The organism is Pseudonocardia oceani (assembly GCF_019263585.2).
In the GTDB taxonomy this organism is placed as follows: Bacteria; Actinomycetota; Actinomycetes; order Mycobacteriales; family Pseudonocardiaceae; genus Pseudonocardia; species Pseudonocardia oceani.
On record NZ_JADQDF010000001.1, the window covers coordinates 5,539,308 to 5,593,978 of the forward strand.

Annotated in this window: 62 protein-coding genes (2 of these 62 cut by a window edge); 46 read left to right on the forward strand and 16 right to left on the reverse strand. The window is 74.1% G+C overall.

Features of this window, described 5'->3' with window-relative positions; genetic code table 11:
• The 3 genes from cbiQ to I4I82_RS27730 form a co-directional block, all read left to right on the forward strand.
• Positions 1-24, forward strand: the end of a protein-coding gene (gene cbiQ / locus I4I82_RS27720) for a cobalt ECF transporter T component CbiQ (RefSeq protein ID WP_218591398.1). It extends 711 nt beyond the left edge of the window; 24 of the gene's 735 nt are visible here — the last part of the coding sequence; its start codon lies off the left edge, out of view; it ends in the stop codon at positions 22-24.
• The gene (locus tag I4I82_RS27725; protein WP_226370277.1) at positions 21-887 is read left to right on the forward strand and encodes an energy-coupling factor ABC transporter ATP-binding protein; all 867 of its coding nucleotides are present in this window, start codon (positions 21-23) and stop codon (positions 885-887) included. The genes cbiQ and I4I82_RS27725 overlap by 4 nt, the downstream gene beginning before the upstream one ends.
• 104 nt (positions 888-991) lie before the next feature.
• Entirely contained in the window at positions 992-1,327 is a 336-nt protein-coding gene (locus tag I4I82_RS27730; protein WP_226370278.1) for a DUF3099 domain-containing protein, read from the forward strand.
• Between the two features lie 48 nt (positions 1,328-1,375).
• Here I4I82_RS27730 and I4I82_RS27735 read toward each other — a convergent pair whose 3' ends face one another.
• Positions 1,376-1,786: a hypothetical protein gene (locus I4I82_RS27735; RefSeq protein WP_218591396.1), complete on the reverse strand. Its 411-nt coding sequence runs from the start codon at positions 1,784-1,786 to the stop codon at positions 1,376-1,378.
• A 33-nt stretch (positions 1,787-1,819) separates the two neighbouring features.
• Positions 1,820-2,221 carry a hypothetical protein gene (locus tag I4I82_RS27740; protein WP_218591395.1) on the reverse strand — a complete coding sequence of 134 codons (402 nt, stop codon included), beginning with the start codon at positions 2,219-2,221 and terminating at the stop codon, positions 1,820-1,822.
• Between the two features lie 128 nt (positions 2,222-2,349).
• Between I4I82_RS27740 and I4I82_RS27745 the strand changes: the two genes are divergently transcribed.
• Positions 2,350-3,414: a substrate-binding domain-containing protein gene (locus I4I82_RS27745; RefSeq protein ID WP_218591394.1), complete on the forward strand. Its 1,065-nt coding sequence runs from the start codon at positions 2,350-2,352 to the stop codon at positions 3,412-3,414.
• Positions 3,415-3,451: 37 nt separating this feature from the next.
• Here I4I82_RS27745 and I4I82_RS27750 read toward each other — a convergent pair whose 3' ends face one another.
• Positions 3,452-3,886, reverse strand: coding sequence for a MarR family winged helix-turn-helix transcriptional regulator (locus tag I4I82_RS27750; protein WP_226370279.1), 435 nt, complete (start codon positions 3,884-3,886; stop codon positions 3,452-3,454).
• A gap of 133 nt (positions 3,887-4,019) precedes the next feature.
• Between I4I82_RS27750 and I4I82_RS27755 the strand changes: the two genes are divergently transcribed.
• The 12 genes from I4I82_RS27755 to I4I82_RS27810 all read left to right on the forward strand — a co-directional run bounded on the left by I4I82_RS27755 (position 4,020) and on the right by I4I82_RS27810 (position 12,619).
• Positions 4,020-4,589: a hypothetical protein gene (locus I4I82_RS27755; protein ID WP_218591393.1), complete on the forward strand. Its 570-nt coding sequence runs from the start codon at positions 4,020-4,022 to the stop codon at positions 4,587-4,589.
• Positions 4,586-4,852 (forward strand): hypothetical protein, encoded by a 267-nt coding sequence (locus I4I82_RS27760; protein WP_218591392.1) that lies wholly within the window; start codon positions 4,586-4,588, stop codon positions 4,850-4,852. Before I4I82_RS27755 ends, I4I82_RS27760 begins: the two co-directional genes overlap by 4 nt.
• A 60-nt stretch (positions 4,853-4,912) precedes the next feature.
• On the forward strand, positions 4,913-5,197 hold the full coding sequence (locus tag I4I82_RS27765; RefSeq protein WP_218591391.1) for an FmdB family zinc ribbon protein: 285 nt from the start codon (positions 4,913-4,915) through the stop codon (positions 5,195-5,197).
• A 52-nt stretch (positions 5,198-5,249) separates the two neighbouring features.
• Positions 5,250-6,497 (forward strand): formamidase, encoded by a 1,248-nt coding sequence (fmdA, locus tag I4I82_RS27770; RefSeq protein ID WP_218591390.1) that lies wholly within the window; start codon positions 5,250-5,252, stop codon positions 6,495-6,497.
• On the forward strand, positions 6,494-7,306 hold the full coding sequence (locus I4I82_RS27775) for a nitrilase-related carbon-nitrogen hydrolase (RefSeq protein ID WP_218591389.1): 813 nt from the start codon (positions 6,494-6,496) through the stop codon (positions 7,304-7,306). Before fmdA ends, I4I82_RS27775 begins: the two co-directional genes overlap by 4 nt.
• Positions 7,307-7,350: 44 nt before the next feature.
• Positions 7,351-8,838: a hypothetical protein gene (locus tag I4I82_RS27780; RefSeq protein WP_218591388.1), complete on the forward strand. Its 1,488-nt coding sequence runs from the start codon at positions 7,351-7,353 to the stop codon at positions 8,836-8,838.
• Between the two features lie 16 nt (positions 8,839-8,854).
• Positions 8,855-9,154, forward strand: coding sequence for a hypothetical protein (locus I4I82_RS27785; RefSeq protein ID WP_218591387.1), 300 nt, complete (start codon positions 8,855-8,857; stop codon positions 9,152-9,154).
• A gap of 73 nt (positions 9,155-9,227) precedes the next feature.
• The gene (locus I4I82_RS27790; RefSeq protein WP_225920704.1) at positions 9,228-10,871 is read left to right on the forward strand and encodes a tubulin-like doman-containing protein; all 1,644 of its coding nucleotides are present in this window, start codon (positions 9,228-9,230) and stop codon (positions 10,869-10,871) included.
• Positions 10,872-10,940: 69 nt separating this feature from the next.
• Positions 10,941-11,423 (forward strand): peroxiredoxin, encoded by a 483-nt coding sequence (locus tag I4I82_RS27795; RefSeq protein ID WP_226370280.1) that lies wholly within the window; start codon positions 10,941-10,943, stop codon positions 11,421-11,423.
• Between the two features lie 4 nt (positions 11,424-11,427).
• The gene (locus I4I82_RS27800; RefSeq protein WP_218594774.1) at positions 11,428-11,994 is read left to right on the forward strand and encodes a hypothetical protein; all 567 of its coding nucleotides are present in this window, start codon (positions 11,428-11,430) and stop codon (positions 11,992-11,994) included.
• Positions 11,995-11,996: 2 nt separating this feature from the next.
• Entirely contained in the window at positions 11,997-12,296 is a 300-nt protein-coding gene (locus tag I4I82_RS27805; RefSeq protein ID WP_218594775.1) for a hypothetical protein, read from the forward strand.
• The gene (locus I4I82_RS27810) at positions 12,293-12,619 is read left to right on the forward strand and encodes a hypothetical protein (RefSeq protein ID WP_218594776.1); all 327 of its coding nucleotides are present in this window, start codon (positions 12,293-12,295) and stop codon (positions 12,617-12,619) included. Before I4I82_RS27805 ends, I4I82_RS27810 begins: the two co-directional genes overlap by 4 nt.
• Here I4I82_RS27810 and I4I82_RS27815 read toward each other — a convergent pair.
• Together I4I82_RS27815 and I4I82_RS27820 are read right to left on the reverse strand one after the other, a co-directional pair.
• A complete protein-coding gene (locus tag I4I82_RS27815; protein WP_218596214.1) occupies positions 12,609-13,460 on the reverse strand; it encodes a carbohydrate kinase family protein in 852 nt (283 codons plus the stop codon). The genes I4I82_RS27810 and I4I82_RS27815 overlap by 11 nt on opposite strands.
• Positions 13,457-14,383, reverse strand: a complete 927-nt coding sequence (locus tag I4I82_RS27820; protein WP_225922389.1) for a pseudouridine-5'-phosphate glycosidase — start codon at positions 14,381-14,383, stop codon at positions 13,457-13,459. The genes I4I82_RS27815 and I4I82_RS27820 overlap by 4 nt, the downstream gene beginning before the upstream one ends.
• A 10-nt stretch (positions 14,384-14,393) precedes the next feature.
• On the opposite strand from I4I82_RS27820, the gene I4I82_RS27825 reads away from it, so the two are divergent.
• Together I4I82_RS27825 and I4I82_RS27830 are read left to right on the forward strand one after the other, a co-directional pair.
• Positions 14,394-14,642, forward strand: coding sequence for a DUF3039 domain-containing protein (locus tag I4I82_RS27825; RefSeq protein WP_172164696.1), 249 nt, complete (start codon positions 14,394-14,396; stop codon positions 14,640-14,642).
• A 25-nt stretch (positions 14,643-14,667) separates the two neighbouring features.
• Positions 14,668-15,291: a class I SAM-dependent methyltransferase gene (locus tag I4I82_RS27830; RefSeq protein ID WP_218596216.1), complete on the forward strand. Its 624-nt coding sequence runs from the start codon at positions 14,668-14,670 to the stop codon at positions 15,289-15,291.
• A gap of 7 nt (positions 15,292-15,298) precedes the next feature.
• Here I4I82_RS27830 and phaZ read toward each other — a convergent pair whose 3' ends face one another.
• From phaZ to I4I82_RS27845, 3 genes are read right to left on the reverse strand one after another with little or no spacing between them, the layout of a single operon-like run.
• Complete coding sequence (phaZ, locus tag I4I82_RS27835; RefSeq protein ID WP_226370281.1) at positions 15,299-16,111, reverse strand: poly(3-hydroxyalkanoate) depolymerase; 813 nt, start codon at positions 16,109-16,111, stop codon at positions 15,299-15,301.
• A 5-nt stretch (positions 16,112-16,116) separates the two neighbouring features.
• On the reverse strand, positions 16,117-17,817 hold the full coding sequence (locus tag I4I82_RS27840) for a PHA/PHB synthase family protein (protein WP_218596217.1): 1,701 nt from the start codon (positions 17,815-17,817) through the stop codon (positions 16,117-16,119).
• Positions 17,814-18,869, reverse strand: a complete 1,056-nt coding sequence (locus I4I82_RS27845; RefSeq protein ID WP_218596218.1) for a YihY/virulence factor BrkB family protein — start codon at positions 18,867-18,869, stop codon at positions 17,814-17,816. The genes I4I82_RS27840 and I4I82_RS27845 overlap by 4 nt, the downstream gene beginning before the upstream one ends.
• A gap of 163 nt (positions 18,870-19,032) precedes the next feature.
• Between I4I82_RS27845 and I4I82_RS27850 the strand changes: the two genes are divergently transcribed.
• Positions 19,033-20,715: a DEAD/DEAH box helicase gene (locus tag I4I82_RS27850; protein WP_218596538.1), complete on the forward strand. Its 1,683-nt coding sequence runs from the start codon at positions 19,033-19,035 to the stop codon at positions 20,713-20,715.
• Between the two features lie 791 nt (positions 20,716-21,506).
• Here the strand turns inward: I4I82_RS27850 and I4I82_RS27855 are convergent.
• Complete coding sequence (locus tag I4I82_RS27855; protein ID WP_172164684.1) at positions 21,507-21,692, reverse strand: DUF7455 domain-containing protein; 186 nt, start codon at positions 21,690-21,692, stop codon at positions 21,507-21,509.
• A 279-nt stretch (positions 21,693-21,971) separates the two neighbouring features.
• On the opposite strand from I4I82_RS27855, the gene I4I82_RS27860 reads away from it, so the two are divergent.
• Positions 21,972-22,847: an EamA family transporter gene (locus I4I82_RS27860; protein WP_225920705.1), complete on the forward strand. Its 876-nt coding sequence runs from the start codon at positions 21,972-21,974 to the stop codon at positions 22,845-22,847.
• A gap of 109 nt (positions 22,848-22,956) precedes the next feature.
• Here the strand turns inward: I4I82_RS27860 and ppk2 are convergent, their stop codons facing one another.
• Complete coding sequence (gene ppk2 / locus I4I82_RS27865; protein ID WP_218596219.1) at positions 22,957-23,895, reverse strand: polyphosphate kinase 2; 939 nt, start codon at positions 23,893-23,895, stop codon at positions 22,957-22,959.
• Positions 23,896-24,163: 268 nt separating this feature from the next.
• Between ppk2 and I4I82_RS27870 the strand changes: the two genes are divergently transcribed.
• The 4 genes from I4I82_RS27870 to I4I82_RS27885 all read left to right on the forward strand — a co-directional run bounded on the left by I4I82_RS27870 (position 24,164) and on the right by I4I82_RS27885 (position 28,796).
• Positions 24,164-25,279, forward strand: coding sequence for a sugar ABC transporter substrate-binding protein (locus tag I4I82_RS27870; protein ID WP_218596220.1), 1,116 nt, complete (start codon positions 24,164-24,166; stop codon positions 25,277-25,279).
• Positions 25,280-25,349: 70 nt separating this feature from the next.
• Entirely contained in the window at positions 25,350-26,123 is a 774-nt protein-coding gene (locus I4I82_RS27875) for an ATP-binding cassette domain-containing protein (protein WP_218596221.1), read from the forward strand.
• Positions 26,123-27,577, forward strand: a complete 1,455-nt coding sequence (locus tag I4I82_RS27880) for a sugar ABC transporter permease (RefSeq protein WP_218594462.1) — start codon at positions 26,123-26,125, stop codon at positions 27,575-27,577. Before I4I82_RS27875 ends, I4I82_RS27880 begins: the two co-directional genes overlap by 1 nt.
• 28 nt (positions 27,578-27,605) lie before the next feature.
• Positions 27,606-28,796 carry an ROK family protein gene (locus I4I82_RS27885; RefSeq protein ID WP_226370282.1) on the forward strand — a complete coding sequence of 397 codons (1,191 nt, stop codon included), beginning with the start codon at positions 27,606-27,608 and terminating at the stop codon, positions 28,794-28,796.
• Here I4I82_RS27885 and I4I82_RS27890 read toward each other — a convergent pair.
• On the reverse strand, positions 28,793-29,110 hold the full coding sequence (locus tag I4I82_RS27890) for a hypothetical protein (protein WP_218596222.1): 318 nt from the start codon (positions 29,108-29,110) through the stop codon (positions 28,793-28,795). The two genes, I4I82_RS27885 and I4I82_RS27890, sit on opposite strands and share 4 nt — an antisense overlap.
• Before the next feature lie 213 nt (positions 29,111-29,323).
• On the opposite strand from I4I82_RS27890, the gene I4I82_RS27895 reads away from it, so the two are divergent.
• From I4I82_RS27895 to I4I82_RS27905, 3 genes are all read left to right on the forward strand, one after another.
• The gene (locus I4I82_RS27895; protein ID WP_218592659.1) at positions 29,324-30,325 is read left to right on the forward strand and encodes an ABC transporter substrate-binding protein; all 1,002 of its coding nucleotides are present in this window, start codon (positions 29,324-29,326) and stop codon (positions 30,323-30,325) included.
• A 62-nt stretch (positions 30,326-30,387) separates the two neighbouring features.
• Positions 30,388-31,140 (forward strand): ABC transporter permease, encoded by a 753-nt coding sequence (locus tag I4I82_RS27900; protein WP_218592660.1) that lies wholly within the window; start codon positions 30,388-30,390, stop codon positions 31,138-31,140.
• Positions 31,133-31,882, forward strand: coding sequence for an ABC transporter ATP-binding protein (locus I4I82_RS27905; protein ID WP_218592661.1), 750 nt, complete (start codon positions 31,133-31,135; stop codon positions 31,880-31,882). Before I4I82_RS27900 ends, I4I82_RS27905 begins: the two co-directional genes overlap by 8 nt.
• Positions 31,883-31,920: 38 nt before the next feature.
• Here the strand turns inward: I4I82_RS27905 and I4I82_RS27910 are convergent, their stop codons facing one another.
• A complete protein-coding gene (locus I4I82_RS27910) occupies positions 31,921-32,691 on the reverse strand; it encodes a tetratricopeptide repeat protein (RefSeq protein ID WP_218592662.1) in 771 nt (256 codons plus the stop codon).
• 126 nt (positions 32,692-32,817) lie between these two features.
• Between I4I82_RS27910 and I4I82_RS27915 the strand changes: the two genes are divergently transcribed.
• The 18 genes from I4I82_RS27915 to I4I82_RS28000 all read left to right on the forward strand — a co-directional run bounded on the left by I4I82_RS27915 (position 32,818) and on the right by I4I82_RS28000 (position 50,889).
• Positions 32,818-33,117, forward strand: coding sequence for a hypothetical protein (locus I4I82_RS27915; RefSeq protein ID WP_218592663.1), 300 nt, complete (start codon positions 32,818-32,820; stop codon positions 33,115-33,117).
• Positions 33,118-33,148: 31 nt separating this feature from the next.
• Positions 33,149-33,301 carry a hypothetical protein gene (locus tag I4I82_RS27920; protein WP_218592664.1) on the forward strand — a complete coding sequence of 51 codons (153 nt, stop codon included), beginning with the start codon at positions 33,149-33,151 and terminating at the stop codon, positions 33,299-33,301.
• 38 nt (positions 33,302-33,339) lie between these two features.
• Positions 33,340-34,752: a DUF2252 domain-containing protein gene (locus I4I82_RS27925; RefSeq protein ID WP_226370283.1), complete on the forward strand. Its 1,413-nt coding sequence runs from the start codon at positions 33,340-33,342 to the stop codon at positions 34,750-34,752.
• A gap of 1 nt (position 34,753) precedes the next feature.
• A complete protein-coding gene (locus tag I4I82_RS27930) occupies positions 34,754-35,641 on the forward strand; it encodes an ABC transporter substrate-binding protein (protein WP_218592665.1) in 888 nt (295 codons plus the stop codon).
• Positions 35,642-35,929: 288 nt separating this feature from the next.
• A complete protein-coding gene (gene kdpF, locus I4I82_RS27935) occupies positions 35,930-36,019 on the forward strand; it encodes a K(+)-transporting ATPase subunit F (protein ID WP_218592666.1) in 90 nt (29 codons plus the stop codon).
• Positions 36,019-37,701, forward strand: coding sequence for a potassium-transporting ATPase subunit KdpA (kdpA, locus tag I4I82_RS27940; RefSeq protein ID WP_218592667.1), 1,683 nt, complete (start codon positions 36,019-36,021; stop codon positions 37,699-37,701). Before kdpF ends, kdpA begins: the two co-directional genes overlap by 1 nt.
• Positions 37,702-37,730: 29 nt before the next feature.
• A complete protein-coding gene (gene kdpB / locus I4I82_RS27945) occupies positions 37,731-39,758 on the forward strand; it encodes a potassium-transporting ATPase subunit KdpB (protein WP_226370284.1) in 2,028 nt (675 codons plus the stop codon).
• Positions 39,758-40,384, forward strand: coding sequence for a potassium-transporting ATPase subunit C (locus tag I4I82_RS27950; protein WP_218596223.1), 627 nt, complete (start codon positions 39,758-39,760; stop codon positions 40,382-40,384). The genes kdpB and I4I82_RS27950 overlap by 1 nt, the downstream gene beginning before the upstream one ends.
• A gap of 103 nt (positions 40,385-40,487) precedes the next feature.
• Complete coding sequence (locus tag I4I82_RS27955) at positions 40,488-43,028, forward strand: sensor histidine kinase (protein ID WP_218596224.1); 2,541 nt, start codon at positions 40,488-40,490, stop codon at positions 43,026-43,028.
• Positions 43,025-43,705 carry a response regulator gene (locus tag I4I82_RS27960; RefSeq protein WP_218594553.1) on the forward strand — a complete coding sequence of 227 codons (681 nt, stop codon included), beginning with the start codon at positions 43,025-43,027 and terminating at the stop codon, positions 43,703-43,705. The genes I4I82_RS27955 and I4I82_RS27960 overlap by 4 nt, the downstream gene beginning before the upstream one ends.
• A gap of 16 nt (positions 43,706-43,721) precedes the next feature.
• Complete coding sequence (locus I4I82_RS27965) at positions 43,722-44,459, forward strand: alpha/beta fold hydrolase (RefSeq protein ID WP_226370285.1); 738 nt, start codon at positions 43,722-43,724, stop codon at positions 44,457-44,459.
• Between the two features lie 76 nt (positions 44,460-44,535).
• Positions 44,536-44,736, forward strand: a complete 201-nt coding sequence (locus I4I82_RS27970; protein ID WP_218594555.1) for a hypothetical protein — start codon at positions 44,536-44,538, stop codon at positions 44,734-44,736.
• A 134-nt stretch (positions 44,737-44,870) separates the two neighbouring features.
• Entirely contained in the window at positions 44,871-45,941 is a 1,071-nt protein-coding gene (locus I4I82_RS27975) for a sensor histidine kinase (RefSeq protein ID WP_218596225.1), read from the forward strand.
• Complete coding sequence (locus tag I4I82_RS27980; protein WP_218593612.1) at positions 45,938-46,705, forward strand: LytR/AlgR family response regulator transcription factor; 768 nt, start codon at positions 45,938-45,940, stop codon at positions 46,703-46,705. The genes I4I82_RS27975 and I4I82_RS27980 overlap by 4 nt, the downstream gene beginning before the upstream one ends.
• Positions 46,702-47,049 carry a hypothetical protein gene (locus I4I82_RS27985; protein ID WP_218593613.1) on the forward strand — a complete coding sequence of 116 codons (348 nt, stop codon included), beginning with the start codon at positions 46,702-46,704 and terminating at the stop codon, positions 47,047-47,049. Before I4I82_RS27980 ends, I4I82_RS27985 begins: the two co-directional genes overlap by 4 nt.
• Before the next feature lie 7 nt (positions 47,050-47,056).
• Positions 47,057-48,763 carry a sodium/solute symporter gene (locus I4I82_RS27990; RefSeq protein WP_226370286.1) on the forward strand — a complete coding sequence of 569 codons (1,707 nt, stop codon included), beginning with the start codon at positions 47,057-47,059 and terminating at the stop codon, positions 48,761-48,763.
• 135 nt (positions 48,764-48,898) lie between these two features.
• On the forward strand, positions 48,899-49,246 hold the full coding sequence (locus I4I82_RS27995; RefSeq protein WP_218593614.1) for a DUF485 domain-containing protein: 348 nt from the start codon (positions 48,899-48,901) through the stop codon (positions 49,244-49,246).
• A complete protein-coding gene (locus I4I82_RS28000; RefSeq protein ID WP_218593615.1) occupies positions 49,243-50,889 on the forward strand; it encodes a monocarboxylic acid transporter in 1,647 nt (548 codons plus the stop codon). Before I4I82_RS27995 ends, I4I82_RS28000 begins: the two co-directional genes overlap by 4 nt.
• Positions 50,890-50,969: 80 nt before the next feature.
• On the opposite strand, the gene I4I82_RS28005 is transcribed toward I4I82_RS28000, so the two are convergent.
• The 3 genes from I4I82_RS28005 to I4I82_RS28015 are packed head-to-tail and all read right to left on the reverse strand — an operon-like array spanning position 50,970 to position 52,593.
• On the reverse strand, positions 50,970-51,281 hold the full coding sequence (locus tag I4I82_RS28005; RefSeq protein ID WP_218593616.1) for a DUF202 domain-containing protein: 312 nt from the start codon (positions 51,279-51,281) through the stop codon (positions 50,970-50,972).
• Positions 51,278-51,613 (reverse strand): YidH family protein, encoded by a 336-nt coding sequence (locus I4I82_RS28010; RefSeq protein ID WP_218593617.1) that lies wholly within the window; start codon positions 51,611-51,613, stop codon positions 51,278-51,280. The genes I4I82_RS28005 and I4I82_RS28010 overlap by 4 nt, the downstream gene beginning before the upstream one ends.
• Positions 51,610-52,593, reverse strand: coding sequence for a sensor domain-containing diguanylate cyclase (locus I4I82_RS28015; protein ID WP_218593618.1), 984 nt, complete (start codon positions 52,591-52,593; stop codon positions 51,610-51,612). The genes I4I82_RS28010 and I4I82_RS28015 overlap by 4 nt, the downstream gene beginning before the upstream one ends.
• A gap of 256 nt (positions 52,594-52,849) precedes the next feature.
• Between I4I82_RS28015 and I4I82_RS28020 the strand changes: the two genes are divergently transcribed.
• Complete coding sequence (locus I4I82_RS28020; RefSeq protein WP_218596226.1) at positions 52,850-53,635, forward strand: DUF2470 domain-containing protein; 786 nt, start codon at positions 52,850-52,852, stop codon at positions 53,633-53,635.
• Positions 53,636-53,637: 2 nt separating this feature from the next.
• Here the strand turns inward: I4I82_RS28020 and I4I82_RS28025 are convergent, their stop codons facing one another.
• Positions 53,638-54,671, reverse strand: the 3' portion of a protein-coding gene (locus I4I82_RS28025) for an ABC-F family ATP-binding cassette domain-containing protein (RefSeq protein WP_226370287.1). It continues 565 nt past the right edge of the window; the window shows 1,034 of its 1,599 coding nt (coding positions 566-1,599); the start codon falls outside the window, past its right edge; its stop codon occupies positions 53,638-53,640.

The following is a 54,671-nucleotide window of genomic DNA, read 5'->3' on the forward strand; positions in this document are numbered from 1 at the left end:
ACCGTGACGCTGGTGCTGGCGTGACGCCCGTGCTGGAGGCCCGGGGCCTGTGCTTCTCCTACGAGACGGGCCGCCCGGTCCTCGACGGTGCCGACCTCGCCCTGCACGCCGGGCGCCGGGTCGCGGTCCTCGGACCCAACGGCGGCGGCAAGACCACCCTGTTCCGCCTGCTCGCGGGCGCGCTCGCCCCCGGCGCGGGGGAGGTGCTGCTCGACGGCGAGCCGGTCCGTCGCACCCGCCGCGGGCTCACCGCCCTGCGCACCCAGGTGCAGCTGGTCCTGCAGGACCCCGACGACCAGCTGTTCTCCGCCAGCGTCGGGCAGGACGTGTCGTTCGGGCCGGTCAACATGGGCCTGCCCGCCGACGACGTGCGCGCCCGCGTCGACGCCGCCCTGGCCGCGCTGGGCATCACCGGCCTGGCCGAGCGCCCCACCCACATGCTGTCGTTCGGGCAGAAGAAGCGCGTGGCCATCGCGGGCGCGGTCGCGATGGCACCCCGCCTGCTGGTCCTCGACGAACCCACCGCGGGCCTCGACCCGGCCGGCGTCGAGGAGCTCCTCGACACCCTCGCCGGACTGCACGCCACCGGCACCACGCCCGTCCTGTCCACCCACGACGTCGACCTCGCCCACCGCTTCGCCGACGAGGTCGCCGTCGTCGTCGACGGCCGGGTCGTCACCGGCGAGACCTCCGCGGTCCTCGGCGACACCGCGCTGCTGCGCGCCGCCCGCCTCGGCCCGGCCTGGGCGCCCGCCGTGCACCGCCTGCTCGCCGCGGCGGGGTCCGACGCCCGCCCGCGCACCGCTGCCGAGCTGCACGAACTCCTCGCCGCCGTGGTGCAGACCACGTCCGCAGGGGCCGGGTCGACGGGCGCTCCGCAGGGGTGAGTGGCACCATGGATCACGGCGGTCGAGTGGCCCGGTTCCCGTGGTCACCGCTGATCGTGAGCACCGCCGGCGAGGGCGCCAGAAGCGCGCAAGAAGGAGTCACCGTGGCCGACCCGCAGCATGCGGCGAACCCGGTCCTGATCACCGACGCGGCGATGTCCTACGAGGAGGAGCTCGCCGCGCGCAAGCACCGGTACAAGATCATGATGGGGATGCGCATCCCGCTCATGGTCCTCGCGGGTGTCTTCTACACGATCCCCTGGCTCGCGGTCGCCCTGCTCGTCATCTCGATCCCGCTGCCCTGGATGGCGGTGCTGATCGCGAACGACCGGCTGCCGAAGAAGCGCGAGGAGGTCAGCCGCTTCCGGGCCGACCGCCCGCAGATCGAGGCCCCCGCGCCCCGCGCCGTCGAGCACCGGGTCATCGACCAGGAGGACTGACGAGGGCCGGGAGGGCACACCGCGTGCGTCCGCACCCGGTGTGCCGCCTCAGGCGGCCTGCCCGAAACGCGTCCACAGGGACGGCAGTCCGGTGATGGGCGCGACCAGGTCGTGCACCCCCTGGTCGAACAGGACGCCCGCGACGCCGTCGGCGGCCAGCGCGGGGGCGAGTCCGGTGAGGTCGGCGGGCGTGATGGTCATGGCGGCGGTGGCGCCCGCGGCCCCGGCGCCGTCGCGTGCTCCGGCGAACGCGGCCACGTGGTGCCGACCGGTGAAGGCGAGCAGGAAGCGCTGGTCGCCGACGACGCCCACGAGCGGCCGCGGATCCTCGGCCGTGCCGGTCGGTAGCAGCCACCAGTGCTCGAGGCCGTAGACCGCCTCCCAGAGCCGGACGAGGTCCTGCCCGGACGGGTCGTTGCGCACGGACGTCGCGATCTCGTCGACAAGAGCGGAAGTCATACCGCGACCATAATGCTTCCGATCGGAAGTTCTCTAGACCTCGCCGGCCTCGGCCCGCGCGCGGCGGGACGGCGTGAACACGCACAGGTCGAGCAGGCCGGGCGGATCCTCGACGCCGGGTCCGCCCGCCTGCACCCACTCGACGACCTCGTCCACGGTCTCCGGGTGCAGCACGTTGGCCAGCCAGACCGGCCGGGCTCCGGCGGCCCGGCCGGCGGGTGACGGTCCGACGACCACGACGTTGGACCGCTCGCAGGCATCGAGGCAGTCGGTGACCCGCACCCGCCCGGCGGCGCCCATCCCGTCGACCAGCGCCGCGACCTGGCCCGTGTGATCGACGCCCGGATGCTTGCGCGCGGTGCCGCAGCAGCACCCACGGCAGACCGTGACGGTGCACCCGGCGGAGGACGAGGACGCAGGACGGCGGCGGGGCATGCGTCCACTAGAACATTCACACCTGCGCAGATACCACTCGAACGGCGCAACCGCCGTCAACGTCACGGCAACACTGCGCTCGCAGACTGGTGCATCTTCCGGACCCGGGAGCAGCTGGAGGGGTCCCCATGGTCACCGACGTACTCGACGTGGCATTCGTCGTCCCGAGCAGTGGACCGTCCGGGATCTACGGCCCGTCGTGCTGGGCCAGTGGCCGGCTGGCGGTGTCGGAGATCAACGACGGGGGCGGCATCCTCGGCCGCGAGGTCCGCCTGCGCCCGGTCGACGGGGGCAGGCGGCCGCAGGAGGTGGCCGACGAGGTCGGGTCCCTCGTGTCCACCGGCGCCGTCGGCGCCGTGGCGGGTTGGCACACCTCGGCCGTCCGGCAGGCGGTGGTGCCGCGCCTGGAGGGCCGGGTCGCCTACGTCTACACCGCGTTGTACGAGGGCGGAGAGCGCACGCCGGGAGTGTTCCTGACGGGGGAGACGCCGGCCGGGCAGCTGCTTCCCGCGCTCGGGTGGATGGCCCGCGAGCTCGGCATCCGCAGCTGGTGCATCGTCGGCAACGACTACATCTGGCCCCGGGCCTCGGCCCGCGTGGCCCGGGCGTTCGCCGAGTCGGTGGGCGTGGAGATCCGCGACGAGGTCTACGTGGGCCTGGGCACCGAGGAGTTCGGTCCGACCCTGCGCCGCGTGGAGCGATCCCACGCGCAGGGGGTGCTGATGCTCCTCCTGGGATCCGACGCCGTGCAGTTCAACCGCGCCTTCACCGAGATGCGGCTGCACGACCACTGCGTGCGGCTGAGCCCGCTGATGGACGAGAACATGCTCCTGGCGACAGGGGCGGCCAACACCCACGAGCTGTACTCGGCGGCGGGTTTCTTCGAGGCGCTCGGCACCTCCCACGGGCTGGACTTCGAACGCCGCTACCTCGAGAGGCTGGGGCCCACCGCTCCGGCGATCACCTCGCCGGGCGAGTCGTGCTTCGAGGGGATGACGCTGCTGTCGCACCTGGCGGCGGCGGCGCGGAGCACCGACGTCGCCTCGATCAACGCGGCCGCGGAGTCGGTGACCTACGAGGGTCCGCGGGGTGCGGTGCGGGTGCGGGACCGGCACCTGCTGCAGCGCATCTACCTGGCGCGGGCGGACGGCCTGGAGTTCGACGTGCTCGCCGAGATCGACGGCGGCGCCTGAGCCGGGCGGATCGTCCGGCGGGCCGTCGGTGCGTTCCTCAGTCGTCCGGGGTGAGGAGGTCGAGCAGCTCGAGCAGGGTCGGTGCGTGGGCGCCGATCGCGCCGAGCAGCTCGGTCTCGACGTCACGCACCGCGGGGGACAGGCGGGTGTGCACGGCACGGCCGTCGTCGGACAGGAACACCAGGACGCGCCGGCGGTCGCGCGTGTCGGCGAGTCGGTAGACCCGGGCGGTGTCGACGAGCCGGTCGACGAGCTTGGTGAGCGTCGGCCCCGGTACGCCGACGGCAGCGGCGATGCCGGTCATCGTGAGGCCGGCGCCGCCGGAGAGCAGGTCGAGCACACGCCACTGGTCGACCGTCAGGCCGTCGGCGGCCACCACGGCCTCGACACGGCGCGCCACCTGGTACTCGGCTCGCCCGAGAAGCCGGTCGAGCGGGGCGCGCCGCGCCGAGTCCTGCCCCGTCGACGTCACGTCGCCTCCTGGTGTCGCATCCCGACCCGGACGGCCGGAACGCTGTCATCGTAAAGCAATGGACACGTGAGTGGTACTTCCAGGCGACACTATTGCCGCAGCATGCTTCCATGGCACCGGGACGGGAAGCGGCGTGACGACGCCGGACCAGGGCCTGCGCTACGAGCTGGCCGCCGTGATCGGCGCTGCCGACGCACTCGCCGGCGTCGCCGCGGTGCTCGGGGTCGAGGCCGTGCCGCTCGACGCGGCGGACCTCGTGCTGGTGCCGGTCACCGCGGAGCCGGCCGGTGAGGTCACGCCCGCCGCGCTGTGCACGCCCGGGATGGACGTCATCCCCGGAGGCATGCCCTACGCCGCACAGCGCCGGGAGGGCTGGTCGACCGGTCGGGAGTCGGGGTTCGCGGTCCTCACGCCGGGTCTGGTCGCGGTTGTGGAGGCGGCGTCGACGCGCGGTCCACTGGCCTGCTCCACCGCCCCCGTGTCGGTCGCCCTGCGCGAGCTCGGGGTCGTGTCTGCCGGTCGACGCGACGACTTCGTCGTCGCCGGGCTCGGCCGGCACCGGCGCAAGGCCGGCTGGTTGCTGCCCCGCCCGCCGTCGCCCCTGAGCCACGTCACGGACCTGCCCGATGGGGCCGAGCACGACGAGGAGACGCAGATGACCGCTACGGACGACCCGGCCGCACGCCCTGGGGTGGGGGCGTGACCCCCGCGCACGACCGGGTCCTGCTCACCGAGCGCGAGCGCAGGGATTTCGACCGTCTGGCACGGGATCCGGCGGTCCCGGCCGCAGGGCCCTCGCCCGCGACGCTGCTCGCGGTCGGCCTGATCGGCGTGGTGGCCGGGGCGCTGGCCGTCAGCCCGGTCGTCATGGTCGCCGGGATCGCCCTCGCCCTGACCGTGCTCGGCCGCGCCGTGCGCTCCCACCCGCGGGGCGAGGGCCCCGGCGGTCGGCAGCAGGCGGGTTGACATAAACTTCCGAACGACATAGTTTGAGATGACAGTAATGCTGATCGAGAGGGGCCCGTGATGCCGACCTACCGGTACGCCTGCGCCGAGTGCGGGGCCTTCGACGCGATCCGCCCGATGCGCGAGTCCGGTTCGGGCGCCTCCTGCCCGATCTGCGCCGGACCCTCCCGTCGGGTGTTCGGGGCCCCCGCACTGCGAGCGCTCCCCGCCGGTCTGCGTAGCGCGCTCGACGCCCAGCACCGCAGTGCCGACGCCCCTCGGGTCGCCACATCGGTACCGGGCCGGGCCGGCCGCACGCAGCGCCGCGCGACCGATCCCAGGCAGCTGCGCCTGCCCCGCCCGTAGCGCCCGCACCGTCGTCCGTCCCCGCCCGAGTGGTACTTCCAGGAGGTTCGCCGTGCCCGACGTCGTCTTCAGCGTGGACCAGGCCAAGTCGATGCGTGACCAGGTCGTCCCCGGTCACAACCGCTGGCACCCCGACATCCCGCCCGCCGCCACGGTGAAGCCGGGCTCGTCGATCCGCATCGAGTGCCGGGAGTGGACCGACTCGCAGATCGGCAACAACGACTCGGCGAACGACGTCCGCGACGTGGAGCTCGACGGCTGCCACATGCTGTCCGGCCCGATCGCCATCGAGGGGGCCGAGCCGGGCGACCTGCTCGTCGTCGACATCCTCGACCTCGGTCCGGTACCGCAGGAGATCGGCGACGCGCCCGGGCAGGGGTGGGGCTACACCGGCATCTTCGCGACGGGCAACGGCGGCGGTTTCCTCACCGAGGAGTACCCCGACGCCTACAAGGCGATCTGGGACTTCAGCGGCCAGAAGGCCACCTCGCGCCACATCCCCGGCGTCAGCTACACCGGTATCACCCACCCCGGGCTGTTCGGCACCGCGCCCTCACCGGAACTGCTGGTGAAGTGGAACGAGCGCGAGCGCGCGCTGATCGCCACCGACCCGGGGCGCGTTCCTCCGCTGGCGCTGCCTCCGCTGGAGGCGCTGGTGCTCGGCGGCACCGCCACCGGCGACACGCTGGCCGGGATCGCCCGGGACGGGGCCCGCACCGTGCCGCCGCGGGAGAACGGCGGCAACCACGACATCAAGAACTTCACCCGCGGCTCCCGCGTGTTCTACCCCGTGCACCACCCGGGGGCGTTGTTCTCCGGTGGCGACCTCCACTTCAGCCAGGGCGACGGCGAGATCACGTTCTGCGGGGCCATCGAGATGGGCGGGTTCATCGACTTCCACGTCGACCTGATCAAGGGGGGCATGGAGACCTACGGCGTCACCACCAACCCGATCCTGATGCCGGGCAACGTGGAGCCGCGCTACAGCGAGTTCGTCACGTTCATCGGCATCTCGGTCGACCACACGACGAACACCAACCACTACAACGACGCCACGCTCGCGTACAAGAACGCCTGCCTCAACGCGGTCGAGTACCTCAAGAAGTTCGGGTACTCCGGTCCGCAGGCGTACCTGCTGCTGGGGTCGGCCCCGATCGAGGGACGGGTCAGCGGTGTCGTCGACATCCCGAACGCCTGCTGCTCGCTCTACCTGCCCACCGCGATCTTCGACTTCGACATCACGCCGTCGGCGGCCGGTCCGGTCACGGCCGACCGCGGGTCCTGCGCGGTCTCGTCGTGAGACGGGTCGGGGCCGGGCACCCCGGCGGCAGCGTCGGGGTGGCGGTGCTGAGTCACACCGTGCCGGCGCCGCGCTCCCGCGGCGACGTGCGGCTCAACTACCTGCGGATCGCCGACCTCGTCGTCGGCATGAAGCACGGCGAGCCCGGCCTCGACCTGATCGTCTTCCCCGAGTACGGCACCCACGGCTTCGGGGGAGGCGGGTCCGATGCGCTGACGATGCCCGGCGAGGACGTCGACGTGTTCGCCAGGGCCTGTCGCACCGCCGGGGTGTGGGGCGTGTTCTCGGTCAGCGGGGGCCGCTGCCGCCCCGATCCCGACAACACCATCGTCCTCATCGACGACCGTGGCGGGGTGGTGCAGCGGCACAGCCGGGCCGCCGGCCGCCGCGGCGGCGACCCGCCCGAGGTCGTGGCGGGTCCCGGCGGGCTGCGCACGGGGCTGAGCATCGTCCGTGACGACCCGGCCGTCGGTCAGGGCTGCCAGTTCCGCGGCGCCGAGCTGCTGATCCGGTACCAGGCCGAGCCGGACGTGCCGGCGTCCGCCCAGGTGCAGGCCGCGCGGGCCGCGGCCTGGATGGGCACCTGCTACGTCGTGGCCCCGAACGCGGCCGGGCGCGCCGGCCGGCGCCGCTGGTCGGGCCACTCCGCGATCGTCGGCTTCGACGGCGTGACGCTGGGCGAGTGCGGCGACGAGGAGCACGAGTTCCAGTACGCCGAGCTGTCGATCGGCGCGCTGCGCCGGGCCCGGTCCGGGCGTGCGCTGCTGGAGCGCACGTTGCGGACGCGTGCCCTCGCGCGCGCCTCCTGAACCCATCCGTCCGAGAACGACCAGCCGCGAGGAGCCAGCACACGATGTCAGACGACCACGGACACGGACACGGCCACGACGATCCCCACGACACGACACTCGCCCGGATCGAGGCGCTGAGCAAGGAGAACGTCCACCACGCGGGCGACCACGAGGGCCCGTTCTCGCTGCACGTACTGGGCCTGGGGGCGACCGGCGCGGCCGTCGTCGCCGAGATCCTGAAGGACGCACCCGAGGGCTTCACGGCGCTGGCGGTCAACATCGGCGACGGGCCGCTCGCGGCCGTCCGCGCCGCGGCGGGGGAGACGCCCGGGATCGTCACGGTGGACCTGCCGATCCCGAGCAGGTCCGGTCTGTCGGCGTCGCTGAACCGGTACCGCGAGTTCCTCAAGATGGAGTACCCGCGCTACTACTGGAACCCGAACTACGAGCCGTGGCTGCCCGGCGACCTGGCGCTGCCCGGCCCGGACGAGTTCGTGCCGCGGGCGATCGCCAAGGCGATCTACAACTGCGAGTACTACCAGAACCAGGAGATCACGACGGCGATGGAGGCGTTCGCCGCGGGCGTCCTCGCCAGCGACAAGACGCCCGTCGTGGTGATCCCGTTCTCCCTCGGCGACAGCATCGGCAGCGGGCTGGTCGTCGACATCGCCCGCCACCTGTCGTCGATCAAGCTGGGGCGCCGCCCGTGGGTGGTCGGCGTCGGCATCACCCCGACCACGCCGTCCGCCGAGTTCTTCCCGGTGATCAACGAACTCGACTGCATGATCGACACTCCGAAGAACCAGGGCGTGATGGCGGTCTGGGGCGACCTCTACAAGAACCCGTTCACCGGCGGCTTCTTCTCCGTTCCCGAGGCGCCCGGTGCGGACGTGGTCCCCGGGGTCGCGAAGTTCCTGGCCGCCGGCGGTGGCCAGGACCTCTACGAGTCGCTCAAGGCGCTCAACTGGCTCGCGGTCCCCGGCGACCAGTGGCACCCGGCCATCCGGGGCGAGCAGAGCGACAAGTGGCTCAACGTCCTGGCCGTCTCGACGCTGGAGGACGCCGGCTCGCTGGGTGGTCTGGGCCTGGTCGAGGGCTTCTCCACCGAGTACGCCGAGGCCCGCGTGTTCGGCTCGGGCCCGGCGGCCACCGCCGCCGCGAAGGCCGTGGCCGGGGCGATCGGCGAGGTCGCCACCACCCGGGTGGAGCCCGTCGTCAAGACCGCGGAGGGGGCCGACTTCGTCAGCGTCGTCCTGCCCCGCGCCACCAAGCTCGACCTGGAGGCGTTCGTCCCGTCCCGCGATCTCTACGACCCGCTGGAGTGGGAGGACAAGCTGCTCCTGCACTCGTGGATCCTCGATCTCGGGGTGATGCTCTGCGAGCCCTCCATCCGGTTCGACGGCATGGGCGGCGAGTGCATCTGGGGCTGCGCCTGCTGGGTCGTCGTCCCGCACGCGGCCATCCGAGGGGAGGCGATCGCGTCCCCGATCTCCGACGCGGAGGTCGCGGCGATCGCCACCTCCGGTGCCGGTGTGGCGGCGTCCGGATGAGGGGAGGAGGGGGCTGATGGCCACCGACTGGGCCGACGTCGTCAAGCGGTACGCCGACGGTGCCGAGCTCCCGTCGATGCCGGGGGCCCGCACGCTCAAGGTCACCGGCGCCGACGACGGCTACGTCTACGTCTCGCACCGGCTCTGGCAGGACAAGATCACCCGTGCCTACCTCGAGAAGGCGATGACGCTCCTCGACGAGGGGAAGATGACCCGCAACTACGGCGACGTCATCGACCACTACCGCACCTACATCGCCGACGAACGGCCGACGACGGCCGCGACCATCCTCAAGGACCTCGGCTACCTCGACTGACCCGTCCGCACTCCCGGGGACGTACCGCGCTGACGCACGCCCGAAAACAGGAGGAATGGCAATGGGATTGTCCATGTACCACAGTGCGACCGGTGCGCAGTCGCCGCACTGCATCCACGCGATCGGCATCGGCAAGATGGGCGCCTACATGGTCGAGGCGCTGCTGCGCACCGGTGAGATCGAGGACATGCTGGAGGACCCGCGCGCCCGGTTCACCGGCCTCTCGATCGACATCGGTGACCAGGACCAGCACGAGCTGAAGGAGTACGTGAGCGGCTTCGACCAGCGCCTCGCGGAGCGCGGCATCCCGACCGAGCGGGCCCAGGTCCGCACCGTGTCCCTGGACGTGCCGGAGAAGAAGGACCTCATGACCAGCCTCAACCGCTGGCGCGAGTACCTGAAGATGGAGTACCCCCGGTACTACTGGAACCCGAACTACGAGCCGTGGCTGCCGAGTGACACCGAGATGCCGAAGGCCGGGGACTCCGTCCCGCGCGCCATAGCGAAGGCGATCTACGGGCACTACTACTACGGCGAGGACAAGTCGCTGGAGAAGGAGCTCGACGACTTCGTCGCGAGCATCAACCAGACGAAGCTGCCGTCGCTCGTCCTCGTGTTCTTCTCGCTGTCCGGCGGCACCGGTTCGGGCATGGTCGTCGACCTCGCGCGGCACCTGTCCAACGTCAAGCTCGGCCGCCGCATCCCGGTGGTCGGAGTGGCGGCGATGCCGTTCTCCGGCGACGAGGCGCACGTCGGCGGCGACGCCGCGCTGTACCCGACGATGAACGAGATCGACTGCATGCTCGACGACGCCAAGAACCAGGGCGTCATGGCGGTGTGGGGCGACCTCTACAAGAACCCCTTCACCGGTGGCTTCTTCGCCCTCCCGCAGGAGCACTCCTGGCAGCGCCTGGGCTCCTACACCAAGACCGGCAAGCCGGCGATCCGCGACGCGCTCCGCAAGGGGGTCACGCGCAAGTTCGTGAACGACTCCTTCATGCGCTTCGTCGTGCAGGACTACGGCCGACTGCTGTTCAAGATGCTGCGCCCGATGGGCTTCACCGGCGCCCCGCACGAGCGCAACATCTCCGGTGACCGCACCTGGACGCTCTTCGACGTCGCCAAGTACACCCACCCGGGCGTCGAGGTGCTGCCGGGCGAGCCGCGCAGCAAGTGGCGCGCGGTCGTCAACAAGTGGATCGGCTACATCCCGCAGTGGTCGGGCCTCAAGGAGGGCTTCAAGACCGACTACATCGAGGCCCACACCGTGGCTCCGCGCGAGCTGTGGAACGAGGGCCTGGAGACCAAGCTCAAGGAGACCCTGCAGACCTTCGTCCTCGACGGCGACGACGGAACGGTCAACACCTCGGTCGGAGAGTTCTTCGACGAGCTCACGGCATACTCGAACATCATCATCCCGGGTGTCGCGAAGACGGACTTCACGGCCTTCTACGAGGCCCGCGACGCCTACGACGCGATCGAGTCGTGGGACGAGAAGCTGATGATGCACTCCTGGCTGCTCGACCTCGGCGTGATCCTGTCCGAGCAGTCCATCCGCTTCGACGGCATGGCGGGCGAGTGCATCTGGGGCTGCGCCTGCTGGGTGGTCATCCCGCACGAGGCGATCCGCGGCGACGCCCCGATCTCGAAGGACGTCACCATCGTGCAGGCCGAGCACATCGCGATGATGGTCAAGACGGTCGTCCCGACCCCCTGACCGGTACCGGGCCGGCCGGCGCACCACGCCGGCCGGCCCTGCCCCTCCGCCACCCCCGAGGAGTCAGCCGTGCCCGCCATCGGAGACAGGGTCCCCGACACCACCGTCATGATCACCACCCCCGACGGCCCCGGCCCCGCCAGCTCGGCGGAGCTGCTGGGCGCCGGCACCGTCGTGCTCGTCGGGGTCCCCGGCGCGTTCACCCCCGTCTGCAGTGACTTCCACCTCCCCGGATTCGTCCTCGCGGCCGACCAGCTCAAGGAGAAGGGCGTCGACAGGATCGCGTTCGTCTCGGTGAACGACGCCTTCGTCATGGGTGCCTGGGGCAGGGCCGAGGACGTGGGCCGGGAGTTCCTCATGATCGCCGATCCCGACGCGGCCTTCGCGAGGGCCATGGGCATGGACACCGACGCCGGCGCGTTCGGGCTCGGCACCCGCTCGCAGCGCTACGCCGCGATCATCGAGGACGGCGTGATCACCTCGTTCGACGTCGAGGCGGAGTTCGTCGACCACCGGGTCAGCACCGCCGAGGCCGTGCTGGCGAGGCTGTGATGTCGTGACCGGGGACGTCGTGACCGGGGACGTCGTGACCGGGGACGTCGTGACCGGGGACGTCGTGACCGGGGACGCCGTGACCGGGGACGCCGTGACCGGGACGGACTGCGCGCAGGAGTTCGACGAGTGGCTCGGCCGGGTCGGTGCGCTCTTCGAGGCCGTGCGGTTCACCTGCACCCACCGCCTCGCCGATCCGGCGCTGGCCGAGCAGGTGAGCGTGCAGGTCGTCGCCGGGATGGTGGCCCGACCCGCGGTGTTCCGGTACTTCGGGCTGCCGTTCTCCGGCCGGATCGCGAAGCTGGCCGAGGGGCTGATCGCCACGGCCGACGCCGGTGGGCTGGCCGTCGTGTGCGGCTGGCGCGAGCTGCGCGGCCGGATCGCGAACCTGCCCCACGAGCACCGTGAGCCGCTCGTGGTGACCTGCCTGCGCGGCGGCGACGCCGAGGAGCTCGCGGCGGTGCTGGCGTGCGACGTGGCCGTGGCCGAGGGCCGCCACGAGGCGATGCTCGCGTACGTGGAGGAGCTGGTCCGACCCGGCACCGCGCCGGTTCGCGTGGAGAGGGGCTGACGGTGCCACTGGACTGGACGCTGGTCATGGACCGCTACGACGGCGGGACGAGGATCCCGACGGTCGCGGGCGGGAAGACGTTGGAGATCACCGGGGTCGACGACACCGGCGTGCACATCCGGCACGCGCTGTGGCGGGACACGCTCGCCCGCGAGCACCTGTCGAAGGCGGCCGAGCTCATCGAGTCGGACCGGATGAGCCGGCACGCCGGGCTGTTCGTCGAGGAGTACCGGGCGCTGGTGGCCGACGTGCGGGCGACGTCGGTCGCGCACGTGCTCAAGGACCTGGGCTACCTGGAATGAGCCTCGACTGGCCCTCGGTGCTGGACCGCTACCGCGGCGGCCGGAGCGTGCGCCCGCTCGTCGGGAGCTCGACGCTGCGGGTGGAGGTCGCCGACGACGCACTGGTCGTCACCCAGCGGCTCTGGCGGGCCGAGGTGACCCGCTCCGAGCTGCAGGTGGCGCTGGATCTACTGGGGGACCGCGGGGCCCGGGTCGGCGCCGTCCGGTTCTCCGAGGAGCTGCGCCGCCACTACTCCGGCGGTCCGCAGGTGCAGCCGACCTGCTCGCGCACCCCCAACCTCAGTGCGGTGGTCCTCGTCGACCTGGGCCACCTCACGGTGTGACGGGCCGGGCGCCCGGGTGCCGCACCGCCTCCGCGCCGGCGGCGCACCCGGCGGCCAGCGCCTCCTCCGGGCCCGCGCCCGCCAGCCGGGCCGCGAGCAGCCCGGCGTCGAAGGCGTCGCCGGCGCCGGTCGGGTCGACCGGGGTGACGGCCTCGGCCACGACCGACCAGGAGCCCGTCCGGTCGACCCAGCGCGCCCCGTGCTCCCCGTCGGTGACGGCCACGGCACCGACGACGTCGAGCAGCGCCTCCGCCGACCCGCCCAGCGCGGCGAGCTCGTCGGCGTTGGGGAGCAGGAGGTCGACACCGCGGACCCAGCCCCGGAACTCCGGCGTCAGCGCGGGGGCGGCCTGCGGGTCGACCGACGTCGTCCAGCCCGCGGCGCGCGCGGCGGCCAGCGCGGCGAGCCCGGCGGGGCGCGACGGCGGGTCGAGCAGCACGTAGCCGGACAGGTGCAGGTGCCCGCGGCCGGTGAGCGCCGGCAGGTCGGCGGGGGAGAGGCGGGCGGCGGCGCCGCGGTCGGACAGCATCGTGCGGTCGCCGTCGAGCAGGACGACGACCGTGCAGGTCGGCGCCTGCGGGTCGACCGCCGCGGCCACGTGCACCCCGGACGCCGCCAGCTCGGCCACCGCGGCCCGGCCGGGTCCGTCGTCGCCGACGCGGGCCACGAGCGTCACCGCCGCGCCGCGGTGGGCGAGCCAGGCCGCGGTGTTCGCGCCCGCCCCGCCCGCCGTCGTCCGGATGCGGGCGGGGACGTCGGCGCCGGGGACGGGGGGCGTCGACGGCGTCACGAGCACGTCGACGCCCAGGTCGCCCACGACCACGACCGGCGTCCCCGTCATCCTCCGGCCAGCGCCACGGCCACCCGCGCGGCCAGCCCGGCGTTCGCGCGCACCAGGGCGAGGTTCGTGCGCAGGCTCGCCCCCTCGCTGCCGGCGTGGAAGTGCTCGAGCAGGGCCGGGGTGACGTCCTTGCCGGTGATCCCGCGCTCGGCCAGCAGCGCGAGCCCCTCGCCGAGCAGGCGGTCGTGCAGTGCGGCGTCGAGCTCGTCGTCGACGGGGATGGGCTGGGCCAGCACCGCGCCGACGCCGGGCGACAGCTCGCGGTGGGCGCGCCAGACGGCGGCCGCCTCGGCGGGGGAGTCGACGCGCCACGGCACGGCATGCCCGGAGTCGCGCCGGTAGAAGCCGGGGAAGGCGTCGGTGCCGTAGCCCAGCACCGGCACGGACTCGGTCTCCAGCACCTCGAGGGTGGCGGCGACGTCGAGGATCGACTTCACCCCGGAGCACACGACGAGCACGCCGGTGCGGGCGAGCGCGGCGAGGTCGGCGGAGACGTCCCAGGTGTCGCGCGCGCCGCGGTGCACCCCGCCCAGCCCGCCGGTGGCGAACACGGGCACGCCCGCGGCCGCGGCGAGCGCGGCGGTGGCGGCCACCGTAGTGGCGCCGTCGCGGCCCAGGCCCACCGCGACGCCGAGGTCGCGGACCGACAGCTTGTCGAGGTCGCCGCCGCAGACGCGGTCGAGCTCGGCGGCGGAGAGGCCGACGCGGGGCACGCCGTCGAGCACGGCGACCGTGGCCGGCACCGCGCCGTGGGCGCGCACCTCCGCCTCCAGCTCGTCGGCGGCGGCGCGGTTCTGCGGCGCGGGCAGGCCGTGCGCGAGGATCGTGCTCTCCAGCGCGACGACGGCGCCGCCGGACGCGAGCGCGTCGGCCACGTCACGGGACAGGGCGGGGAAGGAGACGGAACGGGACACGTGGGGCATCATGGACGACATGGCGACCCAGGTTCTGCCCGACGTCGAGACGCGGCCCGAGGGCACCGACAGCACGGGCACCGACGAGCCCAAGATGTTCCACTACGTCAAGAAGAACCGGATCGCCGAGAGCGCGGTGCTGGGCAACATGGTGCAGGCGCTGTGCGGGGAGACGTTCCCGGTCACGCGCTCGCCCAAGCCCGGCTCCCCGGTCTGCCCGGACTGCAAGAAGATCTTCGACGGGCTCCGGCCCGGCGGCGACGACTGAGCCCCGGGTGCCCACGCGAGCCGCCGTGCGCGGGTGGTTGTACGACCGTGCGATCACGGGCCTCACAGCCGGCTGGTACCGCGCCGTGTTCGACCGGCTCCCCGACGGCGCCCGCATGCTCGACGTCGGCATCGGCACCGGCACCGCGCTCGCCCGCGGCGCCGAGACCGTCCGGCGCAAGGACCTGCACGTCACGGGCCTCGACATCGACCGCGACTACCTGCGCCGCTGCGTCGAGGAGATGGCCCGCGCCGGTCTCGCCGCGCACGTCACGCCGATCCTGCAGTCGGTCTACGACCACCGCGATGGCCCCTACGACGCCGCCTACTTCAGCGCCAGCCTGATGCTGCTGCCCGACCCGGTCGCCGCCCTGCGCCACGTCTCCGGCCTGCTCGCGCCCGAGGGCCAGCTGTTCTTCACCCAGACCTTCCACCACCGGCGCTCGCCGCTGCGGGAGAAGGTCAAGCCGCTGATGCGCCACGTCACGACGATCGACTTCGGCACGGTCACCTACGAGGACGACTTCCGCCGGGTGCTCGCCGCCGCCGACCTCCAGGTCCTGGAGCTCGTCACCCTGGGCACCACCCGGTCCTCGTCCTACCGCCTCGCCGTGGCGGTGCCCGACGGGGGCAGGCGCGCGGCCGCCTAGGGCCGCGCTACTCCGCCAGGAACCCGTCGATCACCGGCGCCAGCTCCTCCGCCTCGGTGAGCAGGGCCAGGTGCCCGCCCGAGTAGACGTGCAGGCGGGAGTTCGGGATGCCCTTGTGCATGATCCGCGCGTTGACGACCGGGATGATCGGGTCGTCGTCACCGGCGACGATCAGCGTGGGCTGCCGGATCAGCGGCAGGCCCGGCAGGCTGCTCCAGCCCGCGCCGGCGAGGAGCTGGTAGTAGTAGCCGCGCTTGGGGCCCTTGCGGGTGTAGGTGTGCAGCACCTCCGACGCCCGTTCGGGGTGCGTGCGCATCGTGCCGCCGTAGATCTCCCCGGCGATGGTGCGCGCGTACTCGGGGTCGTGGTGGCGCCGCGGTGTGAGCATCTTGGCCAGCACGTTCGGCCGGGCGGGCACCATCAGCGAGCCGGTGCCGGTGGCGGCCAGTACGAGGCGGCGGCACTGCCTGCGCTGCACCGCCGCGAACTGCTGGGCGAGCCCGCCGCCCCAGGAGAATCCCATGACGTCGACCTCGCCGTAGCCCAGGCGGCGCACGAGCGTCCCGATCAGCGGCGCGAACGTCGACATGTGGTACGGCAGCCGCGGCATCGGCGAGCCGCCGATGCCGGGCACGTCGAACCGGACGACCTCCAGCTCGGGCGGCAGCTCGTCGACGAAGGGCTGCAGCAGCTCCAGGCTGGCGCCGATGCCGTTCATCAGCAGCAGCGGCGTCCGCGAGCGCGTCCCGGTTGACCGACGCACCGACACCCGCAGGCAGCGGCCCCGGACGTCGACCTCGAACAGCTCGTCACCCGTCACCGCGGTCACGTCGCGCGCACGTAGTCGCCGGGGGCGGGGACGAGGGCGTGCAGCCCGCGCCCGCCCAGCTCCGCCGGGGCGTCGACCTCGTCGCCGCAGCGCTGACCGAGCCACTCGGCGTGGTCGGGCCACCACGACCCCTTGACGGTCTCGGCCACCGCCAGCCACGCGTCGGCGTTGATCGGCGTGGGTGTCCGCGACGCCGGGGGCGCGACGCGGAAGCCGGCCTTGGGGTTGCCGGGCGGGTTGACCAGCGAGGCGATGTGCCCGCTCGTCGACAGCACGAACCGGCTCTCGCCGCCCAGGAGCTGCGTGGTGCGGAAGCAGGACTGCCAGGCGCAGAGGTGGTCGGCGATGCCCGCGATGACGTACATGTCGCGGTCGACCTTCGACAGGTCCACCGGCGTGCCCAGCATCGTCGTGGAGTTGGGGACCACGAGCGCGTTGGCGACGGCGATGTCGATGAAGTCACGGTGCAGCCCGGCCGTCATGCGGGTGGTGTCGGCGTTCCAGAACAGGATGTCGAACGCTTTCGGCGGGCGGCCCTTGAGGTAGTTGTTCACCCAGTAGGACCAGATGAGGTCGTTGGGCCGCAGCCAGGCGAACACCTCGGCCAGCGTGCGGCCGTCGAGGTAGCCCTTCTTCTGCGACGCCTCCACGGCCTGGCGCGCGGTGTCCGGGTCGAGCAGTGCGCCCGTGGTGCCGGCCTTGGCCTGGTCGAGGACCGTGACGGCGAAGGTCACCGACGCCACGCGCTCCTGGCCGCCCGTGGCGGCGAGGTGGCCCAGCAGCATCGAGGTGATGATCCCGCCCGAGCAGAACGCCATGAGCGCCGTGCTGGACCGGCGGCTGATCGTCTCGCAGGCCGCCATGGCGTCGAGGATCGCGGAACCGTAGGTGTCGAGGTCCCAGGCCGCGTGCTCCTCGGTCGGGTTGCGCCACGACATGAGGAACACCTGCTGGCCGGACTTCAGCAGGTTCTCGACGATGCTGCGGCCCGGCGCGAGGTCGGCCACGTAGTACTTGTTGATCGTCGGCGGGATGATCAGCAGCGGGGTCTCGCGGACCGTGGGGGTCTGCGGCAGGTACTGGATCAGCTCGAAGACCGGGGTGCGCAGCACGACCGCGCCCGGGGTGCAGGCGACGTCCTCGCCGACGGTGAACGCGTCGGGCTCGACCATCGACGGCACCCGCGGCTTCGTCGCGAGGTCGCCGACGAGCCGCCGGACGCCGCTGACGATGCTCGCGCCGCCGGTCTTGCGCGCCTCCTGCCACAGCGCGGGGTTGAGCAGGCTGTTGCTCGGCGCCAGGGCGTCGACGACGTTGCTCACGGCGAACTGGATGCGCTCGTGGTCGGCCCAGTCGAGGCCGGCGTCCTCGACGAGGTCGGCCGCGGTGCCGCCGGCGGCGATGTGGGCCTGCACGAGCCGGTGCAGCAGCGGGTTCTCCGTCCACGCCGGGTCGGCGTAGCGCTTGTCCTTGGGGCCCGGCTCGAGCTCGGAGGCGCCGACGCCGATCTTCGCGAGCTCGGCGGCGAGGCCGGCTCCGCGGCGGGTGAGCGTGACCGGCTTCGTGGCCAGCGCGGCGGCCATCCGCAGACCGGCCCCGCCGGGCAGGATCCGGCGCAGCGGGCCCAGCGCGCCGTCGGACAGCAGCATGTCCAGACCGGTGGCGACGTCGGGATCGGCGGACTGCTCGGCCGTCATCGTGGCTCCCTGGTGCTCTCGGAGGCGGTCGTCCTCGCAGCATGGGCGGCGGGGGCGGTCGCGGGCAAGTCGGGGGCGGGCACCCCCGGAGGTGCGGACGGGTGGGCCACCACGGGCGTGCCGGGCTGGGTGCGCATCGCCCGCAGCCGGTCGGAGCGGCGGGGCCGGGGCTCGGGGTGCGAGGGCCGGACCTGCTCGACGGCGTTGTTGAGGTGCGCGCCGAGCACGATCGAGAGGCCCAGCAGGAACCCGAACAGCAGGAACGCGATCGGGGTGGCCAGCGCGCCGTAGGTGTAGCCGGTGCTCGTCAGCACGGCGATGTAGACGCGCAGGCCGGTGGCGCTGGCGATGAACACCACCATCGCGAGCAGCGCGCCGGGCAGCAGGCGCCGCCAGGGCAGCGTGTGCGGCAGCGCGAGGCGGTACATCGCCGTGAGCACGAGCACGGTGATGAGGGCGGCGCCGGGGTAGTAGAAGGCGCCGATGAGCGACGTCGCCGCGCCCCGCCACGACTCCGGCAGGACCTGGGGGAGCAGGTCGGGACCCAGCGCGATGACCGGCAGCGTGAAGATCGCGACGACGAGCGCGAGCAGGTAGACCAGCAGCGAGAAGATCCGCTGCCACACGGGGTGGCGCACGAGCTTCTGCCCGTGCGCCTCGGTGATCGAGTCGACGAGCGAGGCGATGGCCGACGACCCCGCCCACAGCGCGATGACGAACCCGACCGACACGACGTCGGCGCGGCCGTCGGTGAGGATGCTCGACGCGGTCGGCGCGATGATCTCGTCGACGACGTCGGGGGTGAACACCTGCCGGGCGAAGGTGACGATCGACTCCTCCACCACCCGCACGGTGCCGTTGCCGAACCAGTCGCCGACGTAGCCCAGCGACCCGAGCAGCGCGAGGAACAGCGGGGGCAGCGAGAGCGCCTGCCAGAACGCCGCCTGCGCGGAGTGGGAGAAGATGTCCTGGTCCCAGGCGCCGCCGAGCGTCCGGCCGACCACCCGTCGCCACGGCGGTGCGGGGTCGGTGCTGGTCGGCGCGTCGCTCATGGTCCGCCCAGGATGGACCACGGGGTGCCCCGGTGCCGGGCGCGACGGGTCTCGGCGAGTCGGGCGAGACCACCCCGTAACCTGGTCGGCGGTCCCCCCGGAAGCCCCGCAGTCTTGGAGTCGTGTGTCCCAGGCCCCCCAGCTGGCTGCGTCGGCCCGCCCGATGCGCGCCTGGCAGCGCAAGGCGCTGAGCCGCTACCTCGCCACCGGTCCCCAGGACTTCCTCGCCGTCGCCACGCCGGGCGCGGGGAAGACGGCGTTCGCGCTGCGCGTCGCGTCGGAGCTGCTGGCCGACCGGACGATCTCGAACATCACGGTCGTCGCGCCCACCGAGCACCTCAAGTACCAGTGGAGCCAGGCCGCGGCGGCCGTCGGCATCGCGCTGGACCCGGAGTTCCGCAACTCCGCGGGCGGCACGTCGTCGGACTACACGGGGATCGCCGTCACCTACGCCGGCGTCGCGGCCCACCCGCTGCTGCACCGGGCCCGCACGGAGAACCGGCGCACGCTCGTCGTCCTCGACGAGGTCCACCACGCGGGCGACGCCCGGTCGTGGGGCGACGCCGTCAAGGAGGCGTTCGACCCCGCCGCGCGGCGCCTGACGCTCACCGGGACCCCGTTCCGCTCCGACGACAACCCGATCCCGTTCGTCGACTACCTCCCCGACGCCGACGGGGCCCTGCGCAGCCGCTCGGACCACTCCTACGGCTACGCGGAGGCCCTCGCCGACGGCGTGGTCCGGCCGGTGGTGTTCCTGGCCTACTCGGGCGTCTCCAGCTGGCGCACGAGCGCGGGCGAGGAGATCACCGCCCGCCTGGGCGAGCCGCTGACGGCCGAGCAGACCGCGCGGGCCTGGCGCACCGCGCTCGACCCGGGCGGCGAGTGGATCCCCGCCGTCCTCGCCGCGGCCGACAAGCGGCTCACCGGGCACCGCCTGGGCGGCATGCCCGACGCCGGCGGCCTCGTCATCGCCTCCGACCAGACCACCGCGCGGGCCTACGCCGCGATCCTCACCGACGTCACCGGGACGCCGCCGGTGCTCGTGCTGTCCGACGAGGCCGGGTCGTCCGAGCGCATCGCGCGGTTCAGCACGTCGACCGACCGGTGGATGGTGGCGGTCCGGATGGTGTCCGAGGGCGTCGACGTCCCGCGGCTCGCCGTCGGGGTCTACGCCACGAGCGCGTCGACGCCGCTGTTCTTCGCGCAGGCGATCGGGCGCTTCGTGCGGTCGCGGCGGCCGGGGGAGACGGCGTCGGTGTTCGTCCCCAGCGTGCCGGTCCTGCTGGGCCTGGCGAGCGAGCTGGAGGCCCAGCGCGACCACGTCCTGGGCACGCCGCACCGCGCCGAGGAGCAGTGGAACGACGAGGAGCTGGCGGCGGCGAACCGGCAGGAGGACGAGCCGGGGGAGGACGAGCCGTCGTTCACCGCGCTGGGCGCCAACGCCGAGCTCGACCAGCTCATCTACGAGGGCACCTCGTTCTCCGCCGACGAGGAGGACTACCTGGGCCTGCCCGGCCTGCTCGAGCCCGACCAGGTGCGCACGCTGCTCGACCAGCGGCAGACGGAGTGGCTGAGCCGTTCGGGTCGTGCGGCGCGCACCGCGCCCGCCGTCGTCCCGCCGCCGTCGGCCGAGCCCGCCGAGCGTCCCCAGCAGTCGGTGCGGGAGCGGATCGCGGCGCTGCGCAAGGAGCTCAACACCCTCGTCGCGCTGCACCACCACCGCACGAACAAGCCGCACGGGAAGATCCACAGTGAGTTGCGGACGCTGTGCGGCGGCCCGCCCACGGCGATGGCCAACATGGAGCAGCTGGAGGAGCGCATCGCGACGCTCCGCAGCTGGCGCTGACCCGCCCCCCTAGCCACCCCCCCGGCGAGTTTGCCGCCCGCGCCCGGCGAGTTTGCCGCCCGCTCCCCGCGAGTTGGCCGCCGGCGCCCGGCGAGTTCGCCGCCGGGGCCCGGCGAGTTGGCGCCGGCGCCCAGCGAGTCTGCGGCTGCCGCCCCGCGAGTCGCGCGTCGCGGCCGGGGCCCGGGCCACCACCGCCTGCACCCCCGTGGGACGGCCCGGCGCCGGAAGTGTGTCGTGGCAGCCCACACGGCGGCCCTCCAGTGACGGTCTCGGCGGTCAAGGACAGAGGGCGGCCGGTGATCGTCAGGAGTGCGACGTAGCAGCCCCCTCGACGACCCTCCAGTGACGGCCTTATCGATCAAGGGCAGAGGGCGGGCCGGTGATCGCCGGGAGTGCGACGTGAGCGCCCCTGCCGCGACCCTGGCGTGACGGTTCCGGCGATCAGAGGAGCGGACGAAGGGCGATCGCGGTCCGCCCAGCCACCCGGCTCGATCGCGACGTGCCGTCGGGGGCGATCCGCGTGCACGTCCCCGATCGGTGGGCCGGCACGTCCACCGAGCGCGAGCGGCAAACTCGCGGGGCGTCGACGCGAACTCGCCGGTCGTGAGCGGCGAACTCGCCAGGCGGGAGCGGCGAACTCGCTGAGCGCCGGTCGCAAACTCGCGGGGCGGGAGCGGCGAACTCGCCGGGGGAGGGAGGGGTGCAGACGGCCGGAGGGGCGGGGACCGTGTGGTCCCCGCCCCTCCGGGTGTCGTGTGTGGGTGGTGTGCCGGCGTCCGGGCCGGCGCCGATCAGCTGCCGGTCTCGACGCTCGCTTCGAGCTCGCGGAGCTTGTCGGCGTGCGCCCGGCCGTGGTGCCCGCAAAAGAGCAGTTCTCCGCCGGACGGCAGGATGGCACGGACCTTCGCAGCCGCTCCGCATCGGTCGCAGCGGTCGGCAAGGGTCAACTCGGGCCGGGTCAGGGTTCCTGGCTGCATGGCGGTCTCCCTCCGTCTCGGCTCCGGAGGCCCGGAGCCGCGTTCCTGGACGACCGCTTGCGCGGTGTGTCCACTCTCCCAGACGTTGCACACCCCCGCACGTGTTCCCGGGGCGAGTCGCGACGGTCATCACGTTTGACCGTGAGTGACCGGTGCGGTGACGCCCAGGTGGCCTGTGCGGGACCTTCGTTGACTACGAGTGAATGATGCGTGCCGGGAAGTGACACCGCAAGGTGGCGCGGCTGAAGACTTGTGGCGCGCTTGTTACGTTCTGGATTCATGGTCACCGCCATCCACCAGCGGGTTCCCGCGCCCGTGCTGTTCGTCGCGGGCGGCCTGTCGATGTACGTCGGAGCAGCCCTGGCCGTGGGCCTGTTCGACGTCCTGCCGCCCACCGTGGTGGCCCTGCTGCGCCTGCTGGGGGCCGCCGTGGTGCTGCTCGCCTGGCGCCGCCCCGGGCGGGCGGCGTGGCGCGGATCACGTCTGGCGCGGGCCTGCGCCTTCGGTCTGGCGACCGCGCTGATGAACCTCGCGTTCTACGAGGCGATCGCCCGGCTGCCGCTCGGCACGGCCGTGGCGGTCGAGTTCGTCGGGCCCGTGGCGGTCGCGGCGGTGGCCTCGCGGCGCCCGCGGGACGTGGCGGCCGTCGCCCTGGCCGCACTCGGCGTGGCGCTCATCGCGGATGTGCGCTGGTCAGGCAGCCCGTCGGGGGTGCTGTGGGCGCTCGCGGCGGCGGGCATGTGGGCGGCGTACATCCTGCTCGGCAAGCGCGTCGCGACCGCGGGCAACGGGCTCGACGACATGGCCGTCGGCTTCACCGTCGCCGCCGTCCTGCTCTCCCCGCTGCTGCTGGTCGGCGGCCCGGCGGCGCTGGGCGCGCTCGCCGACCCGGCCGTGCTGCTGCTGGCCGTCGGGGTGGGCGTGCTGTCCAGCGTCGTCCCCTACGTCCTGGACCAGCTCGTGCTGCGCCGGGTCGGCCAGGCCCGGTTCGCGGTGCTCCTCGCGCTGCTCCCGGCCACGGCCACCGTCGTCGGGCTCGTCGCGCTCGCGCAGGTGCCGACCCTGCTCGAAGGGGTGGGCATCGCGGCCGTCATCGGCGCCGTCGCGCTGCGCTCGCGCGACGGCGACGTGGTTCTGGATGCGGACCTCCGGTAACCCGTTCACGGACCGTAGTCCACTCTGATGTGACTCTCCGTCACCGATTTCGACCCGTTCGCGCCGCCCCTGCGTCCCAGCATCCGGACGCGCCGGGCACGTGTCCGGCTCAGCCCGGCGGGGGAGTGCGGAGCCGGGCCGCGAGCGCCGGGAAGTGGCCGGGCCGCTCGCCGAACTCGAAGACCTCCGCGGCCGGACCGACGATGAGCCGGTCGGGGTCGGTGCCGACCTCGAGGTCCTTGCCGGGGTAGTCGAACAGCCGCAGCACGTTGCGCATGGCCTCGAGCCGTGCGCGCTTCTTGTCGTTGCTCTTGATCACCGTCCAGGGTGCGTCGGCGGTGTCGGTGTAGAAGAACATCGCCTCCTTCGCCTCGGTGTAGGCGGCCCACTTGTCCAGCGACGCGAGGTCCATGGGGCTGAGCTTCCACTGCCGGACGGGGTCGACCTGGCGGATCGTGAAGCGGGTGCGCTGCTCGTTCTGCGACACCGAGAACCACAGCTTGACCAGGTGGATCCCGCTGCGGACGAACATCCGCTCCAGCTCCGGGGCCTCGCGCATGAACTCCATGTACTCGCGGGCCTCGGCGAACCCCATCACCCGTTCGACGCCCGCGCGGTTGTACCAGCTGCGGTCGAACAGGACGATCTCCCCGGCGGCGGGCAGGTGGGCCACGTAACGCTGGAAGTACCACTGGGTGGACTCGCGCTCGGTCGGCTTCTCCAGCGCGACGACCCGGGCGCCGCGCGGGTTGAGGTGCTCCATGAACCGCTTGATCGTGCCGCCCTTGCCCGCCGCGTCGCGCCCCTCGAACAGGATGACGACCCGCTGCCCGGTCTCCTTGATCCAGTTCTGGAGCTTGAGCAGCTCGATCTGCAGCAGCCGCTTGCCGCGGTCGTAGTCGGCGCGCGAGAGCCGCTCGTCGTACGGGTAGCCCTCCCGCCACGTGTCGACATGGGCGCCGTCGGGGCCGACGAGCACGGGGTCGTCGTCGTCGGAGTCGTCGACGCGCAGGGCCGAGTGGTCGGCGAGGAGGTCGGGGAGGTCCACGCGCGCACGATCGCCGGTCGGGATGGCCGGACGGTGAACGCCGCGTGGACGCCCGCGGTCGTCACACCCGCGCCGCCCCCCCCGCCGCTGTTAGTCCGAACGGAGCAACGCTGAGTGGTCGTCACAACAAACTCGGGCCGATGTCACCAGAACGTGACCGAAACGCGATGACTTGAACGATCCAGTGTGCTTGGCACCACTCCAGGTGGGGGCATACGTTGCCGGTCACAACATTCCCCTCCTCCGACGACGTGGAAGGTCCCACAGCATGCGCACCAGGAGAACCGCTCAGCTCGCACTCGGGCTGGGAGTAGCACTCACGCTGGCCGCGTGCGGTCAGAACGCCGCCGCGCCGACCGCCGCACCGGGCGCCGAGGTGGCGGAGGACGCGCCGCGCGTCGGCGTGATCCTCCCGGAGACCGAGAGCTCCGCCCGCTGGGAGGGCTTCGACCGCCCCCTGCTCACCGCCGCGATGGCCGAGGCCGGCCTCGACGCCGACATCCAGAACGCGCAGGGCGACGAGCAGACCTTCGCGACCCTGGCCGACGGCTTCATCGCCAGCGGCGTCGACGTCCTCGTCATCGCCGCCATCACCAGCGAGTCGGGTGCCGCCGTGGCCGCGAAGGCCAAGGCCCAGGGCATCCCGACGATCGACTACGACCGCCTGAGCCTCGGCGGCTCCAGCGACTACTACGTGTCCTTCGACAACGAGGGCGTCGGCGCGCTGCAGGGCGAGGGCCTGGCCCAGGCGCTGAGCGGGGCCCAGGGCGCCCAGATCATCGAGATCCGCGGTGCGCCCACCGACAACAACGCGACGCTGTTCTACAACGGCGCGCAGACCGTGCTCAAGCCGCTCTACGACTCGGGCGCGCTGAGCCTGGTCGCGAGCCAGCCGATCGAGGACTGGGACAACCAGATCGGCGGCACCACCTTCGAGCAGCTGCTCACCAGCAACGGCGGCCAGGTCGGCGGCGTGCTCGCCGCCAACGACGGCCTCGCCGGCGCGATCATCACCGTGCTGCAGAAGTACGGCCTGAACGGCTCCGTGCCCGTCACCGGCCAGGACGCCACCCCGGACGGCCTGCAGGCCATCCTGCGCGGCGACCAGTACATGACGGTCTACAAGCCGATCCAGGAGGAGGCCCAGGCCACCGCGGAGCTCGCCGCCGCCCTGGCCGAGGACGACACCGCGGCCGCCGACGCCATCGCGACCGGCACCGTCGACGACCCGGAGGGCAACCGCCAGGTCAAGTCGGTCCTGCTCACCCCGCAGCTGATCACCCGCGACAACGTCAAGACCGTGATCGACGACGGCGCGGTCCCCGCGTCCGAGGTCTGCGTCGCCGACCTGGCCGCGGCCTGCACCGAGCTCGGCATCAGCTGACCCACTACCCCTCGTGCGCGGGAACCGTGGCCCCGGCCACGGTTCCCGCGCACAGGCACGGAGGTGCCGCATGAGCGACCCGATCCTGCAGTTGCGCGGGGTGAACAAGAGCTTCGGCGCCGTGCAGGTGCTGCACGACGTCGACTTCACGGTGCGGGCCGGTGAGGTCACCGCGCTCGTCGGTGACAACGGCGCGGGCAAGTCCACGCTGGTCAAGTGCGTGGCGGGCATCCACCCGACCGACAGCGGCGAGGTGCTGTTCGACGGGCAGCCGGTGACGGTCGCGGCCCCGGCCGACGCCGCCAAGCTCGGCATCGAGGTCGTCTACCAGGACCTGGCGCTGGCCGACAACCTCGACATCGTGCAGAACATGTTCCTCGGCCGCGAGCGCGGGAAGCCCTGGCTGCTCGACGAGGCCGACATGGAGCAGGCGGCGCGCGACACCCTCGCATCGCTGTCGGTGCGCACGGTCACCTCCGTCCGCATGCCCGTCGCGGCGCTGTCGGGCGGGCAGCGGCAGACCGTCGCCATCGCCAAGGCCGTCCTCTGGGACTCCAAGGTCGTGCTCCTCGACGAGCCGACCGCGGCGCTGGGCGTCGCCCAGACCCGCCAGGTGCTCGACCTGGTCCGCCGCCTCGCCGAGCAGGGTCTCGGCGTCGTGCTGATCAGCCACAACATGGCCGACGTGTTCGAGGTCTCCGACCGGATCGCGTGCCTCTACCTCGGACGGATGGTGGCCCAGGTGCCGACGAAGGACGTCAGCCACGGCCAGGTCGTGGAACTCATCACGGCCGGCCGCTCCGGCGACCTGGGCCTGCAGCGTCCCGAGGCGGTGACGGTCTGATGACGGCCCCCGAGAAGCCCGACCTCGAGAAGAAGTCGGCGGCCGAGCGCGCCGCGCCGGCGTCGAGCCGCGCGGCCGACTTCGGCATCGACACCACCGCCCGCACCACGGGCCAGGCCGTCGCGGGCTACCTGCGCGGCCTGCGCACCGGCGAGCTCGGCGCGCTGCCCGCGCTGCTGGGCCTGCTGGTGCTGCTCGTCCTGTTCAGCGCGCTGGACTCCACCGGCACGTTCCCCAGCCTGCTCAACCTGGCCAACCTGCTCCAGCAGGGCGCCGGGCGCACGATCATCGCGATGGGCCTGGTCTTCGTCCTGCTCACCGGGGAGATCGACCTGGCGGCCGGTACGGCGTCGGGCCTCGCGGCCGCGGTCATGGCGCTGCACCTGGTGAGCGGTGGCAACCTGCTGGGTGGCATGGGCACCACGGTGTTCGTGCTGTTCCTGCTGGTCGTGGTGCTGGCCATCGTGCTGGCGCTGCTGCTGCGGATCTGGGCGGGCGCCGCGCTCAGCGCCGTGGCCCTGCTGCTCCTGGTGATCGGCTTCCCGCCGAACCCGTGGCTGCAGATGCTGCTCGCGGTGTGCGTCGGCGTGGTCATCGGCTGCATCACCGGGTTCCTGGTGGCGCGGATCGGCATGCCGTCGTTCGTCGTCACGCTGGCCCTGTTCATCGCCTGGCAGGGCATCATCCTGGCGCTCATCGGCGACGGCGGCACGCTCGGCCTGCGCGACCCGGTGATCAACGCGGTCGCCAACGGCAACCTGTCGACGCTGGGCAGCTGGGTGCTGTTCGTCGTCGCCGCGGGCGGCTACGCGGCCGTCCTGCTCAACCGGCAGGTCTCGCGGCGCAAGCTCGGCCTCGTCGCGCAGCCCACCGGGCTGGTGCTGATCAAGGTCGGGGCCGTGGTCGTGCTGGGCGCGATCGCCACGTTCCTGCTCACGCAGAACCGCTCGCCGGGCGACACCCTCATCGAGGGCGTGCCCTACGTGGTGCCGATCGTGCTGGCGCTGCTGGTCATCGGCACCTACGTGCTCGACCGCACCCGATTCGGCCGCCACGTCTACGCGGTCGGCGGCAACCGGGAGGCCGCACGGCGCGCCGGCATCGACGTCGTGCGCATCCGGGCGTCGGTGTTCGTCATCGCGTCGGTGTTCGCGGCGATCGGCGCGATCGTCTACTCGTCGAAGGTCGGGTCGGTCAGCCCAGGCGCGGGTGGCGGCAACACGCTGCTGTTCGCGGTCGGCGCGGCCGTCATCGGCGGCACGTCGCTGTTCGGCGGGCGCGGGCGCATCAGCAACGCGGTGATCGGCGGTGCGGTCCTCGCGACCGTCGAGAACGGCCTGGGCCTGCTCCGGCAGCCCGCGGCCGTGGTGTTCGTGGTGACCGGGCTGGTGCTGCTGCTGGCGGCGTCGGTCGACGTCCTCTCGCGGCGGCGGTCTGCGGTCGCCGGCAGGTGAGCACCGCCGACGGGCCCGGGGACCGGCGGTGAACCGGGCCTGGGTGGGGGAGCACGGCAGCGGCTCGTCGGGGGCCCGCCCCGACGAGGCGCGCCGGCACAACCGGGCCGCGCTCCTGCGCCGCCTGCACGTCGACGGACCCTGCACGCGGGCCGTGCTGGCCGCGGAGCTGGGGCTCAACCGCAGCACGATCAAGGCGGTGGTGGACGGCCTGGCGGAGTCCGGCGTCGTCACCGAGGCCGTCCCGGCGCGCCGCACGGGCGCCGGGCGGCCCTCGCTCATGGTGCTGCCGCAGCCCGAGTCGGCGGTGGTGCTCGCGGTCGACGTGCGGGTGGAGCAGGTCGCGATGTCGATGGTCGGGCTCGGCGGCCAGGTGATCGGGCGGCACAGCTGGAACCTGCGCCGCTCCACCCGCACCCCGGGTGAGGTGATCACCCACGTCGCCGAGTCGGCGCAGCTCCTCGCCGAGGAGCTCGCCGTGACCCCGTCGGGCGCGGGCATCTCGGTGCCCGGCGTCGTCCGCCGCGACGACGGCTGGGTGCACGAGGCGCCCAACCTCGAGTGGCGCGACATCGCGCTCGGGGCCCGGCTCGCGTCGGTGCTCCGGCTGCCCGTGCAGGTGGCCAACGACGCCGAGATGGGCGCGCTGGCCGAGCACGTGCGGGGCGTCGCGCGGGAGGTCGCCGACCTCGTCTACATCTCGGCGGACAAGGGCGTCGGCGGCGGCGTCATCTCCTCGGGACGGCCGCTGCGCGGCACCCGCGGCTACGTCGGCGAGCTCGGCCACCTGGTCGTGCGGCCCGGTGGGCGGCCCTGCTACTGCGGGTCGCGCGGCTGCTGGGAGACCGAGGTGGGGGAGGCGGCGCTGTGCCGCGCGCTCGGGATGCCCGAGGACACCCCGCGCGGCGTCGTCGTCGCGGAGCTGCGGTCGCTGGAGACGGCGCCGGTGCCCGGCCCGCTCGACGAGTTCGCCGAGTGGCTGGCCACCGGGCTCGTGACCGTCGTCAACATGATGGCGCCCGAGCTGGTGGTGCTCGGCGACCTGTTCACGGCGCTGCCGCCCGCCGTCGTCGGGCACGTCCGCACGCTGGTGCACGAGCGCAGCCTGGTCAGCCGGGCCGTGGGCGGGACGCGGATCGAGACCAGCCCGCTGGGCCGCGACGCGAAGCTCGTCGGGGCGGCGGAGCTGGCGTTCGAACCCGTGCTGGGAGCGGTCTAACCGCGGGTGACGTTCAGCTCCACGTCGCGCCCGTCGATCCCGTCCACCCGCACGAGCAGGCCGCCGACCGGGGCGCTCTCGCCCGGCGCCAGCGTCGCGGAGTCGCCGCGGGCCGACACCGTGACCGCGGCCGGCGTGATGGCCGAGATCCGCAGATCGCGCTCCAGCGAGCCGATCTCGACCTCCACGGTCTGCTCACCGGACAGCGAGATCGAACAGACGCCGCCCGAGCAGCTGCTGGAGCGGGACGTGCCCGTGCAGGCGCCGAGGGCGAGCAGGGCGGACAGGACGACGAGGACGACGCGGGCGCGCACGGGGCTCTCCGGAGGGGATCGGGTCGGGTGTGACGCGGCCCAGTCTCGGGCACGGGGCCGGGAGGGGTCCCGGCGCGTGGCGGGGTCCGGGCGCGCCGCGTAGAGTCCGGCCAGACCCGCGGGAGCCCACGATCCGAGGCTGAGAGGGCGGCAGGACACGGCCGTCGACCGTTCGAACCTGACCCGGTTAGCACCGGCGTAGGGAGGACCGTCATGGCCCGTGCTCTCACTGTCCTGCTCGCGACGCTCTCGCTCGTCCTGGCCGCCTGCTCCGGCTCGCCGCCCGGGGAGGCGCCGATCCGCGTGGCGCTGGACTGGACGCCCAACACCAACCACACCGGCCTCTACGTCGCGCAGGCGGAGGGCTGGTTCGCCGAGGCCGGGCTCGACGTCGAGATCCTGCCCTACAACTCCACCTCGCCCGACACGCTCGTGTCGGCGGGCGCCGCGGAGTTCGGCATCTCCTTCCAGGACTCCTTCACCTACTCCAAGGCCGCGGGCGCCGACATCACCTCGGTGATGGCCGTGCTCCAGCACTGGGGCAGCGAGATCGCGGTGCGCGCCGACCGCACCGACATCACCAGCCCCGCCGACCTCGACGGATCCGTCTACGGCGGCTTCGGCGGCCCGGGCGAGACGCCGAAGATGCAGGCCGTGATCCGCGGCGCGGGCGGGACGGGCGACTTCGAGACCGTCGTGCTGGGGACGTCGGCCTACGAGGCCCTGTACGCCGGCGACGTCGACTTCACCGAGCCGTTCGTCGCCTGGGAGGGCATCGAGGCGGAACTGCGCGGCGAGCCGCTCAAGACCTTCGCCTACACCGACTACGGCTTCCCCGACGCCTACAGCGTGCTGCTCATCGGCAACTCGCCCTGGCTCGCGGAGCACCCCGACGAGGCCCGCGCGTTCGTGCAGGCCGCCCAGCGCGGCTACCGGCTCGGCGCCGACGACCCCGCGCGCGCCGCGCAGCTGCTCATGGACGCCAACCCCGGTGTCTTCGCCGAGCCCGAGCTCGTGACGCGCAGCCAGGACGTGCTGGCGGCGGAGTACCTGCGCGACGAGTCGGGCGCGGTGGGGCCGCAGACGCTGGAGCGCTGGAGCGGCTACTCCGGGTTCGTCGTCGACTCCGGGTCGCTGACGGGGCCGGACGGGGGGCCGGTGACCGAGCGCCCGGACTTCGCGACGTGGTTCACCAACGAGTACCTGGCGCCGTGACGACCCGACTCGTGACGACCCGACTCGCTCGCCACGAGACCCCGGCTCGCGGGGGTCGGGGGATGGTGTGGCCCGCGCTGCTGCTCGTCGCGCTCGGGCTCGCGGCCTGGCAGATCGGCGTCGACGCCTCGGGCGTGCGGCCGCAGGTGCTGCCCTCGCCGCTGCGGGTGGTGGAGCAGGGCTGGGCCCACCGCGGGCCGATCTGGGAGAACACGGTGCCGACGCTGCAGGCCACGGCCGTGGGGTTCACGGTGTCGCTCGCGCTGGCCTGGGCGCTCGCCGTCGCCGTCGACTTCTCCCCGTGGCTGCGCCGCGCGCTGACCCCGCTGCTGGTGGCGTCCCAGACGCTGCCGATCATCGCGATCGCGCCGCTGCTGATCATCTGGCTGGGGTTCGGGCTGGCTCCCAAGGTCGTCGTCATCGCGCTGGTGACGTTCTTCCCGATGGCGGTGGGGCTGATCGAGGGGTTCGCGTCGACGCCGCGGCAGGCCACCAGCCTGCTGCGCAGCATGGGCGCCTCGCGCTGGGCGCAGTTCCGCCACGTCCGGCTGCCCGGCGCCATGCCCTCGTTCTTCACGGCCCTGCGCATCGGCATCACCTACGCCGTGACCGGGGCGATCTTCGCCGAGTACGTCGGCGCGACGGCCGGGCTCGGGATCTTCATGAGCGTGCAGAAGAACTCGTTCCGCACCGACCTGGTGCTCGCCGCCGTCGTCGTGACGGCGCTGCTGTCGGTGGCGCTGTTCGCGCTGACGTTCCTCGTGCAGCGGCTGGTGGCCCCGTGGAGCCGCGACGGCGGGAGCCGGGATGTCTGAGTCGAAGCTGATCGTCGACCACGTCCACCTGGCGTTCGGCGACCTGCCCGTCCTCGACGGCGTCGCGTTCGACGTGGCGCCGGGGGAGTTCGTGTCGCTGGTCGGGCCCAGCGGCTGCGGCAAGTCGACGCTGTTCGACGTGATCGCGGGCCTGCGCCGGCCCGACGCCGGGCGGGTCGTCGTCGACGGGGAGGACGCGACCGGCCGCGTCGACCCCTTCGCCTACATGCCCCAGCAGGATCTGCTGTTCCCGTGGCGCACGGTGCTCGACAACACCGCGCTCGGGCTGGAGGTCGCCGGCGTGCCGCGTCGCGAGGCCCGGCGGCGGGCGGGGGAGCTGTTCGGCCCGTTCGGCCTCGCCGGGTTCGAGCGGGCCCGGCCCGCGGAGCTGTCGGGCGGGATGCGCCAGCGCGCCGCGCTGCTGCGGACCGTCGTGCAGGACCGGGCGGTGCTGCTGCTCGACGAGCCCTTCGGCGCGCTCGACTCGCTCACCCGCGCCGACCTGCAGGCCTGGCTCGACGACGTGCGCGCCGGCTTCGGCTGGACCGTCCTGCTCGTCACCCACGACATCCGCGAGGCCGTGCGGCTCTCCGACCGGGTCGTGGTGCTCGGGCCGCGGCCCACGCGGGTGCGCCGCGAGGTCACCGTCGACCTGCCGCGCCCGCGGGCGACGGAGGCGGTGCTGTCGCCCGCTTTCGCGGCGGTCGAGGCGGAGGTGCTGGCGGCGCTGCGCGGGGCCTGAGCCGGCGTACCCGGTCGAGGCTCTCCCGGTCGACGGCGTCAGGCAGTCAGGCGCAGGCCCTGCGGCGAGCCGAGGTCGGCGAGGTCGGCGCGCAGCGCGCGGGTGTCGGGGTGGTCGGGGCCGAGCAGGTCGGTGCAGTCGGCCAGCGCCCGCTCCAGCGCCGCGGCGGCCTCCCGCTCGCGCCCGAGCGCGGCGAGGCAGCCGGCCAGGGCCGCGCGGACGGTGATCGTGTGCAGGTGGCGGGCGCCGTGGGCGAACTCGGTGTCGCGCAGGGCCGACTCCAGGACGGTGACGGCCGCGGCGGGCTGCCCGGCGGCGGCCTGGGCCAGCGCGAGGCCGGTGCGGGCGGCGATCGTGGCGAGGTCGGCGGGACCGAGGTCGCGGCGGCGGGCGTCGGCCACGCGGGAGGCCAGGTCGACGGCCTCGGCGTGGCGGCCATCGAGGCGGTAGGCGGTGGCCAGGGCGTCGCGGGCGTCGAGCGTGCGGGCGTCGTCGGGGCCCAGGACGCGCACGCGGGCGTCGACGACGGAGAGCAGGAGCTCGACCCCCTCGCCGGGCCGCTCGGCGGCCGCGGTGGCGACGGCGAGGTTGCCCTCCGCGACGAGCGTGTCGGGGTGGTCGTCGCCGAGCAGGGCCCGGCAGGCGACGACGGTGGACGTCAGCAGGCGTACCGCCTCGTCGGGCTGCCCGTCGGCGAGCCGGGCCGCGGCCTCCGCGTTGCGCTCCGCGAGCGCCTCGACGCGCTCCGCGCGCGTGCCGTGCCGGGGCGCGTCGGAGCGCCGGTCGTCCTTGCGGTTCCACCACGCCATGTCGCGAACGGTACGGTTCCTGCGGCCGTTCGTGGCACATCCTGTGATCTGTTCGGTGCAACCGGGACGCTTCTTCACCGGCTGTGAGGGTCGGATCACGACGGGGTGATCTCCTACGATGGCGGCGTGCGACTGACGCGCAGCGCCCGCAAGCACGGGCTCACCGCCGACGAGGTCCGCCGCGTCCTCGACGCCCCGCTGCGCTCGGTGCGCCAGCCCTCCCCGCACGGCGAGGTCGTGCTCCACATCGGGGTCACCGACCGGCGCGACCTGGTCGAGGTGGTCGTGGCGCCGGGCGACCCGCCGGTCGTGCTGCACGCCATGCGCCTGCGCCCCGGCAACTACGGGCACCTGACCGGCGGACCCGCGGCGTTACACCCCACGGCGAACCCGACCGGAAGGGATGACGTGCGGGAACGCGGCTAACCGATCCGTCCCGCGCAGCGATACCCCGGGCATGACCGTGATCACCTCGTCGACGGCCCCCGGCCGCGTCGTCGCCCCCGGCCCGCACCTCATGGCCGTCCCCGCCGTCGACCGCGTCGTCGGCGTGCTGTTCGCCCTGACCGTCACCCTGTTCCTCATCGGCCTCGTCGTCCTCGGGCTCTGAGCACTTCGGGCGGCGCCCGCCCCGCGTAGCCTGCGCGGGTGACGAGCGCTCCCGGCCACACCGTCCTCGCCGACGCCGACGGCACCGCGTACGCCTCGCTGCGGGCCCGTCCCGTCGAGCGGTCCGAGCGCCACGCGATGGGCCGGGCCCTGCGCAAGCGGGTGCCGCGCTCGTCGCTCGCCGACTGGGCGGCGCTGCCCGGCCGCCCCGATCCCGTCGCGCAGATCGCGGAGTCCCACGTCGGGCGCGTCGAGTCGCTCGTGCCGATCCGCGTCGGCCGGATGACCGCCTCCCCGTACGGCTTCCTGCGCGGCACCGCCGTCGTCATGGCGACGGACGTGGCCTCGCTGCCGCGCACCGGCATCACCCCCGTCGTCTGCGGGGACGCCCACCTGGGCAACTTCGGCTTCTACGCCTCGCCCGAGCGCGACCTCGTCATCGACCTCAACGACTTCGACGAGGCCCACCCCGGCGCGTGGGAGTGGGACCTGCGCCGGCTCGTCGCGAGCACGTGGGTGGCCGGGCGGCACGGGAAGGCGTCGGAGGAGCAGTGCGACGAGGCCGTCCGCACCTGCGTGTCGGCCTACCGCGACGAGGTGCGGTACCTGTCGGAGAAGCCGCTGCTCTCGCGCTCCTACGAGCGCCTCGACGTCGACCGGCTCGCCGAGGAGAGCCCGCGCGCGCTGCGGACCGAGGTGGTCCGGGCCGCGCGGCGGGCGCGGCGGCGCACCGGTGACCGCGCGCTGCCCCGGTTCACCGAGGAGTTCAACGGGACGCGGCGCCTGGTCGAGGAGCCGCCGCTGATCACGCGGCTGCCCGGCAGCGAGGCCGACCTCGTCGCGGAGGCGCTGGACGACTACCTGCAGACCCTCGCCCCGCACTGGCGGCGCGTGCTGGGCGGCTACACGCTGCTCGACGTCGGGCACAAGGTGGTCGGCGTCGGGAGCGTAGGGCTGCGCGCCTACGTGGCGCTGCTGGAGGGCTCTGCGCCCGACGACGTCGTGTTCCTGCAGCTCAAGCAGGCGCGGCGCTCGGTCCTGGCCCGGCACGTGCACGGCGACTCCGCACTGCACGCCCACCAGGGCCAGCGCGTCGTGGAGTACCAGCAGGCGCTGCAGACCGTGAGCGACCCGCTGCTGGGCTGGGCCGGCGTCGGCGACCTCCAGTTCTACGTGCGCCAGTTCCGCGACATGAAGGGCTCGATCGACCTCGAGGGCATCCGGCCGGCCGCGCTCGTCGACTACGCCGGGGTGGTCGGGCACCTGCTCGCCAAGGGCCACGCGCGCACCAGCGGGGCGTCGATGATCGCGGGCTACGTCGGACGCGGCGACAACCTCGACCGCGCGCTGAGCACGTTCGCCCGCCGCTACGCCGACCAGACCGAGGCCGACCACGCCGCGCTCGTCGCCGCCGTCCGGCGCGGGCAGGTGGCCTGCGAGCCGGGGTACTGACGTGCGGATCGCGTCGCTGCTGCCCGCCGCCACCGAGATCGCCGCGGCCGTGGGCCTCGTCGACGACCTGGTGGCGGTCACGTTCGAGTGCGACCACCCGGCCGGGATCCGCGACCGCGTGCCCGTCGTCGTCGACACCCCGCTGGCCGCCGGGCTCACCCCCGGCGAGATCGACGCGGCGGTGCGCGAGCGGATGGCGGCGGGGCTGCCGATGTACGAGGTCGACGCGGCCGCGCTGGGCCGGCTCGCGCCCGACCTGATCCTCACCCAGGACCTGTGCCGGGTCTGCGCGCTGCCCGCGGGCTCGGTCGCCGACGCGCTGGCCCTGCTCGGCTCCGACGCCGAGGTCCTGTCGATCGACCCGCACTCCGTCGACGACGTGCTGGCCTCGATCAGCGAGGTCGGGCACCGCGGTGGCGCGTCCGCACGGGCGGACGCGCTGGTGGGGGAGCTGCGGGAGCGGCTGGCGGCCGTCGCGGACGCGGTGGCGGGGCGGGCGCGCCCCCGCGTGCTGGTGCTGGAGTGGACCGACCCCCCGTTCCTGGCCGGGCATTGGGTGCCCGAACTCGTGCGCCGGGCCGGGGGCGAGCCGGTCGGCGGTGCCGACGCCGGGCGCAGCACCACCGCGACCTGGGAGTCGCTCGCCGCGCACGCCCCCGACCTCGTGGTGGTCGCGCCGTGCGGCTACGGCCTCGAGGACGCCGTCGCGCAGGCCGGGCAGGTCCGCGACCTGCTCCCCGCGGTGCCGGTGGTGGCGATCGACTCCGCCGCCTACGTCGTCCGCGCCGGCCCCCGGCTCGTCGACGGGATCGAGGCGCTGGCCTGGGCGCTGCACCCCGACGCGGTTCCGGAGCCGCCGGTGGGGCGGGTGGTGGGGGTGCGGGGCTGATCGGCCCGCGCCCGTGCCGGCGCCGTTGCGGCGGCGACGCGGCCGGCTTCGCGGGCGGCGGGTGCCCGCCGTCACCCCCGCGTCAAGATCGCGTCAACTCCGGGCTCCGGCCCGTCAAGCACCCGTAGCGGCGGCCCCGCGGTTCCCCGGGCCGGCGCAGGCTCGGCCCGTCCACCGGAACGGCCGGTGGGGTGGAGGGGTGGGAGCGATGGCGGACGTCGCGTACGTGCTGCTGGTCGTCGGCGGGTTCCTGGTGCTCGCGACGGCCCTGCGCGGGCTGGAGCGGCTGTGAGTGCCACGAACGCCGTCGGGGCCGTGCTGGCGCTGGCGCTGCTCGCGTACCTGTTCGTGGCGATGGTCCGCCCGGAGCGGTTCTGATGACGACGACGGTGGCCGGGCTCCTGCAGGTCGGTGCGCTGCTGGTGCTGCTCGCGGTCGTGCACGTCCCGTTCGGCGACTACATGGCCCGGGTCTACGGCAGCGGGGTCCACGGCAGCGGGCGGCACTGGCGGGTGGAGCGGGCGTTCTACCGCGTGGTCCGGGTCGACCCGGACTCCGAGCAGCGCTGGCCGGTCTACGCCGCCGCGCTGCTCGCCTTCTCGTTCGTCTCGGTCCTGTTCCTCTACCTGCTGCAGCGCCTGCAGGGTCTGCTCCCGCTGAGCCTGGGGCGCGGCGCGGTGGAGCCGGGGATCGCGTTCAACACCGCGGTGTCGTTCGTGACCAACACGAACTGGCAGTCCTACGTGCCCGAGACCGCCATGGGCCACCTCGTGCAGATGGCCGGGCTGACGGTGCAGAACGTCGTGTCGGCGGCGGTCGGGATGGCCGTGGCGGTCGCGCTGGTGCGCGGGTTCGCCCGCAGCGGCGGTGACGGGCGCATCGGCAACCTGTGGGTCGACCTGACCCGCGGCGTGGTGCGGATCCTGATGCCGGTGTCGGTGGTCGCGGCGCTGGTGCTGCTCGCGATGGGCGTGACGATGTCGCTGCGCGCGGGCGTCGACGTCACCGGTGTCGACGGCGCGACGAGCACCATCGCGCTGGCTCCCGCGGCGAGCCAGGAGGCCGTGAAGCTGCTGGGCACCAACGGCGGCGGTGTCTTCAACGCCAACTCCGCGCACCCCTTCGAGAACCCCGACGGCCTGACGAACCTCGTCGAGGTCCTCCTGCTGCTCGTGATCCCGGTGTGCCTGACGCGCACGTTCGGGACGATGGTCGGCGACGTCCGCCAGGGCCGGCTGCTCGTCACCGTGATGGCCGGGCTGTGGGGGCTGCTGCTCGCGGTGGCCTGGGTGGCCGAGAGGTTCCCCAACGGGCCGGCGCACCTGCTGGCCGGCGGGGCGATGGAGGGCAAGGAGACCCGCTTCGGCATCCCGGGGTCGGTGCTGTTCGCGATCTCCACCACCGGCACGTCGACGGGCGCGGTCAACAGCCTGCACGACGGGTTCACCGGCCTCGGCGGCGGGATGACGCTGCTCAACATCCTGTTCGGGGAGGTCGCGCCGGGAGGGGTCGGCGCCGGGCTCTACGGAATCCTCGTGCTCGCCGTGATCGCGGTGTTCCTGGCCGGGCTGATGGTCGGGCGCACGCCGGAGTACCTGGGCAAGAAGCTCGGGCGCGTGCAGATCACGGCCGCGGCCGTCGCGATCCTGGCGATGCCGACGGTGGTGCTGCTCGGCACCGGCGCGGCGCTCGCCCAGCCCGCGGAGATCGACGCGGTGCTGGCCAACTCGGGCCCGCACGGGCTGTCGGAGGTGCTCTACGCCTACGCCAGCGCGGGCAACAACAACGGCAGCGCGTTCGCCGGGCTGACCGCCACCAGCGGCTGGTTCCAGGCCTCGCTCGGGATCGCCATGCTCGTCGGCCGGTTCGTGCCGATCCTCGCGGCGCTCGCCCTGGCCGGGTCGCTGGCCACACAGCGCCGCTCCGAGCCGGGTGCAGGCAGCCTGCCCACCTCCGGCCCCCTGTTCGGCGTCCTCCTGGGCGGCACCGTCGTCCTCGTCGCCGCCCTCACCTTCTTCCCGGCCCTCGCGCTGGGACCGTTCGCGGAGGCACTGCTGTGACCGCTGGACTCGTGACACCCGGACCCCCCGTGCAGGACCGGCGGGAGCAGGCGCCGGTCGCGGCGGGTGCGTTCTCCCCGTCGCAGCTCGCGGCCGCCCTGCCCGGGGCGCTGCGCAGGCTCGACCCGCGCGCGCAGCTGCGCAACCCCGTCATGTTCGTCGTCTGGGTCGGGTCGGTGCTGGTCACCGTCCTGACGGTGCTCGACCCGAGCGTCTTCTCCGTCCTCATCGCGGTGTGGCTGTGGTTCACCGTGCTGTTCGCGAACCTGGCCGAGGCCGTGGCGGAGGGCCGTGGCAAGGCGCAGGCCGAGGCGCTGCGGCGCACGAAGACCGGGTCGGTCGCGCGGCGGCTGCGGGCCGACGGCACCGAGGAGCGGGTGCCCGGCACACAGCTCACGATCGGCGACCGGGTCGTCGTCGAGGCGGGGGAGCTCGTGCCCGGTGACGGCGATGTCGTCGAGGGCATCGCCACCGTCGACGAGTCGGCGATCACCGGGGAGTCCGCGCCGGTCGTGCGCGAGTCCGGGGGCGACCGCTCGTCGGTCACCGCCGGCACGACCGTGCTCTCGGACCGGATCGTCGTGGAGGTCACGACGCGGCCGGGGGAGTCGTTCGTCGACCGGATGATCGCGCTGGTCGAGGGCGCGCAGCGGCAGAGGACGCCCAACGAGATCGCGCTGACGATCCTGCTGTCCGCGTTGACGATCGTGTTCCTGCTGGCCGTCGTCGCGCTGCAGCCGATGTCGGCGTACTCGGGGCGGGAGCAGTCGCTCGTCGTGCTGACCGCGCTGCTGGTGTGCCTGATCCCGACGACGATCGGCGCGCTGCTCTCCGCCATCGGGATCGCCGGGATGGACCGGCTCGTGCAGCGCAACGTGCTGGCGACGTCCGGGCGGGCTGTGGAGGCCGCGGGCGACGTCGACACGCTGCTGCTCGACAAGACCGGCACGATCACCTTCGGCAGCCGCCGGGCGACCGAGCTCGTGCCCGTCGACGGGACGCCGCCCGCGGAGCTCGCCGCCGCGGCCCGGCTCTCCAGCCTGGCCGACACGACACCCGAGGGCCGCTCGATCGTCGCGCTGTGCGCGGCCGAGCACGGTCTGCCCGCCGAGGCGACGGCGCAGGAGGCCGTGCTGCGGTTCGTCCCGTTCACCGCGCAGACCCGGATGTCGGGCGTCGACGCCGGTGGCCGGGAGATCCGCAAGGGCGCGGCGTCGGCGGTGCTGGCGCGGGTCGACGCTCCGTCGGCGCAGGCGCGGGAGGTCGTCGACCGGATCGCAGGCGAGGGCGCGACGCCGCTGGTCGTCACGGACGGCGGCCGGGTGCTGGGCGTCGTGCGGCTCTCCGACGTCGTCAAGCCCGGCATGCGCGCGCGGTTCGAGGCGATGCGCGCGATGGGCATCCGCACGGTGATGGTCACCGGCGACAACGCGCTCACCGCGGCGGCCATCGCGCGGGAGGCGGGCGTCGACGACGTGCTGTCCGAGGCCACGCCCGAGGACAAGATGGCGCTGATCCGGAAGGAGCAGGAGGGCGGGCGGCTGGTCGCGATGACCGGCGACGGCACGAACGACGCGCCCGCGCTCGCGCAGGCCGACGTCGGCGTCGCCATGAACACGGGAACGGCCGCGGCCAAGGAGGCCGGCAACATGGTCGACCTCGACTCGGACCCGACGAAGCTCATCGAGATCGTCGAGATCGGCAAGCAGCTGCTCATCACCCGCGGCGCGCTCACGACGTTCTCGGTGGCCAACGACCTCGCCAAGTACTTCGCGATCCTGCCGGCCATGTTCGCGGCGCTGTACCCGCAGCTCGACCGGCTCGACGTCATGGCGCTGGCCACACCGCAGTCGGCGATCCTGTCGGCGGTGATCTTCAACGCGCTGGTCATCGTCGCGCTGATCCCGCTGGCGCTGACCGGCGTGCGCTACCGCCCCACCGGTGCGGTGGACCTGTTGCGCCGCAACCTGTTGATCTACGGGCTGGGCGGCGTCGTCACGCCGTTCGCCGGGATCTTCCTCATCGACCTGCTCGTCCGCCTCGTCCCGGGGATCTGATGCTCACCACCATCGCCCGCCAGTCCGCGGCCGCCGTCCGCGTGCTGCTCGTCCTGACCCTGCTGCTCGGGCTCGTCTACCCGCTGGGGATCTGGCTGGTCTCGCGCCTGCCGGGGCTGTCGGGGCCCGCGGAGGGCTCGATCCTGCGCTCCGCGGACGGCACGGCCGTCGGGTCGTCGCTGATCGGGATCGACCCGGTCGCCGCCGACCCGGCCGCCGACCCCTTCTTCCACACCCGGCCCTCGGCCACGGCGCAGGACGGCCTGGGCCTGGACCCGGGCGACCCGTCGACGTCGGCGGGCGCCAACCTCGGCGGCTTCGACGACGGGCTGGTGGCAACGGTCGCGGCGCGGCGGGAGGCGGTCGCGGCGCGCGAGGGCGTCGACGTCGCCGCGGTGCCGGTGGACGCGGTGTCCAGCTCGGCCTCGGGGATCGACCCGGGCATCAGCCCCGCCTACGCCGCCCTGCAGGTGGCGCGGGTGGCGCGGGTGACGGGGCTGTCCGAGGACGAGGTGCGCGCCCTGGTCGCCGAACACACGCACGGCCGGGCGCTGGGGTTCCTCGGGGAGCCCGCGGTGAATGTGACGGAGCTGAACCTGGCGGTGGCGGGGGCGCGGCGGGGCTGACCGGGAGGGTCAGGAAAGCCACGTTCCCGCCCTCTGAGGGCAGGAACGTGGCTTTCCTGCAACGGGGCGGGAGCCTGCACCGGACCGGAAGCAGGAGAGGAGGATGGTCCACGTGGGTGAGCGCGGCGAGCTGCGGATCTACCTCGGCGCGGCACCGGGGGTCGGCAAGACCTTCGCGATGCTCGGCGAGGCCCACCGGCGCCTCCAGCGCGGCACCGACGTCGTCATCGGGCTCGTCGAGACCCACGGCCGCGCCCGCACCGCGGAGCTGGTGGAGGGCATCGAGGTCGTGCCGCGCCGCCGGATGGTGCACCGCGGCACCGTCCTGGAGGAGATGGACGTCGACGCCGTGCTGGCCCGCCGGCCCGAGGTCGCCGTCGTCGACGAGCTGGCCCACACCAACGCCCCCGGCTCCCGCCACGCGCGGCGCTGCCAGGACGTCGCCGCGCTGCTCGACGCCGGCATCGACGTCCTCACGACGGTCAACGTGCAGCACCTGGAGTCGCTCCGCGACGTCGTCGAGCGCATCACCGGGGTCCGCCAGCGCGAGACCGTGCCCGACGAGGTGGTGCGCCGGGCCGAGCAGATCGAGCTCGTCGACATCACCCCGGAGGCGCTGCGCCGCCGCATGGCGCACGGCAACGTGTACGCGGCGGAGAAGGTCGACGCGGCCCTGTCGAACTACTTCCGGCCCGGCAACCTCATCGCCCTGCGTGAGCTGGCGCTGCTGTGGGTGGCCGACCAGGTCGAGGTCGCGCTGCAGCGCCACCGCACCGACCGCGGCGTCACCGACACCTGGGAGACGCGCGAGCGCGTCGTCGTCGCCCTCACCGGCGGCCCGGAGAGCGAGACGGTGCTGCGCCGGGCCGCGCGGATCGCCCAGCGCGCCGGGTCGGCCGAGCTGGTCTGCGTGCACGTGCTGCGCGGCGACGGCCTCGCAGGTGCCCCGGTCGGCGCCCTGGCGCGGCTGCGCACCCTGGCCGACGACGTGGGCGCCTCCTTCCACAGCGTCGTCGGCGGCTCCGGCGACGGCGGGGTGCCGGCGTCGCTGCTCGAGTTCGCCCGGGGCGTCAACGCCACCCAGCTCGTCCTCGGCACGTCGCGGCGATCGCGCCTGGCCCGCGCGTTCGACGAGGGGATCGGCACGCGGGTCGTGCAGGAGTCCGGCCCGATCGACGTCCACATGGTCACCCATCCCGAGGCGGGCGGGCGCGGGTTCCGGACGCCGGGGCCGCGCCTGCGGGTGCCCGGCCGGCGCGGGGGCGTCGGCTTCGGGCTGGCGCTCGTACTGCCCGCGCTGGCCACGGTGCTCGGGCTGCTGCTGCTCGACCTCGTCGACCTCTCCACCGACGTCGTCCTGTTCTTCCTGGCGACGGTCGTGGTCGCGCTGGTCGGCGGGCTGGGCCCGGCGGTGCTCGCCGCGGTCGCCGGCGGGCTGATGCTCAACTTCTTCCTCACCCCGCCCACCGGCAGCCTGACCATCGCGCAGCCGGAGAACGCGGTGACGATCGTGGCGATGGTGGTGGTCGCCGTCCTCGTCGCGCTGGTCGTCGACCGGGCCGCGCGGCGCACCGAGCAGGCCGAGCGGCTGCGCACCGAGGCGGCGCTGCTGGCGTCGTTCTCGCGCACCGTGCTCACCCGCACCGACCCGCTGCCGCGCCTGCTGGAGAAGGTGTCCGACGCGTTCGGGCTGACGTCGGTGGCGGTGCTGGAGCACGCGGGGGGGCAGGCGGCGGGGGAGTGGCGACGGGTCGCGGGCGTCGGGCCGCCCGCGGGGGACGGGCACCCCGGCTCGTGGGACGTCGACGTCGCCGTGGAGACCGGACTGCACCTGGTCGGGCACGGGCGGGCGCTGCCCGCGGCCGACCGGCGGCTGCTGGAGACCGTCGGCGGGCAGGCGCTGCTCGCCCTGCGCAGCCAGCGCGACGCCGCCGACGCCGCGGCCGCCCGCCGCCGCGCCGAGGCCACCGAGATGCGCGGCGCGCTGCTCTCGGCCGTCGGTCACGACCTGCGCACGCCCCTGACCTCGATCAAGGCCGCCGCCGGGAGCCTGCGCGACGAGCGCCTGCTGCTCTCGGCCGTCGACCGGGCCGAGCTGGCCGCCACCGTCGAGGAGTCGGCCGACCGGCTCACCGCGCTCGTCGACAACCTGCTCGACTCCTCCCGCCTCGCCGCCGGCGCGGTCGCCCCGCTGCTGGCGCCCGTCGGGTACGACGAGGTCGTGGTGCGCGCGCTGGACGGGCTGGAGGGGGCGTCGCGGGTGGAGGTGGAGGTCGACGAGGCGCTGCCCGACGTCACCGCCGACGCCGGCCTGCTGGAGCGGGTCGTGGCCAACCTCGTCGACAACGCGCTGCGCCACGCCCGCGGCGCCCCGGTGGCCGTGCGCGCCAGCACCCACGCCGACCGCGTCGAGCTGCGGATCGTGGACCTCGGGCCGGGCACCGCGCGCGAGGACCTGTTCGTCGCCTTCCAGGGCCGTGGCGACCGCCGCTCCGCCGGGGTCGGCCTCGGGCTCAGCGTCGCGCGCGGGTTCACCGAGGCGATGGGCGGCGCGCTCACCGCGGAGGACACCCCCGGCGGCGGGCTCACGCTGGTCGTCGCGCTGCCGGCGGCGCGACGACCCACGCGTGCGGCGCTCGCGTGACCCGCGTCCTGGTCGTCGACGACGACCCGCAGATCCTGCGCGCGCTGCGCATCAACCTCACCGCGCACGGCTACGACGTCACCACCGCCTCCGACGGCGCCGGGGCCCTGCGTGCGGCCACCGACGGGCCGCCCGACGTCGTCGTGCTCGACCTGGGCCTGCCCGACCTCGACGGCACCGAGGTCATCGCCGGGCTGCGCGGCTGGACACCGGTGCCGATCATCGTGCTCTCGGCGCGCGACGGGTCGACCGACAAGGTGCAGGCGCTGGACGCCGGCGCCGACGACTACGTCACCAAGCCGTTCGGGATGGCCGAGCTGCTCGCGCGGCTGCGGGCGTCGGTGCGGCGGGCGGCGGCGGCGACCGTCGACGGCGAGCCGGTCGTCGACGCCGGGGGGTTCCGCGTCGACCTCGCGGCGAAGAAGGTCGTCCGCGACGGTGCCGAGGTGCACCTGACGCCGACCGAGTGGGGGATCCTCGAGCTGCTGGTGCGCCACCGCGGCAAGCTCGTCGGGCAGCGCGACCTGCTGCGCGCCGTATGGGGTCCGGGGTACGGGAAGGAGACCAACTACCTGCGGGTCTACCTCGCGCAGCTGCGCCGCAAGCTGGAGGCCGACCCGTCGCGGCCCGAGCACTTCATCACAGAAGCGGGCATGGGCTACCGGTTCGAGGTCTGATCGGGGGGTGCCCGCAGTGAAGGAGTCCCTCGCCCTGGTCGCGCGCGAGCTCGCCCCGGTCCTGGGCGTCGGGCGCCGAAGCGCGCGCCGGCACCCGGTGTGGACCGAGCCCGACCCGGTCGACGGCCGCGGGGTCGGCGTCGTCGTCGTGCCCGGGTTCGGCGGGGCGGACGCCTCGATGGCGGTGCTGCGCGGCTGGCTCGCCTCGCGCGGCTACCGGCCCGCCGGCGCCGGCCTGGGCATCAACGTGGGCTGCAGCGCCGACCTCGTCGACCGACTGGAGCAGCGCGTCGCCGAGCACGCCGCCGCGACCGGCGGACCGGTGGTGCTGCTCGGGCACAGCCGCGGTGGCTGGATCGGGCGCCTGGTCGCCGTGCGCCGCCCCGACCTGGTGCGCGGCCTGGTCATGATGGGCACGCCGGTGCTCGACCCGCTCGACACCCGCGGCGCCGTCACGGTCGCGTGCCGCGCGCTGATGGCGCTGTCGGACCTCGGGCTGCGCGGGCTCCTGGAGCGCGACTGCGTCGACGGCACCTGCCGCGCCGCCACCGAGGCCGGGCTCACCGCGCCGCTGGAGATGCCCGTGGTGGCCCTCTACTCTCGCAGCGACGGGCTCGTCGGGTGGCGCTCCTGCCTCGCCCCGGACGCCGAGCACGTCGAGGTGACGTGCAGCCACACGGCGATGGTCCACGATCCGGCGCTGTTCACCGCACTGGCACCGCGACTGGCCGCATGGGTACCCCGTCCGGAGTAACCCGGGGTACGGTTCTCCCACGACGTGCACGTGGCCCCATCGGGGCCGGCGGCACGCAACACGAGGGAGTCACCGCGTGAGCTGGACCGGAAGCCCGACCACCAACGACGAGGGCGGCCGCTTCGCCGCCGCGCAGGCCGCCAACGAGACCAGCAACGACCTGCAGAACCGGCGTGCCGCGCGCGTGGTCGCGGGCCGTGCGATCGACGTCGACGACTGCGCCGAGATGCTGGCGATGCTCGGTCTCGACGCGAACGACCGGGTGGCCGTGGACTAGCTCCACCGCTCCGGGAGACCCGGTCGGCCCCGCGGTACGCGGGGGTGGCCGGGTCTTCGTCTGCCCGGAGCCCCGTGACCGCGTGCGCGTTAGAGTCACGCCGTCACACGTCCGGGCCCGACGGAGAGGCGGACATGCTCGCTGTGCCCCGCCTCTGGCGGCTGCGGCGGCCCGTGCGCACGGGTGCCGGGCCGGAGGCCGTCGGCGCGCTCACGGCGGGCCGGCGCATCGCGGCCGAGCTGCGCGGCGGGCTCGACGGACCTGGTGCGGTCGTCGCGGCGCGCGAGCTGCGGCGCCTGCTCGACGTCGCCTCGGTCGGCCTCGGCGGACTCGAGGGCGAGGTGGTGTGGGGCGGGCGACCGTCCGACCCCCGCGCCGCGGTGGCCGTGGTCGAGGGCGTGCTGCGCACCGACTCCCGGCACCGCCGCGCCGACCTCGTCGCCGTGCCGGTGCACGCGCGCGACGAGCTGACGGGCGTGCTCGTCGTGCAGGGCCGGCTGTCCACCACGCAGGTGCGCGAGGCCGCGGCGTGGGTGGGGGAGTCGCTGGAGCGGGCGCGGCTGGAGGCCTCGGCCGGCATCGCGGAGGCCGCGGAGCTGAGAGCGCTGCGTGCGGAGATCTCGCCGCACTTCGTCTACAACTCGCTCACCGTGATCGCCTCGTTCGTGCGCACCGACCCCGAGCGGGCGCGCGAGCTGATGCTCGACTTCGCCGCCTACACCCGCCACAGCCTGGCCCGCAGCGGCGACTACACGACGGTCGCGGGGGAGTTCGCCGCCATCGAGGCCTACCTCGCGCTGGCCCGCGCGGTGCTGGGGGAGCGGCTGCGCGTTCAGGTTCGCATCGCCCCGGAGATCCTGCCGGTGGCGCTGCCCTACCTGGCGCTGCAGCCGCTGGTGGAGAACGCGGTGCGGCACGGGGTGGAGCTGGGGCCGGGCGGGCTGGTGCAGGTCACCGGGGAGGCACAGGGGGGCGAGTGCGTGATCAGCGTCGAGGACGACGGGCCGGGCATGGACCCCTCCTACGCCGCCGCCGTGCTGGCCGGGCGGGGCAACCCGGGCAGCCTCGGGCTGGTCAACGTCGACCGCAGGCTCCGCCGCGTCTTCGGGCCGGGCTACGGGCTCGTGGTCGAGACCGCCGACGGCGCCGGGACGAAGGTGGTGCTGCGCGTGCCGCGGTTCCAGCCGGGCGTGGCGGCGTCGTGAGGGTCCTCGCCGTCGACGACGTCGCCCCCGCCCTGGAGGAGCTGCGCCGGCTGCTGCTGGAGTCGCCCGGGGTCGAGGAGGTCGCGACGGCGCCGGGGCCGGTCGAGGCGCTGCGCCGGATCCAGGCCGACCGCTTCGACGTGGTGTTCCTCGACGTCTCGATGCCCGCGATGGACGGCATGGAGCTGGCGTCGCTGCTGGCCCGGATGACCGACCCGCCGGCGATCGTGTTCGTCACGGCGTTCGAGGAGCACGCGGCGTCGGCGTACGGGATCGGGGCGGTCGACTACCTGCTCAAGCCGGTCGGGCCCGAGCGCCTCGCCGCCGCGCTCGACCGCGTCCGGCGCTTCACCGCCGCGGCGGCGCCCGACCCGGAGGCGGTCGGGGCGGTCGACGCGCTGGCCGCGGTGCCCGTCGAGCTGGGTGGCCGCACCCGGTTCGTCCGGCGCGACGACGTGCGGTTCGTCGAGGCGCAGGGCGACTACGTCCGGCTGCACACGACGACCGGTGGGCACCTGGTGCGCATCCCGATCTCCCGGCTGGAGGAGCACTGGGCCCCGGCGGGCTTCGTGCGGGTGCACCGCAGCTACCTGCTCGCCGTGCCCGCGGTGCGCGAGCTGCGCAGCGACGTCAGCGGCGGCCTGCTCGCCCACACCGACGCGGGCGACGTCCCGGTGAGCCGCCGCCACGCCCGGCAGCTGCGCGAGCTGCTGCTCGAGGCGGCCACCCGCGGCGACTTCGACCCCCGCGGCAGCAGACGGTGACCAAGCAGCGCCGCGTCGCCGTCAGCAGCCCGCAGACCCGCCTGGTGATCGCGCGCCGCCGCTCGGGGGCCCGCGTCGACCCGCCGCACCTCGCGGGGCCCGACATGGAGCGCGCGCGCCGGGTGCACCGCGAGCAGCTGCGCCGGGCCATGGCCGCGGTCGCCGGGCTCGCCGGACTGATCATCGGGCTGCCGCTGGTGCTGGCCGCGTTCCCGGAGCTGGACGCCGTGCGGCTGTTCGGCGTGCCGGTGTCGTGGCTGGCGGTCGCGGTGCTGCCCTACGCCGTGCTGGTCCTGCTCGCGGGGTGGCAGCTGCGCCGCGCCGAGGACGCCGAGGACGGGTGAGCCGCCGGTGATCGCCGCGGGCATCGTCCTGGTCGTCCTCGCCACGCTGCTCATCGGCGCGCGCGGCGTGGCCGCGATGCGCAGCACGTCGGACTTCCTGGTCGCCTCGCGGCGGATCTCGCCCGCGCTCAACGCCGCCGCGGTGTCGGGGGAGTACCTGTCGGCGGCGTCGTTCCTGGGCGTCGCCGGGCTCGTGGTCAAGGACGGGATCGGGGCGCTGTGGTACCCGGTCGGCTTCACCGCGGGCTACCTCGCGATGCTCGCGCTGGTGGCTGCCCCGATGCGGCGCACCGGTGCGCTGACCGTCCCCGACTTCGCCGAGGCCCGCCTGGGCTCGGCCGGGCTGCGGCGGCTGTCGGCCGTGGTCGTGCTGGTGATCGCCACGCTGTACCTGGTGCCGCAGTTCAAGGCGGCCGGGCAGGTGCTCGCCGTCGTGGCGGGCACGCCGTACTGGGTCGGGGTGGTCGTCGCGGGGGCGGCGGTGAGCATCACGCTCGCGCTCGGCGGGATGCGGGCGGCCACCTACGTGCAGGCGTTCCAGTTCGGGCTGAAGATGGTGCTGTTCGTCGTCCCGGCGGTCTGGCTGGTGCTCAGCGTGAGCGCCGAGACCCGCAGCGCGGCGCTGTCGCCGGTGGAGTTCACGACGTTCGCCGCCACCACGCCCGTCGAGTTCCACCTCGGCACGGAGCTGTCGGTCACCGAGCCGACGACGGTCGCGATCGACGGCCGCACGCCCGAGCTGCTGGGCCCGGGCCGCTACGAGGTCGAGGGCGGCAGCGTCTGGGTCTTCGCCGCGGGATCGGACGTCCCCGACGTCGACGGGGCGGTGCCGCCGGGCGGTTCGGGCTGGTCGCGGCCGCTGCTCGACCCGGGCGGCGCCGGCTACCCGGTGCTCGCGACGCTGTCGGTCCTCGTCGCCACCGTCCTCGGGACGATGGGGCTGCCGCACATCCTGGTGCGCTTCCACACCAGCCCCGACGGGCGCGGCGCGCGGCGCACCGCGGCGATCACCGTGGCGCTGCTCAGCGCGTTCTACCTGTTCCCGGCGGTCTACGGCGTGCTCGGCGCGGTGCTGCTGCCCGAGCTGTACCTCTCCGGCGGCACCGACACCGTCGTCGTCGCCCTGCCGGCCCGCGTCGACGGCGGGCTCGCGGGCACCCTGTTCACCGCCCTGCTGACGGCGGGCGCGTTCGCCGCGTTCCTCGCCACGTCGCTGGGGCTGCTGCTCGCGCTGTCCGGCGCGGTCTCGCACGACCTGCTGCCCGGCACGACCCTGCGGCGGCTGCGGCTGACCTCGCTCGCCGCGGCCGCGCTCGTCGTCGCGCTGGCGCTGCCCGCGGTGCACCTCGACGTCGGGGTGCTCGTGACGTCGGCCTTCGCCGTGGCCGCCTCGACGTTCTGCCCGCTGCTGGTGCTGGGCATCTGGTGGGCCGGGCTCACCGCGCGTGGCGCCGCCGTCGGCATGGTGGTGGGGCTGGTGGCGTCGGCGGGCGTGATCGGCGTCGACCTCACGCTGGGCTCGCCCGACGGCATCGCCTCGATCCTGCTCGGCCAGCCCGCGCTGTGGTCGGTGCCGCTGGCCTTCACGACGATGGTGCTGGTGTCGCTGCGCGGGCACCCGCCGGCGTGGGCCGCGGCCGCGATGCTGCGGCTGCACCTCGACGAGACGCGGCCCCGGCCCTGGGACCGTGATCGGCGATCTGACCGAGCGTGACCGCTGGACGGCGACGTGAACCGTTCGTCGACCGTTCGTCGCCCGAGCGGGTGTTGTGTCGTGCGCCACTTCCGGGCTAGGGCGGGAACCGCTTTCCTGGGCGCCCATGTGTGCGGGCGAGTGCGAGGAGGCACCGTGAGTACCACCGATCCGGATCCGGTTCCGGCAACGGGGACCCGGGACTGGCAGGCCATCGAGGCCGAGCCGGACTTCCAGGAGCTCCGCCGCCGGCTGCGCGGTTTCGTCTTCCCGGTCACCGGCCTGTTCCTGGGCTGGTACGTGCTGTACGTGCTGCTGGCGACGTACGCGTCGGGCTTCATGTCCATCAAGGTGCTGGGCAACATCAACCTCGGCCTGCTGCTCGGGCTGCTGCAGTTCGTGTCGACGTTCGCGATCACCGCCTGGTACGTGAAGTTCGCCGACCGCCGGCTCGACCCGCTGTCGAGCTCCATCCGCGAGGGCATCCAGGGGGCCGACAAGTGAGCACCACCGTTCTGGCCCAGGGCGTCGAGGGCAGCAACCCGGTCCTCAACATCACGATCTTCGGGCTGTTCGTCGTCATCACGCTCGGGATCGTCGTCTACGTGAGCCGCCGGGCCACATCGAGCGCCTCGGACTTCTACACCGCGGGCGGCGGCTTCTCCGGCCCGCAGAACGGCGTCGCCATCTCCGGCGACTACCTCTCGGCCGCGTCGTTCCTGGGCATCGCCGGCGCCATCGCGCTGAACGGCTACGACGGCTTCCTCTACTCCATCGGCTTCCTGGTGGCCTGGCTCGTCGCGCTGCTGCTGGTCGCCGAGCTCCTGCGCAACACCGGCAAGTACACGATGGGCGACGTCCTGGCGTTCCGGATGCGGCAGCGGCCCGTCCGCGCCGCCGCGGCCACGTCGACGCTCGCGGTGTCGTTCTTCTACCTGCTCGCGCAGATGGCGGGTGCCGGTGGCCTCGTCGCGCTGCTGCTCAACGTGACCGACAAGTTCATGCAGGGCGTCGTCATCGCGATCGTCGGCGCGGTCATGATCGCCTACGTCCTCATCGGCGGCATGCGCGGCACGACCTGGGTGCAGATCATCAAGGCGGTGCTGCTCATCGCGGGCGCCGGCATCATGACGATCTGGGTCCTCGCGCTCTACGGCTTCAACTTCTCCGCCGTGCTGGCCGACGCGGTCCGCGCCGGCGGCGAGACCGGTGAGGCGCTGCTCAACCCGGGCAAGCAGTACGGCAAGACCGCGATCACCCAGATCGACTTCCTGTCCCTGGGCCTCGCGCTCGTGCTCGGCACCGCCGGCCTGCCGCACATCCTCATGCGCTTCTACACCGTGCCCACGGCCAAGGAGGCCCGCCGTTCGGTGGTCTGGGCGATCTGGCTGATCGGCCTGTTCTACGTCTTCACCCTCGTCCTGGGCTACGGCGCGGGCGCGCTGGTCGGCCCCGAGGAGATCCGCGCGGCCCCGGGTGGCGCGAACTCCGCGGCGCCGCTGCTGGCCTACGAGCTCGGCGGCACGGTGCTCCTGGGCGTCATCGCCGCGGTCGCGTTCGCCACGATCCTCGCGGTCGTCGCGGGTCTGACGATCACCGCCTCGGCGTCGTTCGCCCACGACATCTACGCCAACGTGATCAAGAAGGGCGAGCTGACCGACCCGAACGAGGAGGTGAAGATCGCCCGCATCACGGCGGTCGTCATCGGCATCGTCGCGATCCTGGGCGGCATCCTCGCCAACGGCCAGAACATCGCGTTCCTCGTGGCGCTGGCCTTCGCGGTCGCCGCCTCGGCGAACCTGCCGACGATCCTCTACTCGCTGTTCTGGAAGCGCTTCAACACCCAGGGCGCGCTGTGGAGCATCTACGGCGGCCTCGGCGTCACCGTGCTGCTGATCGTCTTCTCGCCGGTCGTCTCGGGCAAGCCCGTCGACCCCGCGACGGGGCGCAGCGCGTCGATGCTGCAGGGCGTGGACTTCAGCTGGTTCCCGCTCGACAACCCGGGCATCGTCTCGATCCCGCTGTCGTTCCTGCTCGGCTACCTCGGCACCGTGCTGAGCAAGGAGACCCCGAACGCCGACAAGGTCTCCGAGATGTCCGTCCGCTCCCTCACCGGGGTGGGCGTCGAGAAGTCGGTCGTGCACTAGCGCCACTCCGCCTCGCACGAACGGCCCTTCCGCCCAGCTCGACCGGGCGGGAGGGCCGTTCGCTCGTCACGGCAGGGGGATCACGGCAGCGCCCCGGTCACGACCGCCACCAGCACGGCGCTCCCGAACAGCACGACCGACGCGCCGGCGACGAGGACCGCCGTGCGCGCCGGGGCGCCCGGGTCGGCGAGCACCCGCCGCGAGCGCCGGGCGCCGAGCACGGCCACCAGCAGCGCGAGCACCAGCCCGAGGACGCCGAGCGCGAGCGCGCCCGACCCGGGGGCGCCGAGGTGGCGCAGCACCAGCAGGACCCCGCTCGCCAGCACCGCCAGCGCGGTGCGCTCCCAGGCCAGGGCGGTGCGCTCGGCCTGCAGCGCCGGGGGACCGGTCACCCCGCGCCGCCGACGGCGAGCACCACCGCCACCGCGAGCCCGAGCGCGGCCAGCGCGCAGCCCAGCAGCAGCGGCATGCGGGTGGGCGGCAGGTCGTCGCCCCGCTCCATCGCGGCCTGCACGCGGTGCCAGCGCAGCACCGCCCCGCCGGCGACGGCGACGCCCAGCGCGGCCAGCACCACGCCGACGACGTGCCGCGCGCCCGCCACCCCGAACTCCGGCACCAGCGCGACCACGGCGATCCCGCCCGCCACGAGCGCGAGCGACGTGCGCAGCCAGGCCAGGAAGGTGCGTTCGTTGGCCAGGGTGAACCGGGCGTCCGGTGCGCTCACGCGGGCTCGCGGGTGGCCCGCCGCAGCCGCTTGCGCTCGTACATCGCCTGATCGGCGGCCTGCCAGGCGCCGGGAAGCCCGGCGACCACGCTGTAGGGCGCGTGCCCGAACGACCCCGACACCCCGGCGGCCTCCAGCGCGCTCTCCATCCGCTCGACCAGCTCCACGGTCTGCGTGACGGTGGCCCCGACGGCGAGCATCCCGAACTCGTCGCCGCCCAGGCGCGCCAGGACGTCGCCGCCGCGGACGCAGCGGGCGAGCGCCGCGGCGGCCCGGCGGATGTAGTCGTCGCCCGCGTCGTGACCCCGGGTGTCGTTGACGGTCTTGAGGTGGTCGAGGTCCATGACGACGACGCACGCCGGGTCGCCGAAGCGGCGGTGGCGCAGCTCCTCGGTGGACAGGAACCGGTCCCAGCCGCGGCGGTTGAGCAGGCCGGTGAGGGCGTCGGTGTCGGCCTCGCGCCGGGCGAGCTCCAGCTCGCGCGCGGTGGCCGTGGCCAGCTCGTCGGCCTCCAGCACGGCCGAGAGCATGCTGGAGAGCAGGTCGAGCAGCGGGCGGATCTCGTGCAGCGACTCGGGCTTGCTCTCGGGGTCGTAGCCGCAGACCGTGCCGAACAGGGCGCCGTCCGGCCGGACGATCGGTGTGCCCACGTAGGCGCCGACGACGACGTCCGGCGCGACGATCCCGGCCGCCCGTGCGTACTCCGGCACGCGCGAGACGTCCGGCGCGATGCGTGGGGTCTCGCCGGTGACCATCGTCCGGCAGAACGACGTGGCGTACGGGAACTCGGTACCCTGCGGCATCCCGTAGGCGGGCGCGTCGAGGGCGAGCATGATCTGGCGGCCGTCGACGACCCGGCTGACGGCCCACATGCCCATCGGCACGGCGCGGGAGAGGTACTCGACGACGGTGGCGCACGCGGCGTCGAACGTGCGGGCGGGGCGCAGCTGCGCCGCGACGAACGGGGTGTCCGGATCCATGGTCCCCTCCGGTCGGTGCGTCCGCACAGCATAGGCGCGGCCCGTTGACCTGTTCGGGGGAAGGGCGGGGCGTGTCCGGGTGCAGCAACGCCTCAGGGCCCGGCCTGGATGGGCCGGGCCCCGAGATGTCCCGAACTGACGCGCTGCTCCCACCACGAAGCAACGAGTACGAGGTTAGCCTACCCTCAATATCGCGGCAAGTACTTCTCCTTCCGGGTTCCGGCCGATATTGTTAGGCAACCCTAAGGAGGTGGCGGTGATCGGATCCCGCTCCCGGTCCGGGCCCGGCCCGGCCGAGCTGTCCCGCACCGCGCTCGGACACGCCCCGCTGCTCGCCGTGCGGACGAGCGGCGCCGAGGAGCTCGTCGCCGTCCGCGGCGTCGACGTCGACGGGTCGGTGGTGCTGCTCGTCGCCGCCGACGGCCCGCTGGTGCACGACCTGTGCCGGCCCGGAACGCCCGAGCACGGGCCGTGCTCCGTCGACGCCGCCCTGCTCAGCCCCGTGCCCGCCGCCGACCGCGTCCTGCACGCGCTCGCGGCGCGGGGCCTGCTGGAGCTCGCCGAGGACGTCGAGGCGGCGTTGGAGGTCGTGCTCCGCGCCCACCCCGCCCGGCCCGACGTCGTGCTGCGCCCCGACGCGTCGGCGCTGCTGCGGTTCCACCCCGCCGCGCTCGACCTCGACGGGCGGTCCGTCGACCCGGCCGCCTCCGCCGCGGCGGAGTCCGACCCGCTCGCCGCCGACTCCGACGAGGTCGTCACCCACCTGCTCCACGACCACCCCGACGACGTGGCCCGCCTCGCGTTCCTGCTGGACCCGGCGCTGCTGGAGCACGTGCGCGCCCTCGCGCCGGTGCGGGTCGACCGCTACGGGCTGACGCTGCGCGTCGACTCGCCCGCGGGCACGACGCTCACCCGACTCGACTTCCCCGCGGCCCTGCGCGGTCCGGCGGAGCTCCCCGCAGCGATGCGGGAGCTCGCGTGCCGGGCCGCGCAGGTGACGGGGTGCCCGCGGCGTGACGCTGCCCTCCCCGACGCGCCGTAGCGCTACCGGGCCGGCTCCAGCACGGGCCAGTCGGCCGTGTCGCGCCGCAGTTGCCGGTCGTGCGTGGCGACGACGACCGCCGCCCGCGTGGCGCCCAGCGCCTCGGTCAGCTCGTCGATCAGCGCGGGGGACAGGTGGTTGGTCGGTTCGTCGAGCAGCAGGACGTGCGGGCGGGCGGCGAGCACGACCGCGAGGTCGAGGCGCCGCTGCTGCCCCACCGACAGCTCCGCGACCGGCTGCTCGGCGTCGCGGGCGGACAGCAGGCCCAGCGAGGCGAGCGAGGGCCCCTCGCCGCGGGTGGCGGCGCGGTGCACGTCGGCGGCCCGGCGCCGCGACGGGGGCGGCGACTCCTGCGCGAGCAGGCCGACCCGCCCGCCGTGGCGCACCCGCCCCGACGCCGGGGCGAGCGTCCCGGCGAGCACGGCGAGCAGGCTCGACTTGCCCGTGCCGTTGGCGCCGGTCACCACCAGCCGGTCGCCCGACCCGAGGAGCACGGTGCACGTCCCGGCGAGCCGGCCCGGCAGCGTCACGTCCTCGGCCTTGAGCACCCAGCCCTCCCGCGCCGGCAGGTCGGGCGCGGCGAACCGCAGCGGCGGCTCGGGCACCGCGACCCGGTGCGCCGCGAGGTCGTCGGCCCGCCGGTGCACCGCGCGGACCAGGGCCGGGGCCCGAGTCGCCCGGGTGTGCCTGCCGGTGCCCTTGTCGGGCCGCCACCCGGTCGACAGCCGGTCCTGCGCGGCGGTGAGGTCGCGTGCGAGGCGCTCGCCGTGGCGGACCTGGTCGCGGTGCTCGGCCTCCCAGCGCTCCCGCTCGGCGGTGCGCCCGGCGCGGAACCCGGCCCAGCCGCCGCCGTGGGTGCGGGGCCGGCCGTCGCGGCCGGGGTCGAGGTCGAGCACCGCGGTGGCGACGTCGGCGAGCAGGGCGCGGTCGTGGCTGACCAGCACCAGCCCGCCGGGGTGGGTCCGCAGCCGCGCGGTGAGGTGGTCGAGCCCGGTGGCGTCGAGGTGGTTGGTGGGCTCGTCGAGCAGCAGCAGGT

What these genes read in the sequence shown, in the direction of transcription:
- I4I82_RS28015 (WP_218593618.1), bottom strand. Translation starts at nt 52,593, where the DNA reads ATGGATCCGGACACCCCGTTCGTCGCGGCGCAGCTGCGCCCCGCCCGC.
- I4I82_RS27905 (WP_218592661.1), top strand. Translation starts at nt 31,133, where the DNA reads ATGTCTGAGTCGAAGCTGATCGTCGACCACGTCCACCTGGCGTTCGGC.
- I4I82_RS27855 (WP_172164684.1), bottom strand. Translation starts at nt 21,692, where the DNA reads ATGCAGCCAGGAACCCTGACCCGGCCCGAGTTGACCCTTGCCGACCGC.
- I4I82_RS27895 (WP_218592659.1), top strand. Translation starts at nt 29,324, where the DNA reads ATGGCCCGTGCTCTCACTGTCCTGCTCGCGACGCTCTCGCTCGTCCTG.
- I4I82_RS27745 (WP_218591394.1), top strand. Translation starts at nt 2,350, where the DNA reads ATGGTCACCGACGTACTCGACGTGGCATTCGTCGTCCCGAGCAGTGGA.
- I4I82_RS27845 (WP_218596218.1), bottom strand. Translation starts at nt 18,869, where the DNA reads ATGAGCGACGCGCCGACCAGCACCGACCCCGCACCGCCGTGGCGACGG.
- I4I82_RS27780 (WP_218591388.1), top strand. Translation starts at nt 7,351, where the DNA reads ATGTCAGACGACCACGGACACGGACACGGCCACGACGATCCCCACGAC.
- I4I82_RS27900 (WP_218592660.1), top strand. Translation starts at nt 30,388, where the DNA reads ATGGTGTGGCCCGCGCTGCTGCTCGTCGCGCTCGGGCTCGCGGCCTGG.
- I4I82_RS27840 (WP_218596217.1), bottom strand. Translation starts at nt 17,817, where the DNA reads ATGACGGCCGAGCAGTCCGCCGATCCCGACGTCGCCACCGGTCTGGAC.
- I4I82_RS27765 (WP_218591391.1), top strand. Translation starts at nt 4,913, where the DNA reads ATGCCGACCTACCGGTACGCCTGCGCCGAGTGCGGGGCCTTCGACGCG.
- I4I82_RS27740 (WP_218591395.1), bottom strand. Translation starts at nt 2,221, where the DNA reads ATGCCCCGCCGCCGTCCTGCGTCCTCGTCCTCCGCCGGGTGCACCGTC.
- I4I82_RS27910 (WP_218592662.1), bottom strand. Translation starts at nt 32,691, where the DNA reads ATGGCGTGGTGGAACCGCAAGGACGACCGGCGCTCCGACGCGCCCCGG.
- I4I82_RS27950 (WP_218596223.1), top strand. Translation starts at nt 39,758, where the DNA reads ATGCTCACCACCATCGCCCGCCAGTCCGCGGCCGCCGTCCGCGTGCTG.
- I4I82_RS27880 (WP_218594462.1), top strand. Translation starts at nt 26,123, where the DNA reads ATGACGGCCCCCGAGAAGCCCGACCTCGAGAAGAAGTCGGCGGCCGAG.
- I4I82_RS27815 (WP_218596214.1), bottom strand. Translation starts at nt 13,460, where the DNA reads ATGACGGGGACGCCGGTCGTGGTCGTGGGCGACCTGGGCGTCGACGTG.
- I4I82_RS27955 (WP_218596224.1), top strand. Translation starts at nt 40,488, where the DNA reads ATGGTCCACGTGGGTGAGCGCGGCGAGCTGCGGATCTACCTCGGCGCG.
- I4I82_RS27870 (WP_218596220.1), top strand. Translation starts at nt 24,164, where the DNA reads ATGCGCACCAGGAGAACCGCTCAGCTCGCACTCGGGCTGGGAGTAGCA.
- I4I82_RS27735 (WP_218591396.1), bottom strand. Translation starts at nt 1,786, where the DNA reads ATGACTTCCGCTCTTGTCGACGAGATCGCGACGTCCGTGCGCAACGAC.
- I4I82_RS27920 (WP_218592664.1), top strand. Translation starts at nt 33,149, where the DNA reads ATGACCGTGATCACCTCGTCGACGGCCCCCGGCCGCGTCGTCGCCCCC.
- I4I82_RS27825 (WP_172164696.1), top strand. Translation starts at nt 14,394, where the DNA reads ATGGCGACCCAGGTTCTGCCCGACGTCGAGACGCGGCCCGAGGGCACC.
- I4I82_RS27790 (WP_225920704.1), top strand. Translation starts at nt 9,228, where the DNA reads ATGTACCACAGTGCGACCGGTGCGCAGTCGCCGCACTGCATCCACGCG.
- I4I82_RS27860 (WP_225920705.1), top strand. Translation starts at nt 21,972, where the DNA reads ATGGTCACCGCCATCCACCAGCGGGTTCCCGCGCCCGTGCTGTTCGTC.
- I4I82_RS27875 (WP_218596221.1), top strand. Translation starts at nt 25,350, where the DNA reads ATGAGCGACCCGATCCTGCAGTTGCGCGGGGTGAACAAGAGCTTCGGC.
- I4I82_RS27785 (WP_218591387.1), top strand. Translation starts at nt 8,855, where the DNA reads ATGGCCACCGACTGGGCCGACGTCGTCAAGCGGTACGCCGACGGTGCC.
- I4I82_RS27850 (WP_218596538.1), top strand. Translation starts at nt 19,033, where the DNA reads ATGCGCGCCTGGCAGCGCAAGGCGCTGAGCCGCTACCTCGCCACCGGT.
- I4I82_RS27820 (WP_225922389.1), bottom strand. Translation starts at nt 14,383, where the DNA reads ATGCCCCACGTGTCCCGTTCCGTCTCCTTCCCCGCCCTGTCCCGTGAC.
- I4I82_RS27810 (WP_218594776.1), top strand. Translation starts at nt 12,293, where the DNA reads ATGAGCCTCGACTGGCCCTCGGTGCTGGACCGCTACCGCGGCGGCCGG.
- I4I82_RS27975 (WP_218596225.1), top strand. Translation starts at nt 44,871, where the DNA reads ATGCTCGCTGTGCCCCGCCTCTGGCGGCTGCGGCGGCCCGTGCGCACG.
- kdpA (WP_218592667.1), top strand. Translation starts at nt 36,019, where the DNA reads ATGACGACGACGGTGGCCGGGCTCCTGCAGGTCGGTGCGCTGCTGGTG.